The organism is Streptomyces sp. NPDC090077, assembly GCF_044747545.1.
In the GTDB taxonomy this organism is placed as follows: Bacteria; Actinomycetota; Actinomycetes; order Streptomycetales; family Streptomycetaceae; genus Streptomyces.
Window position 1 is genome coordinate 1 of record NZ_JBIVEG010000033.1, and the last position, 55,966, is coordinate 55,966.

Genomic DNA, 55,966 nt, shown 5'->3' on the forward strand with positions numbered 1-55,966 from the left:
CAGCCTCGCCGGCGTTTGAGGCGACGGGCGCGCAGCGCCCGTACGGGGTCAGGGGCGGAGCCCCTGGGAACGGTGGAAGGGCGGGTAGGGGACCCCCGCTCCGCGCAGCGGCCCACCCGCCCCCGGTCCGACGGCCGGAGGCAGGCGCAGCGGGCCCGAAGCCCGCGAAGCGCCCCGGCGCCGAGCGGTGCGAGGACCGCGTCAAGAAGGCCCCAGCTCCGCCGCGTACGGCGGCTCGGCGCCCGCCCGGGTGCAGGTCAGGGCCGCCGCGCGGGCCGCGTAGGCCAGCACGTCCGGCCAGTCGGCGGAGCCCGGCCGCTCCGCGCTCCCGGCGAGCCGGTGCAGCAGCGCCGCGTTGACGGTGTCGCCCGCACCGATCGTGTCCGCCACCGTGACCGGGAGCGCCGCCGCACTGTGCTCCGCGCCGTCCGAGGTCCACACCGTCAGGCCCGCCGCCCCCCGGGTGAGCACCACCGCCGCCGGGCCGGCCGCCAGCCAGTCGCCGACCCCGCCGCCCAGCCAGGCCGCGTCCTCCTCCGAGAGCTTGAGCACCGACACGTACGGAAGCCACCCCAGGAACCGCTCCCGGTACGCTGCCGGGTCCGCGATCAGCGCCGGGCGCACGTTGGGGTCCAGCAGGGTCAGCAGCCCGCGACGCGACTCCCGGCGCAGCAGCGCCTCGTACGCGGAAGCGCCCGGCTCCAGCACCAGCGAGCAGGTGCCGAGCGCGAGGGCCCGCGCCCCCGCGGGCAGCGCGGGCGGCAGCGTGAACAGCCGGTCGGCGGTCCCCTCGACGTAGAACCCGTAGACGGCCGAGCCGTCCGGGCCCAGCGAGGGCACGGCCAGCGTGGTCGGCTCGGGCCCCCGCTGCACCAGCGAGAGGTCCACCCCGGCCGCCCGTAGCCCGGCCAGCAGGCTCTCGCCGAAGCCGTCGGCCGACACCCGGGAGCAGAAGGCGGCCTCCGCCCCGAGTCGGCCCAGTGCCAGGGCGGTGTTGTAGGGCCCGCCGCCGGGCCGGGGCAGCAGGGCGCCCGTCGGCCCGGCGGCGGGCACGAGGTCGATCAGGGCTTCTCCACCGACGACGATCACGCGGGGGAAGGTATCCCATCGGACGCCGGTATCGTCGGGTTGACCCGTGGACCCGCATCCGGGGCCCGCCACTCGTGCCAGGAGAACCGCATGTCCGCCCAGCAGCCCGCCGCCCGCCGTACCGTCCTCAAGGGCGCCGCCGCGCTCGCCGGGGCCGTGGGCGCGGGGACGGCGCTCACCGCGTGCTCCACCGAGACCAACAGCGGTGCCGGCAGCCCGGCCGTCCCGAAGGAGCCGGTCGAGCTGGGCGGCGCGGCCGACGTCCCGGTCGGCGGCGCGAAGCTGTTCCGCGAGCGCAAGGTCGTCGTCAGCTGCCAGGCGGAGGGCCAGTACAAGGCGTTCAGTGCCCAGTGCACGCACGCCGGCTGCGTCCTGGACAAGATCGTCGAGGGCGAGGGCAACTGCCCCTGCCACGGCAGCCGCTTCGACGTCACCACCGGCAAGGTCCTGCGCGGCCCGGCCACCGACCCGCTGCCCTCCGTGCCCGTCAAGGTGGAGAACGGCAGGCTGATCGCGGGCTAGCAGCGCGGCGCGGGCTACTCCCAGTCCCAGGCGATGCCCAGGATCCCGCGGCGGACGCACTGCTCCAGCAGGTGCACCGCGCGGTGGCGGCCGCTCGGGGTGAGGTCGCCGAGTGCCGTGCGGGGGGCTTCCGGGCCCGTGCGGGCGAAGCTGCGGCAGCGGACCGGGAGGGCCGCCTCGTCGAAGGCGACCTGGAGCATGTACTGCCCGCCCGCGTAGCTGAAGCCGCGCACGTACTCCGTGCTGCGGCCGCCCGTGCCGTCCTCGATGCCGTAGCCGAAGACGTACGTGTCCCCGCGCCGCAGCCGGGCGTCGAAGAGCAGCTCCGCCACCACCACCCCGGCCTCCGGGTGGCAGCGGACGCGGCCCGTGCGGCAGTTCTCGTACGCCGTCACCTCCACCCGGGCCGCGTCACAGCCCGGGTCGCCGTGGTGGACGGCGAGGTAGCGGTCCACGCCGTCGCGGTGGGCCCGGACGATCTGCTGCGACTCCCGCGTGCGCAGCTCGCCGCCGGGGCCGATGCGGACCCGTTCGTGGTGGCCGACCGTGTGCAGGCCGCCGTCCGCCGGGAGCTCCATCCCGGCCAGCAGCCCTTCGACCGCCGCGCCCACGCTCACCAGCGCCCGGTAGGAGCGGGCGGCCGGGCGGGGCGGCCCGGCGGCGGGAAGCGGGCCGGCCAGCAGCCGGAGCAGGGAGCCGCCGGGCAGTGCCAGGATCTCCTCCAGCGCGGAGACCGCCCGCAGGGACTCGGGGTGGCTGGGCCGCCGGGCGCCCTGCTGCCAGTAACTGAGGCTGGTCACGCCGAGCTTGATGCCGCGCGCCGCGAGCCGGTGCTGCACCCGCTGGAGGGGCAGGCCGCGGGCGGCGATCGCGGCGCGCAGGGCGGCGTGGAAGGGGCCCGAGCGGAGCAGCGGGCCGAGTTCCGCTGTGCCCGGGGCGTCTGGCGGGTCGCCGGTGGGCCGCATGGCGACTCCTCTGTGAACGTTCACACGCGCCGGGTGGGGGGCCGGGCCGGTGGTGCCGGGGGACCTGGTGGAACGGCGGTAACCGTTCACACCGCAGCCACACCGTTCACACTGCAAGGTCACCGCGTATTGAAGCGTGTTGACCTGATCGCGACAACACCCTGATGCTCCTCCACAGCGTCCGGACGCGCTCCTCGACCCCCACACACCGAGTCCCCACCTCGGGAGGAACGCGATGCGCAACAGAAGCGGGCGGCCGTCCCTGGCCGCCCTGGTCTCCGCCCTGCTCCTCGTCTTGATGCCCGCCGGCATCGGCGCCGGTACCGCCACCGCCGCCGAAGCCGCCGCGGACACCCCCACCGCCTCGCTGGCCTACAAGCGGCTGAACATCACCATGCAGGCACAGCAGAAGAACAACTGGTGCTGGGCCGCCGGCGGCAACACCATCGCCACCTGGTTCGGCCGCAACTACAGCCAGAACCAGTTCTGCAACGCCGCCTTCAACCGCCAGCAGGGCACCGAGTGCCCGAACAACCAGGCCACCCTGGGCAACGTGCAGACCGCGCTGCGCTGGGCGGGCATCAACTCCGGGAGCTACGTGACCGGCTGGCTCCAGTACTCCACCGTGCAGACCGAGATCAACGCCGACCGCCCGGTCGAGACCCGCATCCAGTGGTCCAACGGCGGCGGCCACATGCACGTCCTCTACGGCTACGACACCGCCAACAGCTGGGTCTACTGGGGCGACCCCTGGCCCTCCAGCGACCGCTACAACTGGGCCTCCCACGCCTGGTACGTGGACAACAGCACCTTCTCCTGGACCCACTCCCTCTACCGGATCGGGGCGTGACCGCCATGACGCTCCGCGCCTCCGCGGCCCTCGCCGCCGCCACCGTGGCCGTCCTGGTCACGGGCGGACAGGCCGCCGCCGCCCCCGTACCGCAGCCGCAGACCGTCACCGCCGAGAACCGGGCGGCCGCCCACCAGGCCGCCGCCGCCCCCGCCACCCTGGCGACGCTCTCCCGGTTCTTCGCCCGCGAGGGGAAGGTGTCCGTGGCCGCCGCACAGCCCCGGGTGGAGGGCGAGGTGACCCCGGTGAGCTACCTGTCGCCGGACTTCGTCGCCGGGAAGGCCGGGGCGCCGGTGGCGCGGCTGGAGTTCCTGGCGAGCGCGGCCGTCTCCGCCGACGGGCAGAAGGCGGCGCTGTGGACCGCCAAGACCGGGGACGGCTGGCAGGTGGTGAACATCGCCACCGGCGACGACGAGTTCCGCTACGCCCGCCTGGGCGCGGAGAAACTGCCCGGCGGGACCGTGTTCCGCGAGCCGCAGATCGATGCCTGGTACGTGGCCCGCGGGGACAGGGTGCTGCCGCTGGACGAGGACGCGGCGCGGGCCGTGGGGGACCGGGGGGTGACGCTGGCCGGATACCGGGCCCGGGTGACGGGGCTGTACGGGGACAAGCTGCCGGGGTCCGCGTACGCCGAGGGGGGCCGGGCCGGCGGCTTCGAGACCGCCGGCGGGGCCGGGGGCTCCGGCGGGCTGCCGGTGGCCGTCGCGGCCGGCGGGGCCGGGGCGCTGGCGCTGGGCGCGGGCGGGGCGCTCGTCCTGCTCCGGCGGCGCCGGTCCCTCGGGGGGTAGCCCCGGGCCCTTGCCCTGGCCGGGCGGTAGGGGGGGAGTCGGAGCCGGCGCCCGGCCGGGCGGGGTTCCGACTCCGGCCGTTGCCCGGCCGGGCGGGGTTCCGACTCCGGCCGTTGCCCGGCCGGGCGGGGTTCCGGCTCCGGCCGTTGCCCGGCCGGGCGGTGCGGGGGCCTTGCCCGTGCCGGTGGGCCGGTGCGGGTGGGCTGCCGCTGCGCGGGCTGCTCCCCGCCCCGCCCTTCGCCCGTTCCCCGGGCTGCGCCCGGACCCCTTCTGGGGGCTCCGCCCCCAGACCCTCCCCCAGCTACCGCTGGGAGGTGCCCCCAGCGCCTCGAACGCCGGCGGGGCCGGATCCTGCCGGAGCCGGATGGTGCCGGCGGGGCCGAATCGTGCCCCTGCCGGAGGCAAAAGGCTGCGGGGGGTTGTCCGTGCCCGCCAGTAGGGTGGGCGGCATGGCCGACCCTTCCAGCTACCGTCCCGAGCCCGGGCAGATTCCCGACTCCCCGGGGGTCTACAAGTTCCGCGACGACCACCGCCGGGTGATCTACGTCGGGAAGGCCAAGAGCCTGCGCCAGCGCCTGGCGAACTACTTCCAGGACATCGCCGGCCTGCACCCCCGCACCGCCACCATGGTCACCACGGCCGCCTCCGTCGAGTGGACCGTCGTGTCCACCGAAGTCGAGGCGCTCCAGCTCGAATACTCCTGGATCAAGGAGTTCGACCCCCGGTTCAACGTCAAGTACCGGGACGACAAGAGCTACCCCTCCCTCGCCGTGACGATGAACGAGGAGTACCCCCGCGTCCAGGTCATGCGCGGGCCCAAGAAGAAGGGCGTGCGCTACTTCGGCCCCTACGGGCACGCCTGGGCGATCCGCGAGACCGTCGACCTGATGCTGCGCGTCTTCCCCGTGCGCACCTGCTCCGCCGGGGTGTTCAAGCGGTCCGCGCAGATCGGACGCCCCTGCCTGCTCGGCTACATCGGCAAGTGCTCCGCCCCCTGCGTCGGCCGGGTCACCCCCGAGGAGCACCGGGAACTCGCCGAGGACTTCTGCGACTTCATGGCGGGCCGCACCGGCACCTACCTCTCCCGGCTGGAGAAGCAGATGCACGAGGCCGCCGAGGAGATGGAGTACGAGAAGGCCGCCCGGCTGCGCGACGACATAGGCGCCCTGCGCCGCGCCATGGAGAAGAACGCCGTCGTCCTCGCCGACGCCACCGACGCCGACCTCATCGCGGTCGCCGAGGACGAGCTGGAGGCGGCCGTGCAGATCTTCCACGTCCGCGGCGGGCGGGTGCGCGGCCAGCGCGGCTGGGTCACCGACAAGGTCGAGGCCGTGGACACCGCCGGGCTCGTCGAGCACGCCCTCCAGCAGCTCTACGGGGAGGAGAAGGGCGAGGCCGTCCCCAAGGAGGTGCTGGTACCGGCCCTGCCGGAGGACGCGCCCGCCCTCGGCCAGTGGCTCGCCGAGCGGCGCGGGTCCGGCGTCAGCCTGCGCATCCCGCAGCGCGGGGACAAGAAGGCGCTGATGGAGACCGTCCACCGGAACGCCCAGCAGTCCCTCGCCCTGCACAAGACCAAGCGCGCCGGCGACCTCACCACCCGCTCCCGGGCCCTGGAGGAGATCGCCGAGGCCCTGGAGCTGGACGGCGCGCCCCTGCGCATCGAGTGCTTCGACATCTCCCACCTCCAGGGCGACGACGTCGTCGCGTCGATGGTCGTCTTCGAGGACGGCCTCGCCCGCAAGAGCGAGTACCGCCGCTTCCAGATCAAGGGTCGTGTCGGAGACACTCAGGTCTGGCACGGCGAGGGGCAGGACGACGTCCGCTCCATGCACGAGGTCGTCTCCCGGCGCTTCCGCCGCTACCTCCAGGAGAAGCTCAAGACGGGCGAGTGGGACGCGGAGGACGGGGAGGCCCCCGAGGACGACGGCCGTCCCAAGCGGTTCGCGTACCCGCCGCAGCTCGTCGTCGTCGACGGCGGGCAGCCCCAGGTGGCGGCCGCCAAGCGGGCCCTGGACGAGCTGGGGATCGACGACGTGGCGGTGTGCGGGCTCGCCAAGCGGCTGGAGGAGGTCTGGCTGCCCGGCGAGGACGACCCCGTCGTGCTGCCCCGCACCAGCGAGGGCCTCTACCTGCTCCAGCGGGTACGTGACGAAGCCCACCGCTTCGCCATCCAGTACCAGCGCAGCAAGCGCGGGAAGCGTCTGAAGGCGGGCCCCCTGGACGAGGTCCCGGGCCTCGGCGAAAGCCGCAAGGTGGCCCTGCTGAAGCACTTCGGTTCGGTGAAGAAGCTGAGACAGGCGACAATCGACCAGATCTGCGAGGTCCCGGGCATAGGCCGCAAGACCGCGGAGACCGTGGCCGCCGCGCTCGCCGGGGCGGTTCCCGCAGGTCCTGCCGTCAACACGGCGACAGGAGAGATCATTGAGGACGAGGCCTCCGCACCTGCGGAGACATCGTCCGAACGGGGGACCGCGCCATGACCGAGCACGCGACCGCACCGACCGCACAGACGACCGACAACACGACCGAGCACACGAACGAGCACGACCGAGACGGAGCACAGGTGAGTACGGGCACGACCGTGGAGCCCGGCGACAACGCCGAGGCGGCCATCCCCGAGCTGGTGATCATCTCCGGGATGTCCGGAGCCGGCCGCAGTACGGCGGCCAAGTGTCTGGAGGACCTCGGCTGGTTCGTCGTCGACAACCTCCCGCCCGCGCTGATCCCCACCATGGTGGAGCTCGGCGCCCGCTCCCAGGGCAACGTGGCGCGGATCGCCGTCGTCGTCGACGTCCGCGGCCGCCAGTTCTTCGACGCCCTGCGCGAGTCCCTCTCCGACCTGGAGGCCCGCGGGGTCACCCGGCGCATCGTCTTCCTGGAGTCCTCCGACGACGCGCTGGTCCGCCGCTTCGAGTCGGTCCGCCGCCCGCACCCCCTCCAGGGCGACGGCCGCATCGTCGACGGCATCGCCGCCGAGCGCGACCTGCTGCGCGAGCTGCGCGGCGACGCCGACCTGGTCATCGACACCTCCAGCCTGAACGTGCACGAGCTGCGCGCCAAGATGGACGCCCAGTTCGCGGGCGACGAGGAGCCCGAGCTGCGGGCCACCGTCATGTCCTTCGGCTTCAAGTACGGCCTGCCCGTCGACGCCGACCTCGTCGTCGACTGCCGCTTCATCCCCAACCCGCACTGGGTCCCCGAGCTGCGCCCCTTCACCGGGCTCAACGAGGAGGTGTCGGGCTACGTCTTCAGCCAGCCCGGCGCCAAGGAGTTCCTCGACCGCTACACCGAGCTGCTCCAGCTCATCGCCGCCGGCTACCGCCGCGAGGGCAAGCGGTACGTGACCATCGCCGTCGGCTGCACCGGCGGCAAGCACCGCAGCGTGGCCATGTCCGAGAAGCTCGCCGCCCGCCTCGCCTCCGAGGGAGTCGAGACCGTCGTCGTCCACCGGGACATGGGGCGCGAGTGACCGGACGCACCCTGCGGCTGCGCCGTCTGCGCCGCCTCACCCCCGGACGGGGTGAGGAGGGCGCGGGCCGCGCCGGCCGCCGCGCGGCGTCGAAGGTGGCCGCGCCCAAGGTCGTCGCCCTGGGCGGCGGCATGGGCCTGTCGGCCTCCCTCGCCGCGCTGCGCCGGATCACCGGCGAGCTCACCGCCGTGGTCACCGTCGCCGACGACGGGGGCTCCAGCGGACGGCTCCGCGAGGAGCTGAGCGTGCTGCCGCCGGGCGACCTGCGCAAGGCGCTGGCCGCGCTGTGCGGCGACGACGACTGGGGCCAGACCTGGGCCCGGGTCATCCAGCACCGCTTCCAGACCGAGGGCGACCTGCACGGGCACGCGGTCGGCAACCTGCTGATCGTCGCCCTGTGGGAGCAGCTCGGCGACCCCGTCCAGGCCCTCGACCTGGTCGGGAAGCTGCTGGGCGCGCAGGGCCGGGTGCTGCCGATGTCCGCGGTGCCGCTGGAGCTCCAGGCCCTGGTCAAGGGGCACGACCCGGCGCGCCCGGACGAGGTCGACACCGTCCGGGGGCAGGCCACCGTGGCCCTCACCCCCGGCGAGGTGCTCTCCGTCCAGGTGGTGCCGGCGGACCCGCCGGCCGTCCCGGAGGCCGTCGCTGCCGTGCTCGACGCCGACTGGGTGGTGCTGGGCCCGGGGTCCTGGTTCTCCTCCGTGATCCCGCACCTGCTGGTGCCGGAGCTGCTGGACGCGCTGGTGCAGACCAAGGCCCGGCGGGTCCTGTCGCTGAACCTGGCCCCGCAGCCCGGTGAAACCGAGGGCTTCTCTCCGCAGCGTCATTTGGAGGTTTTGGCCCGACACGCCCCTAAACTCGCCCTGGACGTGGTGCTGGCCGACGAGGCCGCCGTGCCCGACCGCGAGTCCCTCGCCGATGCCGCGAAACGGTTCGGTGCCGCGGTCGAGCTGGCGCCCGTGGCCAGGCAGGACGGCTCTCCGAAGCACGACCCGGAGCTGCTGGCCGCCGCGTACGACCGTATTTTTCGGATGCATGGAAGGATCGGCCCATGGCGATGACGCCCGCGGTGAAGGATGAGATCTCACGCCTCCCCGTCACCCGGACCTGCTGCAGGAAGGCGGAGGTCTCGGCGATCCTGCGGTTCGCGGGCGGCCTGCACCTGGTGAGCGGCCGCATCGTCATCGAGGCGGAGCTGGACACCGGGATCGCCGCCCGGCGGCTGCGCAAGGACATCCTGGAGATCTTCGGACACTCCTCGGACCTGGTGGTCATGGCCCCGGGCGGACTGCGCCGCGGCAGCCGCTTCGTCGTGCGCGTCGTGGCGGGCGGGGACCAGCTGGCACGCCAGACGGGCCTCGTGGACGGCCGCGGCCGCCCCATCCGGGGTCTTCCCCCGCAGGTGGTCTCCGGCGCCACCTGTGACGCCGAGGCGGCCTGGCGCGGTGCCTTCCTGGCCCACGGCTCCCTCACCGAACCGGGCCGTTCCTCCTCCCTGGAGGTCACCTGCCCCGGCCCGGAGGCCGCCCTGGCCCTGGTGGGCGCCGCCCGCAGGCTCTCCATCGCCGCCAAGGCGCGCGAGGTGCGCGGCGTGGACCGGGTCGTGGTCCGCGACGGCGACGCGATCGGCGCCCTGCTGACCCGCCTCGGCGCCCACGAGTCGGTGCTGGCCTGGGAGGAGCGGCGGATGCGGCGCGAGGTCCGCGCCACCGCCAACCGCCTCGCCAACTTCGACGACGCCAACCTGCGCCGCTCGGCACGGGCCGCGGTGGCGGCCGGCGCCCGGGTCCAGCGCGCGCTGGAGATCCTCGGCGAGGAGGTCCCCGAGCACCTCGCCGCGGCCGGCCGGCTGCGCATGGAGCACAAGCAGGCCTCCCTGGAGGAGCTGGGCGCGCTCGCCGACCCGCCGCTGACCAAGGACGCGGTCGCCGGCCGGATCCGCCGCCTGCTGGCGATGGCCGACAAGCGCGCCCAGGACCTCGGCATCCCGGGCACCGAGTCCAACCTGGACCTCAGCGAGGAGCTGGCCGACAACATGGCCGGCTGACCCGCACCCGCGCGGCACGCGCCCCGACGGGCCCGCACGCCCACCGCGTGCGGGCCCGTTGCGTTCCCGTTTGTCCCGTTGACATGAGCATCTCCGGATCGTGAGCCTTGCGTCCGAAGCTTTCGTGGCAGACGACGCCCAGGGGGGCACATGAGGCACCGCGCGAGTTCGATCCTTGCCGCAAGCGCACTCGTCTTCGGAACCACACTGGCCGCGGTGCCCGTCGCGGCCCAGGCCCGGCCCGCTCCCGGCACGGCACCCGCCGCCGACGAGGTACGGGTCTACGACGCCGACATCACCCGCGAACAGGTCCCGCTCGTCCTCGCCGCCGGCCAGGACGCCCACGAGCTCTCCGAACGCGCCCCGGAGACGGGGACCGCCCGCGTCGAGCTCTTCCTCACCGGGGAGCAGGCCGGACGGCTCACCGCCCAGGGCGTCAGGCTCGCCGAGCGCAAGGTCCCCGCCCAGGGGCTGGCCCGCGCCAAGGCCGCCGGGGACGGGGTCTTCCGCCCGTACAGCGGCAAGGGGGGCCTCCAGGAGGAGGTCCTGCGGACGGCGCAGCAGAACCCGGGGCTCACCAAGGTCGTCTCGATCGGCAAGAGCCTCCAGGGCAAGGACATCCTCGCCCTCAAGGTCACCAAGGACGCGAAACGGACCAAGGACGGCGACAAGCCGTCCGTGCTCTACATGTCCAACCAGCACGCCCGGGAGTGGATCACCCCCGAGATGACCCGGCGGCTGATGCACCACACCCTCGACAACTACGGCAAGGACCCGCGGATCACCAAGCTGGTGGACTCCACCGAGCTGTGGTTCCTGCTCTCCGCCAATCCCGACGGCTACGACTACACGTTCACCTCCGACAGCACCCGGCTGTGGCGCAAGAACCTCCGCGACAACGACGGGGACGGCAAGATCACCGCGGTGGACGGGGTCGACCTCAACCGCAACTTCGCCCACAAGTGGGGCTACGACAACGAGGGTTCCTCGCCGAGCCCCTCCAGCGAGACCTTCCGCGGCCCCAAGGCCCAGTCCGAGCCCGAGACCACCGCCCTCGACGCCTTCGAGAAGCGCATCGGCTTCGAGTACGCGATCAACTACCACTCGGCGGCCGAACTGATCCTGTACGGCGTGGGCTGGCAGGTCGCCACGCCGACCCCCGACGACGTCGCCTACAAGGCACTCGCGGGCACCCCCGAGAACCCGGCCGTCCCCGGCTACCACCCGCAGGTCTCGTCCGAGCTGTACACGACGAACGGCGAGGCCGACGGCCACGCGGCCAACGTCAACGGCGTCATGATGTTCACGCCGGAGATGACCACCTGCCAGACGGCCTCCGCGATCGACCCGAACGACGCCTGGAAGCCCGAGGACTGCGCCTCCGGATTCAACTTCCCGGACGACGAGAAGCTGATCCAGCAGGAGTTCGCCAAGAACGTCCCCTTCGCGCTGAGCGTCGGCGAGAGCGCGGCGCACCCCGACCGGCCCTCCTCCTCGGTCGGCCTGAGCGCCGCCGACTTCACCCTCGACCCCTTCACCACCTCCTACGCGGCCCGGGGCGAGGACCAGACGGTCGCCGTCACGGCCCGCAAGGCGCTGAAGGACAAGCAGCTCAATTACCGCATCAACGGCGGCCGCACGCACGACGAGGGGCTCAAGGCCTGGAAGGGCGGCGAGGTCTACGGCGGCGAGGACAACAACTGGTTCGACGAGTACCGCGGCGAGGTCGACGGTGCGAAGCCCGGCGACAAGGTCGAGGTCTGGTTCACCGGCCGCGACCGCTCCGGCGGGAAGGTCTCCAGCGAGCACTTCACGTACACCGTGGCCGAGCGCCCGCGCGCGGACGTCCTGGTGATCGCCGAGGAGGGCGCCAAGGCGCAGCACGCCCAGGGGTACGTGGACGCGCTGCGGGCCAACGGGAAGTCGGCCGCCGTGTGGGACGTGTCCGCCCAGGGTGCCCCGCACCACCTCGGCGTGCTCTCCCACTTCCGCACGGCCGTCCACTACACCGGCGCCGCCGCCCCCGGCGGCCCCACCCAGCTGGCGGTCCGCGACTACCTCAACGAGGGCGGCAAGCTCGTCGAGGCCGGTGAACTGGCCGGCGGCCGGACCCAGGTCGGGCCCGCGCTGACCGACGACTTCAGCCAGTACTACCTCGGCGCCTACGGCCGGGCCTCGGTCAAGGGCCCGACCGGCTTCGCCGGCGCGGGCTCCCTCGTCGGCGCCAAGGGCGCCCTCGGCGACGCGGCCGGCAACCCGCTGAACGCCCCCGGCGCCTACACCGTCACCTCCGACACGCTCCCGGCGGCGCAGTTCCCGCAGTTCAAGAGCGCGCAGGCGGGCCAGTACACCGGAGTGACGAACCCGTACGCGCCCTACGCGGGCACCGGGATGGCGTCGGCGACCCACACCGACGACGACTGGAAGCGCCTCACGCGCACCATCGACCTCACCAAGGTGACGGCCGCCGACCAGCCGAAGCTGAAGACGGCCCTCAACTGGAACACCGAGGAGGGCTACGACCACGCCGTCCTGGAGGCCCGTACGGCCGGCGGGGACGACTGGACCACACTCCCGGACGCGGGCGGGCTGAGCTCCGCCACAGTCCCGGCGGAGTGCGAGGCCGGCTTCTTCCTCAACGGCCACCCGTTCCTGCGCCGCTACCTCACCCTCGCCGCCGGCGGCTGCACCGCGGCCGGCAGTAGCGGAGCGTGGAACAGCTTCACCGGCTCCTCCGGCGGCTGGAAGCAGGTCACCTTCGACCTGAGCGCCTACGCCGGGAAGACGGTCGAGGTCTCCCTCGCGTACATCACCGACCCCGCCTCGGGCGGCCGGGGGGTCTTCGCCGACGAGGCGCGGCTCTCCGTCGGCGGCGCGGACCAGCCCGCCGAGGGCTTCGAGAGCTCCCTCGGGACGTGGACCGCACAGCCGGCGCCCGCCGGAAGTCCCGATGTTCCGGGAGATTGGTCCAGGACCGGGGAGCTGTTCAAGTCCTACGCCTCGGTCACTACGCGTGACACGGTCCTGCTCGGATTCGGGCTGGAGCACGTGACGGCCCCGGCGGACCGCGCCGCAGTGCTCGGCAAGGCGCTCAGGTCCCTGGGCCACTGACCCGCGCCCCGGCTCCCGTTCACTCTCGGTGACCGGGACCAAAGTCCCCGAGGTCCCGTGCCAGGGCCACTGGTACAGGGCCTCGGGCATGTCCCCCGCGCAGAGCGGGGAGTGTCAGGCTCCGACCGATGTCACTCAGAAGCTCACAGAGAGGTAGGGTCGTAAGCGGTCGGGGACATCCCATACAGCTCGCCGGCGGGACAGGCCGGCGCACCAACGAGGAGATCGGTTCGTGACGATCCGCGTAGGCATCAATGGTTTTGGCCGAATTGGCCGTAACTACTTCCGGGCTCTTCTCGAGCAGGGAGCGGACATCGAGATCGTCGGTGTCAACGACCTGACGGACAACGCCACCCTGGTGCACCTGCTCAAGTACGACACCATTCTGGGCCGCCTCAAGGCCGAGGTCTCCCACACCGACGACACCATCACCGTCGGGGACAACACCTTCAAGACCTTCGCCGAGCGCGACCCCGCGAACCTCCCCTGGGGCGAGCTGGGTGCCGACATCGTCATCGAGTCCACCGGCATCTTCACGAAGAAGGCCGACGCCGCCAAGCACATCACGGCCGGCGCGAAGAAGGTCCTCATCTCGGCCCCGGCCAAGGACGAGGACATCACCATCGTGATGGGCGTCAACCAGGACAAGTACGACGCGGCCAACCATCACGTCATCTCCAACGCCTCCTGCACCACCAACTGCGTGGCGCCGATGGCCAAGGTCCTCGACGAGAACTTCGGCATCGTCAAGGGCATGATGACGACGGTCCACGCCTACACGAACGACCAGCGCATCCTGGACTTCCCGCACTCGGACCTGCGCCGCGCCCGCGCCGCCGCCGAGAACATCATCCCGACCTCCACCGGTGCCGCCAAGGCCACCGCGCTGGTCCTGCCGCAGCTCAAGGGCAAGCTCGACGGCATCGCCATGCGCGTCCCGGTCCCGACCGGCTCGGTCACCGACCTCGTCCTGGAGCTCGACCGCGAGGTCACCAAGGACGAGATCAACGCCGCCTTCCAGAAGGCCGCGGAGGGCCAGCTCAAGGGCATCCTCGACTACACCGAGGACGCGATCGTCTCCTCCGACATCGTGAACTGGCCGGCCTCCTGCACCTTCGACTCCTCCCTGACCATGGTCCAGGGCAAGCAGGTCAAGGTCGTCGGCTGGTACGACAACGAGTGGGGCTACTCCAACCGACTCGTCGACCTCACCGTCTTCGTCGGCGGTCAGCTCTAAGAACGTAGGGCAAGGCAACACGATGTGAAGCACAGGGTCCGTTCGGCGCGATGAGGCGCCGCCCGGGCCCTGTTGCTTGCCCGGCCCTCCCGTCCTCGCCCGCAGGGGCGAAGGTCTCCCAAGGAGTAGGAAACACATGAAGACGATCGACGAACTGCTTGCCGAGGGCGTCGCCGGCCGGCGGGTCTTCGTCCGCGCGGACCTCAACGTTCCGCTGGCGAACGGTGACATCACCGACGACGGCCGCATCCGCGCCGTCCTGCCGACCATCGCCAAGCTCGCCGAGGCGGGCGCCCGCGTGGTCGTCGCCTCGCACCTGGGCCGCCCCAAGGGCGCCCCGGACCCGGCGTTCTCGCTGGCCCCGGCCGCCGCGCGGCTCGGCGAGCTGCTCGGCGCGGAGGTGGCCTTCGCCACCGACACCGTCGGCGCCTCCGCCAAGGAGACCGTCGCGGCCCTCGCCGACGGCCGGGTCGCCGTCCTTGAGAACCTGCGCTTCAACGCCGGCGAGACCTCGAAGGACGACGCCGAGCGCGGCGCCTTCGCCGACCAGCTCGCCGAGCTGGCCGACGTCTACGTCGGCGACGGCTTCGGCGCCGTCCACCGCAAGCACGCCTCGGTCTTCGACCTGCCCGCGCGCCTCCCGCACGCGGCCGGCTACCTCATCGCGACCGAGGTCGGCGTCCTGAAGAAGCTGACCGCCGACGTCAAGCGCCCCTACGTCGTCGTCCTCGGCGGCGCCAAGGTCTCCGACAAGCTCGCCGTCATCGACGAGCTGCTCGGCAAGGCCGACCGCATCCTCATCGGCGGCGGCATGGCCTACACCTTCCTCTACGCCAAGGGCCACGAGGTCGGCATCTCCCTGCTCCAGAAGGACCAGGTGGACGTGGTCAAGGAGTACATGGAGCGCGCCGCCAAGACCGGCGTGGAGCTCGTCCTCCCCGTCGACGTCCTGGTCTCCGCCGAGTTCCCGGACCTGAAGGGCAAGACCCCGGCCGTCTTCGAGACGGTCGACGCGGACGGGATCCCCGCGGACAAGGAGGGCCTGGACATCGGCCCCAAGACCCGCGAGCTGTACGCTTCGAAGATCGCCGACGCCGAGACGGTCTTCTGGAACGGCCCGGTGGGCGTCTTCGAGCACCCCGACTACGCGGGCGGTACCACCGCCGTCGCGCAGGCCCTCGTCGACAGCCGGGCCTTCACCGTGGTCGGCGGTGGCGACAGCGCCGCCGCGGTCCGCACCCTGGGCTTCGACGAGAACGCCTTCGGTCACATTTCCACCGGTGGTGGCGCCAGCCTCGAATACCTCGAGGGCAAGACGCTCCCCGGCCTCGCCGCCCTGGAGGGCTGAACCCCTATGACTGTCAACGGCCGCACCCCGCTGATGGCGGGCAACTGGAAGATGAACCTCAACCACCTCGAGGCCATCGCCCACGTCCAGAAGCTCGCCTTCGCCCTCGCCGACAAGGACTACGACGCCGTCGAGGTCGCGGTGCTCCCGCCCTTCACCGACCTGCGCTCGGTGCAGACCCTGGTCGACGGCGACAAGCTGAAGATCAAGTACGGCGCCCAGGACATCTCGGCGCAGGACTCCGGCGCCTTCACCGGCGAGATCTCCGGCCCGATGCTGTCCAAGCTGAGCTGCACCTTCGTCGCCGTCGGCCACAGCGAGCGCCGCCAGTACCACGGCGAGTCCGACGAGGTCTGCAACGCCAAGGTCAAGGCCGCCTTCCGCAACGGGATCACCCCGATCCTGTGCGTCGGCGAGGGCCTCGACGTCCGCAAGGCCGGCAACCAGGTCGCGCACACCCTGGCCCAGGTCGACGGCGGCCTGGAGGGCGTCCCGGCCGAGCAGGTCGAGTCCATCGTGATCGCGTACGAGCCGGTCTGGGCGATCGGCACCGGCGAGGTCGCCACCCCCGAGGACGCGCAGGAGGTCTGCGGCGCGATCCGCGGCCGTCTCGCGGAGCTGTACTCCCAGGAGCTGGCCGACAAGGTCCGCATCCAGTACGGCGGCTCGGTCAAGTCCGGCAACATCGCCGCGATCATGGCCCAGCCCGATGTGGACGGCGCCCTGATCGGCGGCGCGGCGCTGGACGTGGACGAGTTCGTCAAGATCGTCCGCTTCCGCGACCAGTGAGTATGCGGTAGGGCCGATCCGTCGTACCCTTGCGGGGGCCGGAGGCCGCGTACGCGCGGCCTGCCGGCCCCCGCTTCCTCCCAGCAAGCCCAGAAAGTAGGAATCAGCCGTGGTTATGGGGTTCTCGATCGCCCTGATCGTCTTCAGCGCTCTGCTGATGCTGCTCGTGCTGATGCACAAGGGCAAGGGTGGCGGCCTTTCCGACATGTTCGGCGGCGGCATGCAGTCCTCGGTCGGCGGTTCCTCCGTGGCCGAGCGCAACCTCGACCGCATCACGGTCGTCGTCGGCCTGCTGTGGTTCGCCTGCATCGTCGCGCTGGGCCTGCTCATGAAGTCCAGCACCTCCTGACGGTTCTGGCCATTCGGGCCGTCCCGGCGGTGGTGCCCGGCCTATCATGAGGTCCTGCGTCCGCGGCTGGAGCGAGTAACTCCGGTTGCTGGACGTGCGTTGGGCCTTACGTAGACTGGGGCGCCCGCAGCGGACATCCCGCACGCTCCGCGGCACCATCACGCAGGGAGTTACGACCGTGGCAAGTGGCAACGCGATTCGTGGAAGTCGGGTCGGAGCCGGGCCGATGGGCGAGGCCGAGCGCGGTGAATCCGCGCCCCGCCTGCGCATCTCCTTCTGGTGCTCGAACGGGCACGAGACGCAGCCGAGCTTCGCCAGCGACGCGCAGGTGCCGGACACCTGGGACTGCCCGCGCTGCGGGTTCCCGGCCGGCCAGGACCGGGACAACCCGCCCGCACCGCCGCGCACGGAGCCGTACAAGACGCACCTCGCGTACGTCCGCGAGCGCCGCACGGACGCCGACGGCGAGGCGATCCTCGCCGAGGCCCTCGCCAAACTCCGCGGCGAGATCTGAGCCGGCCCGTCCGTCCGCGGCGGGGCCGCGCTCAAGAGCGACTCAGGGCCCGGCCCGTGGGAGTGTCATTCCCGCGGGCCGGGCCCCTTTGTGTGCGTTGTCCCCCTTCGGATCCCTTAGGTTGGACGGTGGCGGGGCACAACAGGACGGAAGAAGTGGGTTGATGTCCGAGATGAACGCAGACAGCCGTACGAGGCTCAACCGGACGCCCGAGTGGAACGCACTCGGCAAGCACCGGGAAGAGCTGGGGCAGACGCATCTGCGGGAGCTGTTCCAGGCGGACCCGGACCGGGGCACCGGCTACACGCTGCGGGTCGGCGACCTGCACATCGACTACTCGAAGCACCTCGTGACCGACGAGACGCTCGGGCTGCTGCGCGAACTGGCGTCCGCCACCGGCGTGGCGGAGCTGCGGGACGCGATGTTCCGCGGTGACAAGATCAACGTGACGGAGGACCGCGCGGTCCTGCACACCGCGCTGCGCGCCCCCCGCGGGGCCGTCGTCGAGGTGGACGGCGAGAACGTCGTGCCCGGCGTCCACGAGGTCCTCGACAAGATGGCCGCCTTCTCCGACCGGATCAGGTCGGGGGAGTGGACCGGGTTCACCGGCAAGCGCATCAAGAACGTGGTCAACATCGGCATCGGCGGCTCCGACCTGGGCCCCGCCATGGCGTACGAGGCGCTGCGCGCCTTCACCGACCGGGGCCTGACCCTGAAGTTCGTCTCCAACGTGGACGGCGCCGACCTCCACGAGGCCGTGCGCGAGCTCGACCCGGCCGAGACGCTGTTCATCATCGCCTCGAAGACCTTCACCACCATCGAGACCATCACCAACGCCACCTCGGCGCGGGAATGGCTGCTCGCGGGGCTCGGCGGTGACCAGGCCGCCGTGGCACGGCACTTCGTGGCCCTGTCCACCAACGCCGAGAAGGTCACCGAGTTCGGCATCGACCCGGCCAACATGTTCGGGTTCTGGGACTGGGTCGGCGGCCGCTACTCCTTCGACTCCGCCATCGGCCTGTCCCTGATGATCGCCATCGGCCCGGACGCCTTCCGCGAGCTCCTCGGCGGCTTCCACGCCATGGACGAGCACTTCCGCACCGCGCCGATGGAGAGCAACGCCCCCTTCCTGATGGGCCTGTTGGGCATCTGGTACGGGGCCTTCTTCGACGCGCAGTCGCACGCCGTGCTCCCGTACAGCCACTACCTCTCCCGGTTCACCGCCTACTTGCAGCAGCTGGACATGGAGTCCAACGGCAAGTCCGTGGACCGGGACGGCAATCCGGTGGACTGGCAGACCGGCCCGGTGGTGTGGGGCACGCCCGGCACCAACGGACAGCACGCCTACTACCAGCTGATCCACCAGGGCACCAAGCTGATCCCGGCGGACTTCATCGGCTTCGCCCGCCCGGTGGCGGAGCTGTCGCCGGCCCTGGAGGCCCAGCACGACCTGCTGATGGCGAACTTCTTCGCCCAGACCCAGGCCCTGGCCTTCGGCAAGACGGCCGAGGAGGTCCGCGCGGAGGGCGTCGCCGAGGCCCTCGTCCCGCACAAGACCTTCCAGGGCAACCACCCGACGACGACCGTCCTCGCCACCGAGCTGACCCCGTCGGTGCTGGGGCAGCTCATCGCGCTGTACGAGCACAAGGTGTTCGTCCAGGGCGCGGTGTGGAACATCGACTCCTTCGACCAGTGGGGCGTCGAGCTCGGCAAGGTCCTCGCCAAGCGCGTGGAGCCGGCGCTGACCGGGGGCTCCCACGTGGAGAGCCTCGACCCCTCGACGCGGGCGCTGGTGGCCACGTACCGCGAGCTGCGCGGTCGCTGACGGACCGACGGCACAAGGGCCCCGCACCGGTCACGACCGGTGCGGGGCCCTTCCGCACGCCCTCGTCCGGGCGGTCAGGCGGAGGCCGGGGGGTACAGCCCGACGGGCAGCTTGGCCGCCGCCGCGCGGTCCAGCAGCCACAGGGTGCGGCTGCGTCCGTGGGCGGCCGCGGCCGGGGCCTGGACCTCCCCGGCGCCGCCGAGGGCGATGGCCACCGCCCCGGCCTTGTCCTCCCCGGCCGCCAGCAGCCAGACCTCGCGGGCCGCGCGGATCGCCGGAAGGGTGAGCGAGACGCGGGTCGGCGGCGGCTTCGGCGCGCCGTGGACGCCGACGACCGTGCGCTCGGTCTCACGGGCCGCCGGGTGCTCGGGGAACAGGGACGCCACGTGCGTGTCCGGGCCCACGCCCAGCATCAGCACGTCGAAGGTCGGCACCGGGCCGTGGTCCTCGGGCCCCGCGGCCCGCGCCAGCTCGGCGGCGTACGCGGCCGCCGCGGCGTCCACGTCCTCGCCGTACGGGCCGTCGGAGGCCGGCATCACGTGCACGCGCGCCGGGTCCACGGGGACGGCGTCCAGCAGCGCCTCGCGGGCCTGGACGTGGTTGCGCTCGGGGTCGTCGGCGGGGACGTAGCGCTCGTCGCCCCACCACAGGTCGATCCGCGACCAGTCGACCGCGTCCCGCGCGGGGGCGGCGGCGAGGGCCGCGAGCAGGCCGTTGCCGTTGCGGCCGCCGGTCAGGACGACCGAGGCGGTGCCCCGGGCTGCCTGCGCGTCCACGATCTTCGTGATGAGCCGGGCGGCCGCGGCCTGGGCCATCAGCTCCTTGTCCCGGTGGACGACGACCTGGGGAGTCGTCATACCCATGTGCTGCCGCCTTATCGGTAGTTCGGGGGGTGGTGGGTGCGCGGGGCCGAACCCGGGCCGCCCCGGACCCCGCCCGTGGGGGCGCGGGGTCCGGGGCGGCCCGGGGGTACTACTTGGCCGCCGCCCGCTTGGACGGCTTGGCCGCCGGCTTCGCCGGGGCACCGTCCTCGGCGGCGGTCTCCGCCGGAGCCCCGGCACCGGCGTCGGCCTTGCTCCCGGCCGCGGACCCGGCCTCGGCCGCCGGCTTCGCCGGAGCGGTCGCCGCCGCCAGACGGGTGACGCCGAACTTCAGCGACGCCTCGTAGGTGTTGTCCGGGTCCAGCCGGCGCAGCTCCTCCGCCAGCAGCTCCGCCGTGTCGCGGCGCTTGAGGGCCACCGCGCGGTCGGGCTGCCCCGGCATGCACAGCGTCGCCAGCGCGCCGTCCGCCCGGTCCAGGACGATCACGCCGTCCTTGCTCTCCAGGCGTACGGCGGTCAGGCCCGGCCCGTCCGACAGGGTCCGCTTGACCGGGACCCCGAGGCGGTCCGCCAGCCACATGGCCAGCAGCTCGCAGCTCGGGTTCTCGTCCTCGCCCTCGACGGTCGCGGAGACCACCGAGACCGTCTGCTGGTCGAGCGCGGCGGCCAGCATGGAGCGCCACGGGGTGATCCGGGTCCACGACAGGTCCGTGTCACCCGGCGCGTACGCCTCCGCCCGTACCCCCAGGGCCCCGATGGGGTCCTCCGAGGAGTACGTGTCCGTGATCCGGCGCTGCCCCAGCGCGCCCAGCGGGTCGCCCGCCAGGTCCGCGGGAGCACCTTCCGGCCACCAGACGACCACGGGGGCGTCCGGCAGGAGCAGGGGCAGCACGACCGACTGGGCGTGGTTGACCAGTTCCCCGTGCAGTCGCAGGATGACCGTCTCCCCGGTGCCGGAGTCCGCGCCGACGCGGAGCTCCGCGTCGAGACGGGCGTCGCGGCGGCTGCGCGGGGAACGGCTGACCCGCTTGACCACGACGACGATCCGCGAGGGGTGTTCGTGGGACGCGTCGTTCGCCGACTTGAGCGCGTCGTACGCGTTCTCTTCGTCGGTCACGATCACCAGCGTGAGGACCATGCCGATGGCCGGCGTGCCGATGTCCCGGCGCGCCTGCACCAACGCGGCGTTGATCTTGCTGGAGGTGGTCTCCGTGAGGTCGATCTTCATGGCCGGCGCCAGCTCCGTCCGTCTCGTGCGAGCATCTCGTCCGCCTCGACCGGCCCCCACGTGCCCGCCGCGTACTGCGCGGGCTTGCCGTGCTTGTCCCAGTACTCCTCGATCGGGTCGAGGATGTTCCAGGACAGCTCGACTTCCTGGTGGCGCGGGAAGAGGTTCGCGTCGCCGAGGAGGACGTCGAGGATGAGCCGCTCGTAGGCCTCGGGGCTGGACTCCGTGAAGGACTCGCCGTAGGCGAAGTCCATCGTGACGTCCCGGACCTCCATGGAGGTGCCCGGCACCTTCGAGCCGAAGCGGACCGTCACGCCCTCGTCCGGCTGGACCCGGATGACCAGGGCGTTCTGCCCCAGCTCCTCGGTCGCGCCCGACTCGAAGGGCAGGTACGGGGCCCGCTTGAAGACCACCGCGATCTCGGTCACCCGGCGGCCCAGGCGCTTGCCCGTCCGCAGGTAGAACGGGACGCCCGCCCAGCGGCGGTTGTTGATCTCCAGTCGGATGGCCGCGTAGGTGTCGGTCTTCGACTTGGGGTCGATGCCGTCCTCTTCGAGGTACCCGACGACCTTCTCGCCACCCTGCCAGGCGGCCGAGTACTGGCCGCGCACGGTGTGCTTGCCCAGGTCCTCGGGGATCTCGACGGCGCTGAGCACCTTCAGCTTCTCCGCCACGAGGGCCTTGGGGTGGAAGGAGCCGGGCTCCTCCATCGCCGTCAGGGCCAGCAGCTGGAGCAGGTGGTTCTGGATGACGTCGCGGGCCGCGCCGATGCCGTCGTAGTAGCCGGCCCGGCCGCCGATGCCGATGTCCTCGGCCATGGTGATCTGGACGTGGTCGACGTACGACCGGTTCCAGATCGGCTCGAACATCGTGTTGGCGAAGCGGAGCGCCAGGATGTTCTGGACGGTCTCCTTGCCGAGGTAGTGGTCGATCCGGAAGACCTCGTCACGGGGGAAGACCTCGTGGACGACCTGGTTGAGCTCTTCCGCGCTCTTCAGGTCGTGGCCGAAGGGCTTCTCGATGACTGCACGCCGCCAGGAGCCCTCCTTCTGCGCCAGCCCGTGGTTCTTGAGCTGCTGGACCACCTTGGGGAAGAACTTCGGCGGCACCGACAGGTAGAAGGCGAAGTTGCCGCCCGTGCCCTGGGCCTTGTCGAGTTCTTCTATGGTCGCCTTGAGGGTTTCGAAGGCCGCGTCGTCGTCGAACTCGCCCTGGACGAACCGGCATCCCTGCACGAGCTGCTGCCAGACCTCCTCACGGAAGGGGGTGCGCGAGTGCTCCTTGACGGCCTCGTACACCTCCTGGGCGAAGTCCTCGTCCTGCCACTCGCGGCGGGCGAAGCCGATCAGCGAGAAGCCCGGGGGCAGCAGGCCGCGGTTCGCGAGGTCGTAGACGGCGGGCATGAGCTTCTTGCGCGACAGGTCACCCGTAACGCCGAAAATGACCAGGCCGGACGGCCCCGCGATGCGCGGGAGCCGCCGGTCCTGTGCGTCACGAAGCGGGTTCGCTCCGTTTACCGACAAAATACTCAGTCCTCCGCGGGGGCGAGGCGCTTCAGCTCCGCCTCGGTCGACTTCAGCAGGTCGTTCCACGACGCCTCGAACTTCTCGACGCCTTCGTCTTCGAGCAGCTGCACCACATCGTCGTACGAGATGCCCAGCTTCGCGACCGCGTCCAGCTCGGCGCGCGACTGCTCGTAGGTGCCGCGGATGGTGTCGCCGGAGACCTCGCCGTGGTCGGCGGTGGCCTCCAGGGTGGCCTCGGGCATGGTGTTCACGGTGCCGGGCGCGACCAGGTCCACCACGTACAGGGTGTCCTTGTACGCCGGGTCCTTGACGCCGGTCGAGGCCCACAGCGGGCGCTGCTTGTTGGCGTGCGCCCGGTCCAGGGCCGCCCAGCGCTCGGAGGAGAAGACCTCCTCGTACGCCTCGTAGGCCAGACGGGCGTTGGCGAGGGCCGCCTTGCCCTTCAGGGCCTTGGCCTCGTCGGTGCCCACGCCGTCGAGGCGCTTGTCGATCTCGCTGTCCACGCGGGACACGAAGAAGGAGGCGACCGAGTGGATCTCGGAGAGGTCCAGGCCGGCGGCCTTCGCCTTCTCCAGGCCCGCCAGGTACGCGTCCATGACCGCGCGGTAGCGCTCCAGCGAGAAGATCAGCGTGACGTTGACGCTGATGCCCCTGCCGATGACCTCGGTGATCGCCGGCAGGCCGGCCTCGGTCGCCGGGATCTTGATGAGCGTGTTCGGGCGGTCCACCAGCCAGGCGAGCTGCTTGGCCTCGGCGATGGTCGCCGTGGTGTTGTGCGCCAGGCGCGGGTCGACCTCGATCGACACGCGGCCGTCCTGGCCGTCGGTGGAGTCGAAGACCGGGCGCAGGATGTCGGCGGCGTCCCTGACATCCGCCGTCGTGATCATGCGGATGGCCTCGTCGACGGTGACCTTGCGGGCGGCGAGGTCGGCGAGCTGCTGCTCGTAGCCGTCGCCGCTGCTGATGGCCTTCTGGAAGATCGACGGGTTGGTGGTGACACCGACCACGTGCTGCTGGTCGATGAGCTCGGCGAGGTTGCCGGACGTGATGCGCTTGCGGGACAGGTCGTCCAGCCAGATCGCCACGCCCTCGTCGGAGAGGCGCTTGAGTGCGTCTGCCATGGGAATTACATCTCCTACTGGTTCAGGTGCCGGTCTTCAGCGCGCGGCGGCGGTGAGGGAGTCCTTGGCGGCTGCGGTCACGGCTTCGGCGGTGAGGCCGAACTCGCGGAACAGGACGGCGCCGTCGGCCGAGGCACCGAAGTGCTCCAGCGAGACGATCCGGCCCGCGTCCCCGACGTAACGGTGCCAGGTCAGGCCGATGCCGGCCTCGACCGCGACTCGCGCCTTCACCGAGGGCGGCAGGACGCTGTCCTTGTACTCCTGGGTCTGCTCCTCGAACCACTCGACGGAGGGCATCGAGACCACGCGCGCCGGGACGCCCTCGGCCTGCAGCGCCTCGCGGGCGGCGACGGCGAGCTGCACCTCGGAGCCGGTGCCGATGAGGACGACCTGGGCGGGACCGCCCTCGGCCTCGAACAGCACGTAGCCGCCCTTGGCCGCGTCCTCGTTGCGCTCGTAGGTGGGAACGCCCTGGCGGGTGAGGGCCAGGCCGTGCGGGGCGCCCTTGCCGTACACCTTCGTGTGGCGCTTGAGGATCTCGCGCCAGGCGACGGCGGTCTCGTTCGCGTCGGCCGGACGGACGACGTTCAGACCCGGGATGGCGCGCAGCGAGGCGACGTGCTCGACCGGCTGGTGCGTCGGGCCGTCCTCGCCGAGGCCGATGGAGTCGTGCGTCCACACGTACGTCACCGGCAGGTGCATCAGCGCGGACAGGCGGACGGCGTTGCGCATGTAGTCGGAGAACACCAGGAAGGTGCCGCCGTAGATGCGGGTGTGGCCGTGCAGGGTGATGCCGTTCATCACGGCGGCCATCGCGTGCTCGCGGATGCCGTAGTGGATGGTGCGGCCGTACGGGTCGGCCTCCGGCAGCGGGTTGCCCACCGGCAGGAACGAGGAGTTCTTGTCGATGGTCGTGTTGTTGGAGCCGGCCAGGTCGGCCGAGCCGCCCCACAGCTCCGGGATGACCGCGCCGAGGGCTTCGAGGACCTTGCCGGAGGCGGCGCGGGTGGCGACGCCCTTGCCGGTCTCGAAGGCGGGGAGCTTGTCCTCCCAGCCCTCGGGCAGCTCGTTGGCCTGGATGCGGTCGAAGGAGGCGGCGCGCTCGGGGTTGGCGGAGCGCCAGGCGGAGAACTCCTTCTCCCAGGCGGCGCGGGCGTCGCGGCCCCGGTCGACCAGACCGCGGGTGTGGCCGAGGACCGCGTCGGAGACCTCGAAGGTCTGCTCCGGGTCGAAGCCGAGCACGCGCTTGGTCGCGGCGACCTCGTCGTTGCCGAGGGCCGAGCCGTGGGAGGCCTCGGTGCCCTGGGCGTGCGGGGCGGGCCAGGCGATGATCGAGCGGGCCGCGATGAAGGACGGGCGGCCGGTCTCGGCCTTGGCGGCCTGGAGGGCGGCGAACAGGGCCTTCGGGTCGAGGTCGCCGTTCTCCTGCTGCTGGACGCGCTGGACGTGCCAGCCGTACGCCTCGTAGCGCTTCAGGGTGTCCTCGGAGACGGCCGTCTCCGTGTCACCCTCGATGGAGATGTGGTTGTCGTCCCACAGCAGCACCAGGTTGCCGAGCTTCTGGTGGCCGGCCAGGGCGGACGCCTCGTGGGAGATGCCCTCCTGGAGGCAGCCGTCGCCCGCGATCGCGTAGACCATGTGGTCGAACGGGGAGGCGCCCTCGGCGGCCTCCGGGTCGAACAGGCCGCGCTCGTAGCGGGCGGCCATGGCCATGCCCACCGCGTTGGCGATGCCCTGGCCCAGCGGGCCGGTGGTGGTCTCCACGGCGGCCGTGTGGCCGTACTCCGGGTGGCCGGGGGTCTTGGAGCCCCAGGTGCGGAAGGCCTTGAGGTCGTCCAGCTCGAGACCGAACCCGCCCAGGTAGAGCTGGGTGTAAAGAGTCAGGGACGAGTGCCCCGCGGAGAGCACGAAACGGTCACGCCCGACCCACTCCGGGTCCGAGGGGTCGTGCCGCATGACCTTCTGGAAAAGCGTGTACGCGGCGGGGGCCAGGCTCATCGCCGTACCGGGGTGTCCGTTCCCGACCTTCTGGACCGCGTCGGCGGCCAGGATGCGGGCGGTGTCGACGGCCCGCTGGTCCAGTTCGGTCCACTCGAGCTCTGGGGTGGTCGGCTTGGTGCTCACCGTTGGTCAGGGCTCCTCTCCACATGTTGTTTTGCCGGTGACGAACGGTGACACCGGCGCGATTCCGAGCCTACCCCCGCCAGGGCGTGCGGCTATTCGAGTGCACGCAGTGCGTCGCCGTCCCGGTGTCCGCCGTTCACCTGGGATGCGCCGTCGGTGATCTTGTGATCGGTCCGATCGGCTCAACACGAGGCGACCCCCGCGCGGGGCGAGGGAAGAGCTACGTCTACAGTGGCGTGGTACGCGCAAGCCTTTACCGAGCCTTCATTTACCGGAGGCATCGCTTCGGAAGCTTGCTGGATTCTCTCTCAGGGGTGTGCGTGACGGCCGTCGAATCCCGTCCAGCGGCGGTGCTCGGGACGAGCCCCGGTCACCGGCCGTTCGGGGCCCGGGTCATGGCTTTCGTGGCTTTGACCAAGCCGCGGATCATCGAACTTCTGCTGATCACCACAGTGCCGGTGATGTTCCTGGCGGAACAGGGCGTGCCGTCGCTGTGGCTGGTGCTCGCCACCTGCTTCGGCGGCTACCTGTCCGCGGGCGGCGCCAACGCGCTGAACATGTACATCGACCGCGACATCGACGCGCTGATGGACCGCACGTCGCAGCGTCCGCTGGTGACCGGCATGGTGAGCCCGCGCGAGTGCCTGGTCTTCGGCATCTCGCTCGGCGTCGTCTCGACGCTGTTCTTCGGCCTGCTGATCAACTGGCTGTCGGCCGCCCTCGCGCTCGGCGCGCTCCTCTTCTACGTGGTCGTCTACACGATGCTGCTGAAGCGGCGCACCGCGCAGAACATCGTCTGGGGCGGGATCGCCGGCTGCATGCCGGTGCTCATCGGCTGGTCGGCGGTGAAGAACGAGGTCTCCTGGGCCGCCGTCATCCTCTTCCTCGTCATCTTCTTCTGGACGCCGCCGCATTACTGGCCGCTGTCCATGAAGGTGAAGGACGACTACGCGCGGGTCGGCGTGCCGATGCTGCCGGTGGTGGCGGGCAACAAGGCCGTGGCGCGCCAGATCGTCCTCTACAGCTGGGTGATGGTGGCGGTCTCGCTGCTGCTGACCCCGCTGGGGTACACGGGCTGGTTCTACACCTCGGTCGCGCTGCTGGCCGGCGGCTGGTGGCTGTGGGAGGCGCACGCGCTGAGCGCCCGGGCCAAGGCCGGGGTGACGGGCGCGAAGCTCAAGGAGATGCGGCTGTTCCACTGGTCGATCACCTACGTGTCGCTCCTCTTCGTCGCCGTCGCCGTGGATCCCTTCCTCCGCTGATTACTCGCCGGTAGCATTCCGTCCATGGCAGAGACCGCAGACACCGCAGACACCTCCGGGGCCGCAGCGCCCGCGGACAAGAAGCAGAGCCGCACGGCCGCGAAGCTGGCCCGGCAGATCGGCGCGTTCGCCAAGCAGCACGGCGGCGCCGAGGGCCACCTCGCGCACATCGGCCAGGCCGGCACCCGGATCGTGCTCGTGGGCACCGACGGCGGCTGGGGCGACCTGGTGGCCCCGACGTACGCCGTGGCCCAGCTCGCCGTCGAACAGGCCGGGCTGACCCTCCACGAGGAGTTCGACGGGGAGTTCGCCGCCCGGGTCAGGACCGGCCCGTACGAGTGGACGCGGATGGCCGGCATCCAGATCGGCGGCCCCGCCAACCCGGCGGCCTGAGGCCCCGGCGACGGAATCCCCGGCCGCCCGGATCCTCGAACGCGCGTGTCGGTCAGGGGTCGGTCAACAGAGCGGGCAATACTTCACACCCCGCTCACCCGTTAGGACGTGTGGAAGCCGCTTCCCCACGTCCGCAACGGGATGACCGGATGATCGAAACGCCGCCCCTGGTGGACCAGCACTGCCGCGGAGTGCTCCGCACGGAGCTGGGCATCGCCACCTTCGAGGCCCAGCTGCACCGCTCGGCCGGCCCGCCCGCCCCGGGTACCACCTCCTTCGACACCCAGACCGGCTTCGCCGTGCGCCGCTGGTGTCCGCCCCTGCTCGGGCTGGAGCCGCACTGCCCGCCCGCCCGCTACCTGGCCCGGCGGCGCGAACTCGGCACCGCCGAGAGCACCAGACGGCTGCTGCGGGGCTCGGGGACGGGCGCGTACCTCGTCGACACCGGAGCCCCCGGAGACCTCACCGGGCCCAAGGAACTGGCCCTCGCCGGTGCCGCCGAGGCCTACGAGGTGGTCCGGCTGGAGTTACTGGCCGAGCAGGCCGCCGACACCTCCGGGACCGTCCCCGCGTTCCTCGCCAACCTCGCCGGAGCCGTCCACCACGCCGCCGCCGGAGCCGTCGGCTTCGCCTGCGGGGCCCGTACCGGATCCGCGGCCGCCCTGGCGGCAGACCCGCAGCCGCCCGGTCCCGGGGAGGTCCGGGCGGCCGCCGGGCGCTGGCTGGCCGGGCGGACCAGGGGAGGGGAGCTGCGGGACCCCGTGCTCCTGAGGCACCTCGTGTGGAGCGCGGTGGCCTCCGGACTGCCGCTCCAGCTGCACACCGGCGGGACCGACCCCGGGCCGCTGGACGGGTTCGTACGCGCCACCGCGGGCCTGGGCGCGCGGCTGGTGCTGAGCGGCGGGTACCCGTACCACCGGCAGACGGCCCGCCTGGCGGCGGAGCACCCGCACGTCCACGCCGACCTCGGCCCGGCCCTCGCCCGCACGGGGGCGCGGGCCGCCGCCGTACTGGCGGAACTGCTGGAACTCGCGCCCTTCGGCAAGCTGCTCTACTCCAGCGGCGGGCGGAACCTGCCGGAGCTGCACGCGGTGGGCGCCCTGGTGTTCCGCGAGGCGCTCGGCCGGGTCCTGGGGGGCTGGGTCACCGAGGGAGCCTGGTCCTGGCAGGACGCGCAGCGCGTCGCGGGGATGCTCGCGGCCGGCAACGCCCGGCGCGTCTACCGGCTCGACGAGCGCGGCTGACGGCACCGGCGCTGCCGGCGGGGCGGCGTCAGACCGCCGAGAGCTGCTCCTCGTCCCGGGCCGGGGCCTCGACCGGGTCGGCCGAGCGCTCGCGCAGGCTCAGGGCCACGCGCAGCACCGCGATCCACACCAGGCAGGAGCCCAGCATGTGCGCGGCGACCAGCACCTCGGGCAGCTTCGTGAAGAACTGCACGTAGCCGATCGCGCCCTGGGCGAGCAGGACGACCAGCAGGTCGCGGGCGCGCGCCCGGGTGTCGACGGGGGCGTCCACCACGCGCAGCACCAGCCACATCGCGACGGCGAGCGCGCAGACCAGCCAGGCGGCGATGGCGTGCACGTGGGCGGTGGCCGCCCAGTCGAACGGCATGCGCTTGATCTCGCTCTTGTCACCGGCGTGCGGACCGGAGCCCGTCACGACGGTGCCCGCCGCGATCAGCACGAGGGTGGTGGCGATCAGCGCCCACGACAGCTTGCGCACGGGCCCGGGCACGCGCGGCCGGGGGGCGCCGTCACCCTCGCGGGTGCGCTGCCAGGAGACGGTGGTGACCGCGATCAGGCCGGTCGCGAGCAGGAAGTGCCCGGCGACGCTGTACGGGTTGAGCCCGGTCAGGACGGTGATGCCGCCCAGGACCGCGTTGGACATCACCAGGGCGAACTGGGTCCAGCCGAGCCTGGTCAGCGAGTGCCGCCACGGCTTGGCCGCGCGTGCCGCGAGGATGAACCAGCCGACGGCCGCGCTCAGCACGTACGTCAGCATCCGGTTGCCGAACTCGATGAGTCCGTGGAAGCCCTGGGCCTGGGTGACGACGAGGCTGTCGTCGGTGCACTTGGGCCAGGTGTCGCAGCCGAGACCGGATCCGGTCAGCCGCACCGCGCCGCCGGTGACGATGATGGCCACGCTCATCAGGAGCGCGGCGGACGCGGCCCGCCGGACGGTCCGGGGTGACGGCGTCCAGCGGTCGGCGATGTATGCGAATGGGTTCAACACGGCGCCTATCGTATGCGGCGCCTTGTGCAAAGTTTCACGAGGGGGTACCGGCGGGAGCGTCGGGCCCGAGCATCGAGCGGAACCGGGCCCCTGCCGGGTCCCCCTCCTCGTGCCACCACACGAGCACCCGCCACAGACCGCCCTCGCCGGGGTGCAGCGGGGAGGCCGCGAACCCCCGCACCAGGTCGGTCCCCACCTCCTCGGCGGTCAGCCCCCGGACCTGCGCCGCACCCCGCCACGGCTCCGGCTGTACGCTCCACAGCCCGTCGGCGCCCCGCACCTCGACCCGCCACACCGCGAGCCAGGGGGTCACCTCCAGGATCGTGGCCACCTGATCGGCGTCCAGCCCCAGCCGGCCCCCGATCACCGCCTCGGGCACGCCCTGGATCAGGGCGGCCGCCACCGCCTGCGGCAGCAGCCGCTCGGGCAGCAGCCCGTCGGCCCGGAGCCCGGCCAGCGCGTCGAAGTCGAGGAAGCGCAGCCGCAGCTCCAGCTGGCGGCCGACGTGGTCCAGGGCCTCCTCGGCCTCCTGGGCGGCCTCCGGCCCGGGGTCCGCGAGCAGCAGCCGGCGGAACCCGGCCTCGGCGTCCACCGCCCAGGCGACCGCCTGCGCCGCCGCCCCCAGCTCCGCGAGCCGGTCCGCGAGGAACACCTTGGCCTGCGCGAGCCCCCGCCGGTTGACCGGGTCCTCCTGGTCCAGCCCGGCCCACACCTCGACGGCGGCCCGCGTCACGTCACGGGCCCGCTCGCCGGCCGCCCGCTCCATCGCCCCCGGGCCGCTCTCGCCGCCCGCGCCCAGCGGGTGCCGGGGGAGCCGGGCGCCGTCGCTCAGCGGCCACGCCAGCCAGACCCCCTGGTTGATCAGGGCCCGGGCGTACCAGCGGGCGTACTCCGGCGCGTGCGGCGCGGCCCGGCGCGCGTGGCCGAGCCCCTCCTCCACCGCGGCCAGCGCCCCGGCCCGGTCACCGCCCCCGAACCGGCGTGCCGCGAGGTCGCCCAGGCGCAGCCCGAGCCGGGCGGCGCACTCCGGGTCGGTCTGCGCGGGTTCGCGCAGCGCGGCGATCAGCTCCCGCAGCAGCCGCTCGCTCTCGGCGGGCCCGGCGTCCTCGTCCCCCGACCGGATCCGCGCCCACTGTCCGTCCAGCCGCAGAGCGGCCTCCCGCTGAGCCATGCCACGTCCCCCGGCGTTCCGATGTGTGGAGGCTGGTCACCCTCCCGCGGAACCAACGATCCCGGGCGCCGATTCACTCCCGGTGGAGCGGGCCGCACGGGGTGGCCCGGCTCACTCCCAGCGGAACCACTTCGCGGCGGCGCCCAGCCCCAGGACCGCCCAGACGCCCAGCACGGCCGCGTCGGCCCAGGGCAGCGCGGCCCCGTTGCGGAGCACCTCGCGCAGCCCGTCGGACAGCGCCGAGATCGGCAGCAGGCCGAGCACGGACTGCACGGCGCCGGGGAACTTCTCCAGCGGCACGATCACCCCGCCGCCGACCAGCAGCAGCAGGAACACCAGGTTCGCCGCGGCCAGCGTCACCTCGGCCTTGAGGGTGCCCGCCATCAGCAGCCCGAGCCCGGAGAACGCGGCCGTGCCGAGCAGCAGCAGCACGGCGACCGACAGCGGGTTCCCGTGCGGCGACCAGCCCAGCGCGAGCGCGATCACCGTCAGCAGGGCCACCTGGAGCACCTCGGTGACCAGCACCGACAGGGTCTTGGCGGTCATCAGCGCCCAGCGCGGCAGCGGGGAGGCCCCGAGCCGCTTGAGCACCCCGTAGCGGCGGTCGAAGCCGGTGGCGATGGCCTGGCCGGTGAAGGCGGTGGACATCACGGCGAGCGCGAGGACGCCCGGGGCCAGGAAGTCGACGGCCTTCCCCTCGCCCGTGTCGACGATGTCGACGGCGGAGAAGAGGGTCAGGAGCAGGGCCGGGATGATCACGGTCAGCAGCAGCTGCTCGCCGTTGCGCAGCAGCATCCGGGTCTCCAGCGCGGTCTGCGCCCAGATCATCCGGGACACCGGCGCGGCCCCCGGCCGGGGGGTGAACGTACCGACGCTCATGCGCGCAGCTCCTTACCGGTCAGCTCCAGGAAAACGTCCTCGAGGGTGTGCCGCTCCACGGAGAGGCTGTCGGGCATGACCCCGTGCTGGGCGCACCAGGAGGCGACGGTGGCCAGCAGCTGCGGGTCCACGTCGCCGGTGACGCGGTAGGCGCCCGGGGTGAGCTCGGCGGCCTGGGTGCCGTCGGGCAGGGCCTTCAGCAGGGAAGCGAGGTCGAGGGAGGGGCGGCCGGTGAAGCGCAGGGTGTTCTCGGCGCCGCCCCGGCACAGCTGTTCGGGGCTGCCGTGGGCGATGACCCGGCCGGCGTCCACGATGGCGACCTCGTCGGAGAGCTGTTCGGCCTCGTCCATGTGGTGGGTGGTGAGGACGACGGTGACGCCGTCCGTACGCAGTTCGCGCACCAGTTCCCAGGTGGCGCGGCGGGCCTGCGGGTCGAGGCCGGCCGTGGGCTCGTCCAGGAAGACCAGCTCGGGGCGGCCGACGACGGCCATGGCCAGGGCGAGCCGCTGCTGCTGGCCGCCGGAGAGCCGGCGGTACGTGGTGCGGCCGCAGCCGCCGAGGCCGAGGCGTTCCACGAGGGTGTCGACGTCGAGGGGGTCGGCGTACAGCTTCGCCACGTGGCGCAGCATCTCCACGGCGTGGGCGCCGGAGTAGACCCCGCCGGACTGGAGCATCACGCCGATGCGCGGGCGCAGCCGCTCGGCCTGGGCGACGGAGTCGAGGCCGAGGACGCGGACGGTGCCGGCGTCGGGGCGGTGGTAGCCCTCGCAGGTCTCCACGGTGGTGGTCTTGCCCGCGCCGTTGGGGCCGAGGACCGCGGTGACGGAGCCGCGCGGGACGGTGAGGTCCAGGCCGTCCACCGCCGTTTTGGGGCCGTACCGCTTCACCAGTCCGCGGATCTCCACGGCGGGGTCGTTGCTCATGGTGACTGAGTCTACGGAGCCCGGGAAGGGGGCCTTGGTCCTGGGGTGGGCGGGGTGAGGGGCCCGCGGGTTCGTGACCTTTTCGGGGCGTTCCGGGAGGTGCGGGGCCCTAGCGTCTGAGGGGTGGACAGCATCGCGCAGAACGTCGAGGCCACCTCCGGGCAGGCCGTGCACAAGGCCCGTGACCTGGGCCACCCCTCGCGGTACTTCGTCTCGGCGGTCCTCGCGGGCGCCTACATCGGGGTGGGCGAGGTGCTCCTGCTCGTGGCGGTCTCGCCCTTCGTGGCCCAGGGGTCGGCGGCGGTGAAGCTGCTGGAGGGGGCGCTCTTCCCGGTGGCGCTCACGATCGTGATGTTCGCCGGGGCGCAGCTCTTCACCAGCAACGTGATGGTGATGCTGGTCGGGGCGCTGTCCGGGCGGACCGGGCCCCGGGACCTGTGCGCGTCCTGGGCGCTGTCGCTGGCCGGGAACCTGGCCGGGGCGATGGCCTTCGCGGCGATGGTGCACGCCTCGGGGGTGACGTCGGCGCCGTCGGCCCGGGCGATGCTCGCGGAGCTGGTGCACGGTAAGACGGGGCTCGGCGGGGGGCAGCTGTTCTGGCGGGCGGTCCTGTGCAACATGCTGGTCTGCCTGGCCGTGTGGATGTTCACCCGGGCCAGGGGCGACGCGGCCAAGATCTTCGTGCTCTGGCTGCCGGTGGCGGTATTCGTCGCCGTCGGTTTCGAACACTGCGTCGCCAACATGGCTCTTTTCAGCCTCGCGGTCCTGGACGGGGCGGCGTCATTCGGTGATCTTTTCCGGAACCTGATGTTCACCGTGCCGGGGAACGTCGTGGGCGGAGGTCTGCTGGTGGGAGCCGTCTACTGGTTCACCGGAGGGGCTTACCGCGGAAACGGAATTCCATCTACCGATTAACTCTCCGTAGATAAATAAGGTAACCCTTAGTGATGGACGCCACCGGGCGTGGCGTCCGTCACGGCTTGTCGGGGCTCACTTAATTACGCAACAATGGCGTTGTGAAAAACGGCGAACGGATGAGCGAGGCCCCCCAGGGGGAACTCGCGACCGGGGAGCGGTCAACCCGCAACCGGGTCGCGAGGTCCATCCTGGACCACGGCCCCTCCACCGTCGCCGACCTCGCGCAGCGCCTCGGCCTCACCCAGGCCGCCGTCCGCCGCCACCTCGACACGCTCGTCGCCGACGACGTGGTCGCACCCCGTGAGCAGCGTGTGTACGGCACGCGCACCCGGGGCCGGCCCGCCAAGGTCTTCGCGCTGACCGACTGTGGCCGTGACGCCTTCGACCAGTCCTACGACACCCTCGCGGCGGACGCCCTGCGCTGGATCGCGCAGTCCGTCGGCGGGGGCGACGAGGGCGAGGCGGCCGTCGCCGCCTTCGCGAGGGCGCGGATGGAGACACAGGCGCGGACCTACCGGGAAGCCGTGGAGGCGGCCGCCCCCGCGGCCCGCACCGAGGCCCTGGCCAAGGCGTTGACCGCGGACGGGTACGCTGCTACGGCGAAGAGCGCTCCCGGTCCGCACAGCGGTGAACAGCTCTGTCAGCACCACTGCCCGGTCGCGCACGTCGCCGAGCAGTTCCCGCAGCTCTGCGAGGCGGAGACCGAGGTCTTCTCCCGCCTGCTCGGGACGCATGTGCAGCGCCTGGCCACGATCGCCCACGGCGATGGGGTGTGCACCACGTTCATCCCGCGAAGCGCGACACAGACCGACACATCAGCATCTGCAAGTACGGCCGGGAGGAACCCCGCATGACCACGGAGACTGCTCACCCTGAGCTCGAGGGTCTGGGCAACTACGAGTACGGCTGGGCCGACTCCGACGCGGCCGGTGCCGCTGCCAAGCGGGGTCTGTCCGAGGACGTCGTCCGCGACATCTCGGCGAAGAAGTCCGAGCCGGAGTGGATGCTGAACCTCCGGCTCAAGGGCCTCAGGCTCTTCGACAAGAAGCCCATGCCGCTCTGGGGTTCCGACCTCTCCGGCATCGACTTCGACAACATCAAGTACTTCGTGCGCTCCACCGAGAAGCAGGCCGCTTCCTGGGAGGACCTGCCCGAGGACATCAAGAACACGTACGACAAGCTCGGCATCCCGGAGGCGGAGAAGCAGCGCCTCGTCGCCGGTGTCGCCGCCCAGTACGAGTCCGAGGTCGTCTACCACCAGATCCGCGAGGACCTGGAGGAGCAGGGCGTGATCTTCCTCGACACGGACACCGCGCTCAAGGAGCACCCGGAGCTCTTCCAGGAGTACTTCGGCACGGTCATCCCGGTCGGCGACAACAAGTTCGCGTCGCTGAACACCGCCGTGTGGTCGGGCGGCTCCTTCATCTACGTCCCCAAGGGTGTCCACGTGGACATCCCGCTCCAGGCCTACTTCCGCATCAACACGGAGAACATGGGCCAGTTCGAGCGGACGCTGATCATCGTCGACGAGGACGCCTACGTCCACTACGTCGAGGGCTGCACCGCCCCGATCTACTCCTCGGACTCGCTGCACAGCGCCGTGGTGGAGATCATCGTGAAGAAGGGCGGCCGCTGCCGCTACACGACGATCCAGAACTGGTCGAACAACGTCTACAACCTGGTCACCAAGCGCGCCGTGGCGTACGAGGGCGCGACCATGGAGTGGATCGACGGCAACATCGGTTCCAAGGTCACCATGAAGTACCCGGCCGTCTACCTGATGGGCGAGCACGCCAAGGGCGAGACCCTGTCCATCGCCTTCGCGGGCGAGGGCCAGCACCAGGACGCCGGTTCCAAGATGGTCCACATGGCGCCGAACACCTCCTCCAACATCGTCTCCAAGTCGGTGGCGCGAGGCGGCGGCCGCACCTCCTACCGCGGCCTGGTCGAGATCGGCGAGGGCGCCGCGGGCTCCAAGTCCAACGTGCTGTGCGACGCGCTCCTCGTCGACACCATCTCCCGCTCGGACACCTACCCCTACGTGGACGTCCGCGAGGACGACGTGACGATGGGCCACGAGGCCACCGTCTCCAAGGTCTCCGACGACCAGCTCTTCTACCTGATGCAGCGCGGCCTCACCGAGTTCGAGGCCATGGCCATGATCGTGCGCGGCTTCGTCGAGCCGATCGCGAAGGAGCTGCCGATGGAGTACGCGCTGGAGCTCAACCGGCTCATCGAGCTGCAGATGGAGGGCTCGGTCGGCTAACCCCGACGGCGGCCGGCTCACCCCGGCCGCCCCCGTCCCGCAGCACATTCGTCACACGTATGGAAGAGAGCAAGACGACAGCCATGGCTGAGGCTCAGAACATTCCGGCGGGCTCCACCACCGCCGGCGCGATCGCGGTGGCCGCCGAGTCCACCGTCGCCACCCGGATGAGCGCGCCCCCGTCCTTCGACGTGGCCGACTTCCCCGTTCCGCACGGCCGCGAGGAGGAGTGGCGGTTCACCCCGCTCGCCCGCCTCAAGGGCCTGCACGACGGCACCGCGGTCGCCAACGGCACCATGAAGGCCCAGATCGACGCCCCCGAGGGCGTGACGGTCGAGTCCGTCGAGCGCGGCGACGAGCGGATCGGCAAGGCCGGCACCCCCGTCGACCGCGTCGCGGCGCAGGCCTTCTCCTCGTTCGCCAAGGCCACGGTCGTCACCGTGCCCAAGGAGACCGTGCTCGCCGAGCCCATCCGGGTCGCGCTCCACGGCGAGGGCGGCACGACCTTCGGGCACACCGTCTTCGACATCAAGCCCTTCGCCGAGGCGATCATCGTGATCGACCACACCGGTGACGGCGTCCGCGCCGCCAACGTCGACATCCTCGTCGGCGACGGCGCCAAGGTGACCTTCGTGTCCGTCCAGGACTGGGACGACACCGCGGTCCACACCTCGCAGCACAACGCCCTCATCGGCCGCGACGCCAGCTTCAAGTCCGTCGTCGTGACCTTCGGCGGCGACCTGGTCCGCCTGCACCCGCGCGTCAGCTACGCGGGCCCCGGCGGCGAGGCCGAGATGCTCGGCGTGTACTTCACGGACGCCGGCCAGCACCAGGAGCACCGCCTCCTGGTCACCCACGACGCCCCGCACTGCAAGTCCAACGTGGTCTACAAGGGCGCGCTCCAGGGCCAGGAGGCCCACGCCGTCTGGATCGGTGACGTGCTCATCGAGAAGACCGCCGAGGGCACCGACACCTACGAGATGAACCGCAACCTCGTCCTGACGGACGGCGCGCGCGTCGACTCGGTGCCGAACCTGGAGATCGAGACCGGCGAGATCGTCGGCGCCGGCCACGCCTCCGCGACCGGCCGCTTCGACGACGAGCAGCTCTTCTACCTCCAGGCCCGCGGCATCCCGGCCGACGAGGCCCGCCGCCTGGTCGTGCGCGGCTTCTTCGCCGAGCTCGTCCAGCAGATCGGTGTCGCCGACATCGAGGAGCGCCTCATCGCCAAGATCGAGGCCGAGCTGGCGGCGGCCGTCTGATGACGTACGTCAAGGCCTGTGCGCTGAGCGAGCTGGAGGAGGACACCCCCAAGCGGGTGGAACTCGACGGCACGCCGGTGTCCATCGTCTCCACCGAGGGGGAGGTGTTCGCGATCAACGACATCTGCTCGCACGCGAACGTCTCGCTCTCGGAGGGTGAGGTCGAGGACTGCATGATCGAGTGCTGGCTGCACGGGTCGGCCTTCGACCTGCGCACCGGCAAGCCCTCCGGTCTGCCCGCGACGCGCCCCGTCCCCGTTTACCCCGTCAAGATCGAAGGGGACGACGTGCTCGTCTCCCTCACCCAGGAGTCCTGAGGTACCCATGGCTACGCTTGAAATCCACGACCTGCACGTCTCCGTCGAGGCCGAGAACGGCGCCCGCGAGATCCTCAAGGGTGTCGACCTGACGGTCAAGCAGGGTGAGACGCACGCCATCATGGGCCCCAACGGCTCCGGCAAGTCCACCCTGGCGTACTCCCTCGCCGGTCACCCGAAGTACACCATCACCGGTGGCACCGTGACCCTCGACGGCGAAGACGTCCTGGAGATGTCCGTCGACGAGCGCGCCCGCGCCGGCGTCTTCCTCGCCATGCAGTACCCGGTCGAGGTCCCCGGCGTCTCGGTCTCCAACTTCCTGCGCACCTCCGCCACCGCCATCCGCGGCGAGGCCCCCAAGCTGCGCACCTGGGTGAAGGAGGTCAAGTCCGCGATGGAGCAGCTCCAGATGGACCCGGCCTTCGCCGAGCGCAACGTCAACGAGGGCTTCTCCGGCGGTGAGAAGAAGCGCCACGAGATCCTCCAGCTGGAGCTCCTGCAGCCGAAGATCGCGATCCTCGACGAGACGGACTCCGGTCTGGACGTCGACGCCCTGCGCATCGTCTCCGAGGGCGTCAACCGCGTCCGCGAGACCGGTGAGGTCGGCACCCTGCTGATCACCCACTACACGCGCATCCTGCGCTACATCAAGCCCGACTTCGTGCACGTGTTCGCGAACGGCCGCATCGCCGAGTCCGGCGGCGCCGAGCTCGCCGACCAGCTCGAGAACGAGGGCTACGACAAGTACGTGAAGGGTGGCGCGACCGCGTGACACAGCTGCCTGGCCTCCTCGACATCGAGGCGATCCGCAAGGACTTCCCCCTGCTGGATCGTGTGGTCCACGACGGGAAGAAGATCGTTTACCTGGACAACGCGGCGACCTCGCAGAAGCCGCGCCAGGTGCTCGACGCGCTGAACGCGTACTACGAGCGGCACAACGCCAACGTCCACCGCGGCGTGCACGTGCTCGCCGAGGAGGCCACGGCACTGTACGAGGGCGCCCGCGACAAGGTCGCCGCCTTCATCAACGCCCCGAGCCGCGACGAGGTGATCTTCACCAAGAACGCCTCGGAGTCGCTCAACCTGGTCGCGAACATGCTCGGCTGGGCGGACGAGCCCTACCGGGTCGACCGCGAGACCGAGATCGCCATCACGGAGATGGAGCACCACTCCAACATCGTCCCGTGGCAGCTGCTCGCGCAGCGCACCGGCGCGAAGCTGAAGTGGTTCGGCCTCACCGACGACGGCCGGCTCGACCTGTCCAACATCGAAGAGGTCATCACGGAGAAGACGAAGATCGTCTCCTTCACGCTGGTCTCCAACATCCTGGGCACGGTCAACCCGGTCGAGGCGATCGTGCGCCGCGCCCAGGAGGTCGGGGCGCTCGTCCTGATCGACGCCTCGCAGGCCGCTCCGCACATGCCCCTGGACGTCCAGGCCCTCGGCGCCGACTTCGTGGCCTTCACGGGCCACAAGATGTGCGGCCCGACCGGCATCGGCGTCCTGTGGGGCCGCCAGGAGCTCCTGGAGGACCTGCCCCCGTTCCTCGGTGGCGGCGAGATGATCGAGACCGTCTCGATGCACTCCTCCACGTACGCCCCGGCGCCCCACAAGTTCGAGGCCGGCACGCCCCCGATCGCCCAGGCCGTCGGCCTCGGCGCGGCCGTGGACTACCTGACCTCGATCGGCATGGAGAACATCGCCGCGCACGAGCACGCGATCACCGAGTACGCGGTGAAGCGCCTGCTGGAGGTCCCCGACCTGCGGATCATCGGCCCGACCACGGCCGAGGACCGCGGTGCCGCGATCTCCTTCACGCTCGGTGACATCCACCCGCACGACGTCGGCCAGGTGCTGGACGAGCAGGGCATCGCGGTCCGCGTGGGACACCACTGCGCCCGCCCCGTGTGCCTGCGGTACGGAATTCCGGCGACCACGCGAGCGTCTTTCTACCTGTACTCCTCTCCCGCCGAGGTCGACGCGCTGATCGACGGGCTGGAGCACGTACGGAACTTCTTCGGCTGACGAAGGCGACGAGGACGAGGCTGTGAAGCTGGATTCGATGTACCAGGAACTGATCCTGGACCACTACAAGCACCCGCACGGGCGTGGCCTGCGCGAGGGTGACGCCGAGGTGCACCACGTCAACCCGACGTGCGGCGACGAGATCACGCTGCGCGTGAAGTACGACGGGCAGACGCTCACCGACGTCTCCTACGAGGGCCAGGGCTGCTCCATCAGCCAGGCCAGCGCGTCCGTGCTGAACGAGCTGCTGGTCGGCAAGGAGCTCGCCGAGGCGCAGAAGATCCAGGGCGTGTTCCTGGAGCTGATGCAGTCCAAGGGCAAGCTGGAGCCGGACGAGGAGATGGAGGAGGTGCTGGAGGACGCGGTCGCGTTCGCCGGTGTCTCCAAGTATCCGGCGCGCGTGAAGTGTGCTCTGCTGAGCTGGATGGCGTGGAAGGACGCGACCGCCCAGGTGCTGGGCGACGCGGAGAGGAAGACGGCATGACCGAGAACGCGACGCCCGAGGCGTCGATCAAGCCGGCCACCGAGGAAGAGGTCCGCGAGGCCCTCTACGACGTGGTCGACCCCGAGCTGGGCATCGACGTCGTCAACCTGGGCCTGATCTACGGCATCCACATCGACGACGCGAACATCGCCACCCTCGACATGACCCTGACCTCGGCGGCCTGCCCGCTGACGGACGTCATCGAGGACCAGGCGAAGTCGGCGACCGAGGGCATCGTCAACGAGCTCCGCATCAACTGGGTCTGGATGCCCCCGTGGGGCCCGGACAAGATCACGGACGACGGCCGTGAGCAGCTGCGCGCGCTCGGCTTCAACGTCTGAGCGACGCGTTCGCGTGAGGGCCCCCGGCACGGTCGTGCCGGGGGCCCTCCCTGTTCTCCGGGCCGTCGTGTGACGTGCACCGGGAGTTGGCCGCGGTGGCCGAATCTTCTCGACGGCCGTCACAGCGTGACGCCGTGAAGGAGAGGACGTCACCTTGAAGAAGCAGCTCGGCATCGCGGGCGCCGCGGGCACCGCCGCACTGATCGTCGCCGCGACGGTCATGCCCGCGCACGCGGTCACCTACGGGACCCCGACCATCTCGCTGTCCGCCGGCTACCTGTCCGGCTCCGTGAACGGGGTCGGCGACCAGACCGTCGACGTCACCGTCGGGCAGAGCGGCGCCGACGCCTCCGCCCTGACCGTCAGCGCCTCGGCCTCCAGCAAGGCCTCCGTCGCCGGCACCGGGGACGTCACCGTCACCGGCACCGGGGCCGTGCGGCAGCTGGCCGTCACCGCGCACGCCCGCGGCTACACCAACCTGACGATCAAGGTCACCGGGCTCGGCGGCAAGACCGCCGTCAAGACCCTCTCCTACGCCGCCTCCGCCGCCGTCCAGAACCCGGCCGACGCCCGCTACTTCAGCGGTGCCTCCGACACCTCGGCCGCCGTCGACGTCGGCGGCGGGTACACCGTGGTCGCCGACGACGAGAACAACGTGCTGCGCCTGTACGACCGTTCCCGTTCCGCCGCCCCCGTGCGCACCTGGGACTTCAGCTCCCAGCTCGGCGTCACCAAGGAGGTGGACATCGAGGGCGCCACCCGGGTCGGCAACACCATCTACTGGACCGGCTCCCTCGGCAACAACAAGGACGGCGAGTACAAGGCGCCCCGCAACACGGTGTTCACCACCACCGTCAGCGGCTCCGGCGCGGGCACGCAGCTCGCGTACGGGCGCTCGTACAAGAAGCTCCGCGACGACCTGGTCGCCTGGGACAAGGCGAACGGCAACCGGTACGGCTTCGCGGCGGGCACCGCCGCCGGGGAGGCGCCGAAGCAGATCGACGGGTTCAACGTGGAGGGACTGGAGTTCGCCCCCGGTTCCACTACCACCGCCTACCTGGGCTTCCGCGCCCCGCTGGCGCCGGCCGTGCCCGGCGGCAAGGCCCTGCTGGTGCCGGTCACCAACTTCGACCAGGTGCTGTCCAGCGGTGCCAAGGCCGTCTTCGGCGCGGGCGTCGAACTCGACCTCGGCGGACTGTCGGTGCGGGACCTGAAGAAGAACGCCGCCGGCCAGTACCTGATCCTGGCCGGCTCCTGGGCGGCCGACGACAACTCCGACCCGTACGCCCTCTACCAGTGGGACGGCGTCCCGGGCCACGCCCCCGTCAAGCGGGCCGACCTGCCCACCACCGACCCCGGCGGCTGGGAGGCCGTCGTGGAGGTGCCGGACCTGAACGCCCCCGGTGCCCGCGTGCAGGTGGTCACCGACAGCGGCTCCGCCGACCTGTACGGCGACGGCACCGAGGCCAAGGACCTGACGCACCCGGAGTGGAAGAAGGCCCGCGCGGCCTGGTTCACCCTGAACTGACCCCGGGTCCGGCCGGCCCCGGGTCCGCCGCGAGCGCCTCGGCGAGGTGTTCGCGGCGGATCCGCCGGTCCACGTAGAGCAGCCCGGCGGGCAGTTGCGGGAAGGCCGGCAGCAGCACCAGCGCCGACAGTGCCCCGGCCAGGCCGAACCAGGCCTGGAGCGCGCACCCGGCCGCGCAGGTGAACGCCACCGCCGGGGCCGTGACCCCGAAGGCCCGCCACCACGCGCCCCGCACCAGGAGCGCCGAGCGCCGCAGCGCCGCGACCGGCCCGAGCCCCTCGTACCCGGCGGCGGTGGGCGCCAGGGCGAACAGCACCCCGAGCCACAGGGCCACCGGGACCAGCGGCAGCAGCGCGAGCACCGGCAGCCCGGCGGCCCCGGCCGCCACGACCGGGGCCGCCGCGGCCAGCAGCGCCAGCAGCTGGGTGCCGAGGACGGCCGGGGTCCGGGCCAGCGCCGCCCGCAGCAGCCCCGGCACGGTCACCGCGCGGCCGAGCACCGCCGGGCGCAGCAGCGCCGCGATCAGGGCGGCGGCCAGGGCGCAGGTGAACAGCAGGAACAGGGCGGCCGCCGGGAACAGGGTCCAGACGAAGACCCGGCTGCCGGAGCGGCGGCTGAGGGAGGCCAGGGTCGCCGCCCCGGCCGCCGCGGCGACCAGCAGGGCCCCCGCGAGCTGGCCGAGGAGCAGCGCCCCGCAGAGGGTCCCGCCGTAGCGGCGCAGGGTGGCGGCAGCACCCCCGAGGATGTCCCCGGGCCCCAGGGGCCGCAGGGGCACCACACCGGGACGGGGCCGCTGCGGGGGCAGCCAGCCGCCGCCCGCGTGGGTCCAATGCTGCGCCATGAGCGGCCCCCCGTCCCCTGAGGGGGACACCGTAGCCCCGTTGCGCGCGGGTGTGACCGGACGTGCGTGTGTACATGTGTACGCATCGATGTGTACTGTCGTACACATGCCCTACGTACTGCTCGCCATGGCCATAGCCGCGGAGGTCGCCGGGACCACCGCCATGAAGTACAGCGACGGCTTCACCCGGCTGTGGCCCTCGCTGGGCACCCTGGTGGGCTACGCCATCGCCTTCACCCTGCTCGCCCAGACGCTCAAGTCCATGTCGGTGGGCACCGCGTACGCGATCTGGGCCGGGGTCGGCACCGCCGTCATCGCCGCGATAGGGATGGTGTTCCTGGGGGAGGCCGCCACCGCCGCGAAGATCGCCGGGATCGCGCTGGTCATCGGCGGCGTCGTGCTGCTCAACCTGGGCGGGGCGTCCCACTGATGGCCGCCGGAGCGCGCCGCCACGACCCCGACCGCCGGCAGCGGATCATCGACGCCGCGATCCGGGTGGTGGGGGCCAAGGGGATCGCGGGGCTCAGCCACCGCAGCGTGGCGGCGGAGGCGGACGTCCCGCTGGGCTCGACCACCTACCACTTCAAGACCCTGGACGACCTGCTGGTGGCCGCCCTGCGACAGGCCAACGAGGAGTGCGCGCCCGCGCTGGCGGTGCGGGAGGGCGAGGACCTCGCCGGTGCGCTGGCGCGGCTGCTGGGGGAGATCCTGGACGCGGACCGGGGCCGGGCGGAGCTGGAGTACGAGCTCTACCTGGCCGCCCTGCGCCGCCCTGCACTGCGGCCGGTCGCCGCCGAATGGTGCGAGGCGGTGTCCACCGCCCTGGCGGAGCACACCGACCCGGTCACGGCGCGGGCGCTGGTGGCGGTGATGGACGGCATCAGCCTCCAGGTCCTGCTGACGGGCACCCCGTACGAGGAGCCCTACGCCCGCGAGATCCTGACCCGGGTCCTCGCCTAGCCCCGGCGAGGGTCCAGGGGGGGCTTGCCCCTCCCCGCCCGGTGCGCTCAAACTCCCCCAGCGCGGGCTGGATCTATGCCAGCCTCGCCGGCGTTTGAGGCGCGGGGGTCTGGGGGCGGAGCCCCCAGGGAACGGGCGAAGGGCGGGTAGGGGACCCGGCCCCGCGCAGCGGCCACCCGCGCCGGACCGCGCCCGCGCCGCCCCGGGCCCGCTAGCCCGCGGAGCGCCCGGCAGAGCGTACGGCCGCCAGCGCCGCCGCCACACCGGCCTCGATGTCCCTCACCGGGTAGAACACCTCCCGCACCACCCGCTCCCGGTCCACGACCAGCGTCAGCCGCTTGATCCGGCTCACCCCCGCCGCGCGGAACGTCGGCAGCCGCAGCGCCGTCACCAGGTCCAGTCCGGCGTCCGACAGCAGCGGGAAGCGCAGCCGTTCCTGCTCGGCGAACTCCCGCTGCTCGTCCGGCCGCTGGGTGGAGATCCCGTGCACGGTGGCGCCGGCCGCGGCGAACTCCGCCAGCTGGTCGCGGAACGTGCACGATTCGAGCGTGCAGCCCTTCGCGCCGGGGATCCCGGCCCAGCCGGGCGGGTAGGACTCGGCCCGGGCGTAGGCGCCGGGGAAGCAGTACAGGATGGTGAACGGGGTGTCCGCGACCGGGTCGCGGAGCTCGCCGAAACGGTCCGGCAGCAGCAGCTCGGGCAGCCGGGTGCCGCGCAGCGCGTGGACGCGTCCGGCCTCCTTCGAGGACTCCTCGGTCGTCGCCGTCATCTCTCCCTCTCCCAGGACCCAGGTGTCTCCCCAGTCCTGGAGGGCCACCAGGACCGGCAGCAGCCCCCGCCCGCGCGGGGTCAGCCGGTACTCGTGCCGCACCGGGCGCTCCTGGTACGGCTCGCGCGTCAGCACTCCGGCCTCGACCAGCAGCTTCAGCCGCTCGGCGAGCACCTTCCGGGACATCCCCAGCTCGCGCTGGAGCTCGTCGAAGCGGTGCAGGCCGCGCGCGGCGTCCCGCACGATCAGCAGCGTCCACCAGTCGCCCACGACGTCGAGGGCCTGGGCGATGGAGCAGTCCGCGTCGCCGAGGTGCGTGCGCTGGGCCATGGGAACTCCTTTGTCCGTTGACCCAAGGCTGTCATGCTGACATAGTCCGTTCCCAAAAGGAACTGACCAGGACCTGGCCAGGGACCGACACGGGGGACACGGGTGTGCTGCAGGGGTTCAAGGACGTACCGAGGGTCGTGTGGCTGCTGGCTGCGGGGGTCTTCGTCAATGCCGTCGTCAGCTTCACCTTCGTCTTCGTCTTCCTCTGGCTGACCGGCCCGCGCGGCCTCGGCGCCGCCGGGGCGGGCCTGGCCACCGGCATCGGCGGCATCGGACTCGTCGCCGGCAACTTCACCGGCGGCTGGTACGGCGACCGCTTCGGCCACCGCCGCGTGCTGCTCGCCGCCTCCGCCCTCGGCGGACTCGCCCTGATGTCCTTCCCGCTGCTGCCCACCCCGCTGCTGTACGCCGCCCTGCCGCTCGCCCAGTACGCCTCGGGCGTCGTCCGGGCGGCCAACTCCGCCCTGGTGGCCGTCACCGTGCCCGAGGGGGCCCGCCGCCAGGCCTTCGCCGTCGTCCGCTGCGTCTCCAACGGCGGCTTCACCCTCGGCCCGCCGCTCGGGGCCCTGATCGCCGCCGGGCTCTCGTACGACTGGCTCTTCCTCGCCGACGGCCTCGGCACTCTCTTCTTCGCCTGCTGGACCGCCCGCGTCGTCCCGGCGCGCGGCGCCACCCGCACCCCGGCCGCGGCCCCGGACGGGGGTCTGGGCCGCGGCGGGGTGTGGGCGGCACTGCGGGCGCGCCCCGCCGTCCTGGTGCTGCTCGGCGCGATCCTGGTCACGGACGTGGTCTACCGCCAGCAGTACTCCGTCTTCCCCGTCTTCCTCGCCGACCACGGCCTCGACGTACGGGCCTTCGGGCTGATCGTCGCGGTCAACGGCGCCGTCATCCTGTTGCTGGAACTGCCCGCCGCCGTCGCCCTGCGGGACCGGCCGCCACTGGCGGTCATCGGCAGCGGGCTGGTGCTGGTCGGCGCCGGGTACGCGGCGCTGCTCCTCGGGGCCGGGATGGCGACCGCCGTCGCGATGATGGTGCTGCTCAGCCTCGGCGAGATCCTCTACAAGACCACCGCCACCGCCTACGTCGCCGACCAGGCCCCCGAGCACGCCGTGGGCCGCTTCCAGAGCCTGTACGCCGGGGTCTCGGTCAGCGGCACCGTCCTCGCCCCGCCCGCCGGCGGTGCCCTCTACGCTGCCGCCCCCGGCCTGCTGTGGCCGCTGTGCGCGGCCCTGGCCGCGGGCGCCGGAGCGGTCGTCCTGGCCCGGCACCGCACCGAGGCGAGCGCCGTCCGGCGGCGCGCGGAGCGACACGCCGCGCGCCCGGCACATGAGACCGGTTCGCGACCGCGGCCCGTCGCCGGTTAGGTTTCGGGCATGACTGCTACGCGTACCACCGGCGCCGTCGCCGCCGGACTTGCCACCATCACCGCCGACGGCACCGTCCTCGACACCTGGTTCCCCGCCCCCGAGCTGGCCGACGCGCCCGGCCCGGCCGGCACCGAGCGCCTCACCGCCGAGCAGGCCGTGGAGCTCCTCGGCGCGGCCGCGGCCAAGGCCGTCCGCTCGGACGCGGTCCGCGGGGTCGAGGTCGTAGCCGTCCGCACCGTCATCGCCTCCCTGGAGGACAAGCCGCTGGACGCGCACGACGCGTACCTGCGCCTGCACCTGCTGAGCCACCGCCTGGTCAAGCCGCACGGCCAGAACCTGGACGGCGTCTTCGGCCTGCTGACCAACGTCGCCTGGACCTCGCTCGGCCCCGTCGCCGTCGACCAGGTCGAGACCGTCCGCCTCAACGCGCGCGCCGAGGGCCTGCACCTCCAGGTCACCTCGATCGACAAGTTCCCGCGCATGACCGACTACGTCGCCCCCAAGGGCGTGCGCATCGCCGACGCCGACCGCGTCCGCCTCGGCGCGCACCTCGCCGAGGGCACCACCGTCATGCACGAGGGCTTCGTCAACTTCAACGCCGGCACCCTGGGCACCTCCATGGTCGAGGGCCGCATCTCGGCGGGCGTCGTGGTCGGCGACGGCTCCGACATCGGCGGCGGCGCCTCCACCATGGGCACCCTCTCGGGCGGCGGCAAGCAGATCATCTCCATCGGCGAGCGCACCCTGGTCGGCGCCGAGGCGGGCATCGGCATCGCCCTCGGCAGCGAGTGCGTCGTCGAGGCCGGCCTCTACGTCACCGCGGGCACCCGGGTGACCCTGCCGGACGGCCAGATCGTCAAGGCCCTGGAGCTCTCCGGCGCCGACAACATCCTCTTCCGCCGCAACTCGGTCACCGGCGCCGTCGAGGCCCGCCCGTACAAGGCGAACTGGGGCGGCCTCAACGAGGTCCTGCACAGCAACGACTGACGCCGCGCGGGCAGCGCCCGCCGCACGTCGCCACCGAGTGCCCTCCCGCCGGACGCGGGAGGGCACTCGGCCGTTCGGTACGGCGGGGGCCGCTCAGCCCACCAGCCGCAGGAACCAGCGGCGCGAGGGGTGGGTGTCGCAGTCGACTGGACGAGCGGGTGGTTGTGGGGAGGGGGAGCGCCCCGGGGCTCTTTCCGTCGCGGCCCGCCGGTCATCCGTCCGCGGCGCGCGCGACCGGCCCCGCAACCGAGGGCACCGCCGCCGCCCGGACGTGCCGGAACGCCCCTCGCACCGTGGGGGCGAGGGGCGTTCCGGGAGTTCCGGCGGCGGTGGCCGCCGGTCAGTTCAGGGCGATCGTGCGGATCAGGCCCGCGAAGGCCCGCTCCTCCGCCTCGGTCAGCTCCACCGATTCCATCGGGTGCGTGTCCGCGGCGCGCTGGGCCGGGATCACCGGCAGGCCCTCGTAGGCGCCTGGCTCCGGGTGGTGGAAGCGGCTGTCCCACAGCATGTGGCCGAGGCCGACGACCCAGACGAGGGCGGCCACGACGAGGACGGCGAGGCCGATTTCCTGGGCGAGGGACATGGACGGGAACACGCGGTCCTCCCGGGAGTGCGGGGGTACAAGGAGGGCAAGTTCGGGCGTGGGGCCACTCAACACCACAACCGGAAGATTTTGGCCGCTGTGTGTCCAGCGTCACGCCAGGGCCGAAAGTCCCGACCTGCCCTCCCCGCGGTCCCGGGTCACGGACGGAAGCGCAGCACCTGCGGGTCGTGGTCGCTGTTCTGCGCGGCGAACTCGGCGTTGATGTGCACGCTGTCGTACGTGAAGTTCTTGATCGACGGGCTGGTCAGGATCTGGTCCAGCACCTGCGCGTTGCCCTGGTAGACGTACGAGTAACGTTCCGCCTTCGGCAGCGACTTGATCGCCGAGTACAGCGCGCCGCCGTCCTCCAGCGCCTGCGTCGTCCCGGAGAACTCGAAGTCGTTGATGTCGCCGACCGCGAGCACGGCGGCGTTCTTGTCGACCGCCAGCAGCTGCTTCACGAACCCGTTGACGGCCTGCGCCTGCAGGAGCCGCTTCTCCTCCGACTTGCGCGCCGGCGGCTGGTGGTGCGAGGTCAGGCCCTCGTCGCCGCCCTTGGAGCCGAAGTGGTTGGCGATCACGAAGACCGTGCGGCCGCGGAAGAGGAACTCGCCGGCCAGCGGCTTGCGGCTGTCGGCCCACGCCGGGTTCGCCGGGTCGATCCGGCCGGGGGAGTGGGTCAGGGCGGCCTTGCCCTTCTCCGTCGTCACGCCGGTCGCCGTGACCGCGTCGCCCGCGGCGCGGTCGGTGAAGGAGACCCGCTCCGGGTTGAACAGGAACACCTGGCGGATGTTGCCGCCGGGCTCGCCGCCGTCCTTGTTGTTCTCGGGGGCGATGGAGCGCCACTGGTAGGCCGGGCCGCCCGCCGCCTTGATCGCCTCGGTGAACTTCGTCAGCGTCTGCTCGGCGGAGACGGTGCCGTCGTTCTTGGCGCCGTTGTCGTCCTGGATCTCCTCCAGGGCCACGATGTCGGGCGAGGCCAGGTTGGTCACGACCGCCTTGGCGAGGTTGTCGAACTTCTCCTGGGGGTCGGTCGGGTCGAGGTTCTCCACGTTGTACGTGGCCACCGCGAGCTCGCCGGGCGACTGGGCCTTGGTCTTCTCCGGGGCGATGGTGCCCGCCTTGACCGTGCCGAGGGTCCGCGCCACCAGCGTGTAGCCGCCGAACTGGTTGAAGTCCAGCGGGCCCTCGGTGGTGCCGGTCAGCTTGTCGCCGACGTTGGCCACCGGGAAGGGCTGCTGCGCGAGCGGCGCGAGCTGCTGGACCTGGAGGCGGCCGGTGTTCTGGGACTCGTACGAGCCGTAGATCGTGCCGCCGCGCTTGGCGGCGTTCTCCCAGCCCTTGACCGTCACCCACAGCTCGCCGTACGCGTCGGTGGCGCCGACGACGCGCGAGGTGCCGATCTTGACGTTCATGCCCTCGAGGGACTCGTAGAAGTCCAGGGCGTAGCGGGAGGGCTCCAGGGCCAGGCCGTTGATGCTGCCGCCGGCCGCCGGGTCGCCCGCGGGGGCGTACTCCGCGGGGACGGAGTACTCGTTGACCGCGGTGGCCGCGGGCAGGGCGTTGCCGGAGGAGAGCACCGTCACCGCGGGCTTGGATATCTGGGTGACGGACTGGTTGCCGGAGTTCACGCCGCCCGGGACGTACTCGCCGACCGTGCCGGAGACCTTCACGGCGTCGCCGACGGCGACGGTCGGGACGGAGCTGGTGAAGACGAAGACGCCCTCACTTGTGGCCGGGTTGTCGTCGGCGTCGGGGTCCTGGATCCAGAAGCCGCGCGAGCCGTAGGTGCGCACCCCCGTGACGATGCCCTGGACGTCGGCGACCTGCTTGCCGTTCAGGGGGGAGATGCGGGTCGTGCCCTGGATGTCGTGGATGCGTATCGGATCGGCGGACACGGCGCCTTCGGCCGCGTCGGCGCTGCCCGTGAGCAGGCCGGTGGCCAGGGCGGTGGCGACGAGGGCCGCGACGGCGGCGGAACGGGGATGCGAGGAGCGCATGGGCGGGAACTCCGGTGTGTGGAGGAGAAAGTGCGGGCTCTTGACGGCCCGTATACATCTACGCGCGTCAATTTCCTGTGCGACCAGGGAAGTTGTCAAGGCCTCCAGGGGATACGGAGGCTGACTGTGGGATGAACCAAAGGTGATGGCCGCCGGGCCTGCCCCGATTGCGTCTACGCTGGGTCGCCGCAACGGGCCTGACGGCCCGTCCGCGTGTGTTTTCGGCCACACGGCCGGACGGCACCCCGCCGCCCGGACGCCGCCGGCCCGCTCGCCCACCGCTCAGCCGCCCCGCGCGTCCCGGCTCAGCCGCCCCGCGCGTCCCGTCCGAGGAGAACCACCCCATGTCCGCAGAGCCGCACCCCACGCTGCCGCCGGTACGGCTGCACTCCGATGCGGAGCTGGCCCGCGACGCCCTCGTCGCCCCGCTGTTCGCCCGCGCCGTACGCCTCGCCCGCTGGTCCGGCCCCGACACCCGGGTGGACGTCGGGGGCGAGCTCGCCCCCGACCAGCTCCCCGAGGCCGTCGCCGTCCTGGGCCTGGACGCCGCCGACGAGGACTCGCCCGTGTACGCGAGCCAGGCCTGGCGGGTCGCCGTGGACACCGGCCTCGTCGACGTCACCGAGCCGGAGGAGGACGGCGGCGACGGCGCCGACGCGGGCGAGCCCGAGTACGGCACCGCCACCCCCGGCGAGGACCTCGCCCTGCTGGCCGGCGGCGCGCCCGGCGACGTGCTCGACCTGTGGCTCGCCGCCCTGGACACCGTCCTCGCGGACGCGGCCGTGCCCGACCTGGACGACCTCGTCGACGCCCTCGACGCGGGCGGCGAGATCGACTTCGACCGCCTCGACTGGAACCCCCAGCGGGAAGCGGACTTCCTCGACGGGGTCCTCGCCAACCTCTACCTGCTCACCGTCTCCGAGGGCGGCGCCGGCGAGGGCCCGGTGCCGCTGCCGGTCCTCGCCGCCTCGATGATCGTGCCCGACGAGATGGGCGACCCCACCGACGCCGTCCTCGAACAGGTCTCGGACGCGATGATGCGCCTCGACGACCAGTTCCGGCAGCTGGAGCCCATCGGCCTGGTCGAGTACCGCCCCGTGGATGAGGCGCTGCTCGCCGAGGCGGACGAGCCCGACGACGCCTCCGGGACGGCGGCCGCGGGGACGGTGCCGGAGGACGACGAGGACGTGTCCCGGTACGGGATGGTGCGGCTGACCCCGCTCGGCCTGTACGGCGTCCGCGCCCGGATGCTCGAAGCCGGGGTCGAGGCCCCCGCCGTCGGCGAGCTGGCCGACAAGGGCGCCGACGCGCTGCTCGACGCCGTCTCCTTCTACCCGGAGGACGCCGCCCAGGCCGAGATCGAGCAGTGGCTGGCCGGGCGCGAACTGCCGGACGCGGTGGCCGAGCTGCTGGCCGCCGCCCGCGGTGACGACGAGGGCGCCCCGCTGCGCCGGCTGCGCTGCCAGCAGGCCCTCGCCCCGGCCGGGGCCGAGGCCGAGCCGGCCGTCCGCGCCGTGCTGGACGACCCGGAGCTCGGCGGGCTCGCCCGGGTCTGGCTGGCCGAGCACGGGGTGGCCGACGTACCGGTGCCGGACGAGGCGATGGTGTTCTGGCTGACGGTGGACACGATCGCCGCGCAGCTCGCGGCGGACGGGGAGACCGAGGAGCTGCCGCTGCTGATGCGGAGCCTGACGGAGCACCACACCGGGTTCTTCGAGCAGGCGTGGCGGGTGGAGCACCCCGCCACCGCGTACGTCCTGGAGGCCATGGGCCGGCTGCACCCGGACAAGAAGGCCTCGAAGGAGGCGCGGAAGGCCGCGTTCAAGGCCCGCTCCCGCCGGCCCTGACCCGTACGCCGGCCCGTGGCCCGGTGGTGCGTCGGCCCCGCCCGCCCGCCCGCCCGTCCGTCCGTCCGCGGGCGGCGGGCGGCGGACGGCGGGCGCCCGGACGGGTGTTCCGGCGGGGGGTCGCGGGGGAGCGGAGGGGAGTGCGGGGAGGATGCGGCCAGGGTGCACAACAGGCCGATTCCATGGCCGGAGTTCGCCATTCCCGCGACCGGCAAGGACTCGGCCCGCATTTGCGGGTAGTTCAGCCGCCGTTCACGTACGGGCGGGAGCGTGTGCGCCTGCGACCGTACGTCAGGCGCACCACCTCCCCACCCCTGGAGACCCGATGCCCCTCAGCCGCAGAGACTTCACCGCCCGCACCGTCATCGCCGGTGCGGGCGTCGCACTGACCGGGACGGTCGGCGCCCTCGCCACCGCCCCCGGGGCACTTGCCGCGGACGACCCCCGGCCCGAGACGCTCGACGCCCAGGGCCGCCCGCACGCCCCCGGCTACGGGCCGCTCTTCGCCGACCCCGCCGGACTGCTGGCCCTGCCCGCCGGGTTCACCTACCGCGTGATCACCCGCAGTGGTGTCACCACCCTCGAATCCGGCGAGAGCACCCCGTCCAACCACGACGGGACCGCCGCCTTCGAGGGGCACCACGGAGTCACCCTCCTCGTCAACAACCACGAGCTGAAGGGCCCCCGCAGCGGCTGGGCGCACCCCGTGCCGCTCACCGAGGGCCTCGTCTACGACCCGGCCGCGTCCGGCGGCTGCACCGTCGTGGAGGTCCGGCGCGGCGGCGGGGTCGCCGAATGGGTGGGCATCGCCGGCACGTCGACCAACTGCGCGGGCGGGGCCACCCCCTGGGGCACCTGGCTGACCTGCGAGGAGACCGAGGACCTGGCCGGCAAGAACGGCATGACCAAGGACCACGGCTACGTCTTCGAGGTCGACCCGCACGACCGCCGGGCCAACCGCGACCCGCGGCCGGTCAAGGCGTTCGGGCGGTACGCCCACGAGGCCGTGGTCATCGACCCGCGCCAGGGCCACGCCTACCTGACCGAGGACGCCTCCGGCCCGAACGGGCTGCTCTACCGCTGGACCCCGCCGCACGGCTTCCGGCACGGGCGCGGCCGGCTGCGCACCCTCGCCGACGACGCCGGGGTGCTCGCGGCCGCCAAGTGCTTCGACAGCCAGGGCCGTTTCGTGGACGACCTCTCGCGGGCCACGAAGACCGGCACCGTGTACGGGGTCGACTGGGTGGAGGTCACCGACCGCGACGCGCGCAGCCTCTCGGTGCGCAAGCAGTTCGCGGCCGGTGCGGTGACCCGGGGGCGCAAGCTGGAGGGCATGTGGTGGGCCGACGGGGGCGCCTACTTCGTCTCCTCCTACGCGCGCGAGGAGAGCCCGGGCGCCGCGCACGACGGCCAGGTCTGGTTCTACGACCCCAAGCGGCGCACGATCCGGCTCGTCGTCCTGATCGGCGTCAACCGGGACCCGGGCGCCGACGGCGGCTACGACGGCCCCGACAACATCACCGTGTCGCCGTACGGCGGGCTGGTCATCGCCGAGGACGGCGAGGGCCTGCAACACCTCTTCGGCGCAACGGAGTCGGGCCGTGTCTACCCGCTGGCGCGCAACGAGCTGAACATCGGCACGGCCGAGGAGCCGGAGTACTCGGAGTTCACCGGGGTCTGCTTCTCCCCGGACGGGCGCACCCTGTACGCCAACATCCAGGACCCGGGCATCATGCTGGCCATCACCGGCCCCTGGCGGCGCTCCCCGCGCTGACGCGGGCGCCGGGGCGGCGGTCCCGGGGCACCCCTGTGCCCCGGGGACGCCGGCTACTGGACGGCGGCCAGTTCCTCGGCGCGGGAGGCCGCTGCCCACTCTTCGAGCAGGAACTCGTACGCCTCCGAGGGCCACTCCCCGTCCCAGGTCTCGACGAGGTGCCGTATCGCCTCGTTCGCCTCGGCGGCGGACGGGCGCGCGGGACCCGCGGGCTGGAGTGTGTTCTGCATGGAGTCAAGGCTACGGGCGGGCACTGACAGCCACCTCCGGATTACGCGTGGCATCCATCACCCGGATGGCCGCCCGCCCGCACCGCGGTGTCGGCATATGCCCGCCCACCTGCTCAGAGTGCCTGGGCCGCGGGCTTGACCATGCCGCGCACTGTGCGGGACTTCACAAACTCGCCCATGGCCGTCATCTCCCATTCGCCCGAGAACTGCCTGATGAGCTTGGCCATCATGACCCCGGTCTGCGGCTCGGCGCCGGTCAGGTCGAAGCGGACCAGCTCCTCCCCGCTCGCCGCGTCGATCAGCCGGCAGTAGGCCTTGGCGACCTCGGTGAACTTCTGGCCGGAGAAGGAGTTCACCGTGAAGACCAGCCCGGTGGCCTCGGCGGGCATCCGGCCCAGGTCGACGACGATCACCTCGTCGTCCCCGGCACCGTCACCGGTGAGGTTGTCGCCCGAGTGCTTGATCGCGCCGCCCAGGATGGACAGCTTGCCGAAGTAGCAGCTGTCGATGAAGTTGCGCTGCGGGCCGTAGGCGATGACGGACGCGTCGAGGTCGATGTCGCGGCCGCCGTACGCCGGCTCCCAGCCCAGGCCCATCTTGACCTGGGAGAGCAGCGGGCGGCCGCCCTTGACCAGGGAAACGGTCTGGTTCTTCTGGAGGCTGACCCGGCCCTTGTCGAGGTTGATCTTCCCGCCGCCGGCGGCGGGCGGAGCGGCGGGGGCGGGCGGTGCGGCGGGCGCCGGCGGTGCGACCGGAGCCGCGGCGACCGGTGCGGCGGGCGCGGCCGCAGCGGGCGGGGCCGGCTCCTCCTCCACGGAGACCCCGAAGTCGGTGGCGATGCCCGCGAGGCCGTTGGCGTACCCCTGGCCGACCGCGCGCACCTTCCAGACGTCGTTGCGCCGGTAGATCTCCACGACCACCAGGGCGGTCTCCGCGCCGAGCTGCGGCGGCGTGAAGGTGGCGATCACCGCGCCGCCGGCCGCGTCCCGCACGGTGGCGGTGGGCTCGATGCCCTGGAAGGTCTGCCCGGCCGCGTCCGGACTGGCCGTGACCACGATCCGCTCGATGCCGGGCGGCAGCGCGCCGGTGTCCACCGTGATGGAGTCCGGCGCCGAACCTCCGCCGGACCGGTAGCTGACACCGGGCCCGGAGGGCTGGTTGTAGAAGATGAAGTCGGCGTCGGAGCGCACCTTGCCGTCCGCCGCGAGCAGGAGCCCCGACACGTCGAGACGCACCGGGGCAGCCACGTCCACCGTCACGCGGACGGTGTCGAGCGGCAGGTTGGAACCAGGGGTCATAGCGGTCATGCCAGGAGAACGACCGGAGCCGCTTTGCCGTTCCCTTACCTTCGGCCCTTCGGCCGAATCTTTCAGCGCCGGTTACGGGGGTGGTCGCGGGCGGTGCGCTCGTTGCCGAACTTGTAGGAGCCGGTCCAGCGGGCCATCACCAGCTGCGCGTCACCGGACTCGACCTCGGCCAGGAACTTGTCGGCCCGGGCACCCCGCAGGGTGCCCGCGGCGCGGCCCCGGTGCGTGATGCGGACGGTGCGGTCGCTGTGCACCTCGTACGTGAACCCCTGCGGCTTCGGCATGGAGCGCAGCCTGCCCCGCCGGGAGCGGGGCGGCAACGCAATTACGCGGGGCCGGTCACGCGGCGCGGCAGGCCCAGCGGGTTGGCCTCGCGCAGCTCGGGCGGGAGCAGCGCCTCCGGCACCGACTGGTAGGCCACCGGGCGCAGCCACCGCTCGATCGCGGTACCCCCGACGGAGGTGGAGTGCGAGGTGGCCGCCGGGTACGGGCCGCCGTGGTGCTGGGCCGGGGCCACGGCGACGCCGGTCGGCCAGCCGTTCACCACGATCCGCCCCGCCAGCCCCGTGACCTGCGTGATCAGCGCGGAAGCCGGTCCGGGCGCGCCCTCGGTCTCGGCCCGCGACAGCTGGAGGGTGGCGCTCAGGTTCCCGTCGAGCCGGGCCAGCACTCCGGCGGCCTCGTCCTGGGCGGCGTACCGCACCACGACGGTCACCGGGCCGAAGCACTCCTCCAGCAGCACCTCGTGGTCGCCGTCCGACAGCAGGGCGCCCGCCGGGACGCTCAGGAAGCCGGCGCCGACGGTGTGCCCGTCGCCCGGACCCGGGGTGACGGGTGCGGTGACACCGGGGAGGGCGGCCCGCTCCCGGACGCCGGCCAGGAAGTTCTCCCGCATCCGGTGGTCGAGCAGGACCCCGGGGCCGCTCTCGCCGAGGGCCTTGGCGAGGGCGCCGGCGAGCCGGTCGCCGTCGGCGCCCTCGGGGACCAGCACCAGCCCGGGCTTGACGCAGAACTGGCCGACGCCGAGGGTGACCGAGCCCGCGAGCCCCGAGCCGATCTCCTCGGCCCGCTCGGCGGCGGCCGCCGGGGTGACCACGACGGGGTTGAGGGAGCCGAGCTCACCGTGGAAGGGGATCGGCACCGGCCGTGCGGCGGCCGCGTCGAACAGCGCCCGGCCGCCCCGGACCGAACCGGTGAACCCGGCGGCGGCCACCAGGGGGTGGCGGACCAGTTCCAGCCCGGCGTCG

At 72.3% G+C, this 55,966-nt stretch carries 52 protein-coding genes (1 of these 52 cut by a window edge); 33 read left to right on the forward strand and 19 right to left on the reverse strand.

The features are described from left to right. Positions 1-201 precede the first annotated feature (201 nt). Positions 202-1,089: a carbohydrate kinase gene (locus tag ACIPW5_RS34035; RefSeq protein ID WP_401253458.1), complete on the reverse strand. Its 888-nt coding sequence runs from the start codon at positions 1,087-1,089 to the stop codon at positions 202-204. A 90-nt stretch (positions 1,090-1,179) separates the two neighbouring features. Between ACIPW5_RS34035 and ACIPW5_RS34040 the strand changes: the two genes are divergently transcribed. Then, positions 1,180-1,611: a Rieske (2Fe-2S) protein gene (locus ACIPW5_RS34040; protein WP_401253461.1), complete on the forward strand. Its 432-nt coding sequence runs from the start codon at positions 1,180-1,182 to the stop codon at positions 1,609-1,611. Positions 1,612-1,625: 14 nt separating this feature from the next. On the opposite strand, the gene ACIPW5_RS34045 is transcribed toward ACIPW5_RS34040, so the two are convergent. Then, entirely contained in the window at positions 1,626-2,576 is a 951-nt protein-coding gene (locus ACIPW5_RS34045; RefSeq protein ID WP_401253464.1) for a hypothetical protein, read from the reverse strand. Between the two features lie 235 nt (positions 2,577-2,811). Here ACIPW5_RS34045 and ACIPW5_RS34050 point away from each other — a divergent pair, with 235 nt between their 5' ends. From ACIPW5_RS34050 to pgi, 13 genes are all read left to right on the forward strand, one after another. Further along, entirely contained in the window at positions 2,812-3,426 is a 615-nt protein-coding gene (locus ACIPW5_RS34050) for a papain-like cysteine protease family protein (protein WP_401253466.1), read from the forward strand. A gap of 5 nt (positions 3,427-3,431) precedes the next feature. After that, a complete protein-coding gene (locus tag ACIPW5_RS34055; RefSeq protein ID WP_401253607.1) occupies positions 3,432-4,214 on the forward strand; it encodes a hypothetical protein in 783 nt (260 codons plus the stop codon). Between the two features lie 449 nt (positions 4,215-4,663). Further along, positions 4,664-6,694, forward strand: a complete 2,031-nt coding sequence (gene uvrC, locus ACIPW5_RS34060) for an excinuclease ABC subunit UvrC (protein ID WP_401253469.1) — start codon at positions 4,664-4,666, stop codon at positions 6,692-6,694. Beyond that, complete coding sequence (rapZ, locus tag ACIPW5_RS34065) at positions 6,691-7,683, forward strand: RNase adapter RapZ (RefSeq protein WP_401253471.1); 993 nt, start codon at positions 6,691-6,693, stop codon at positions 7,681-7,683. The genes uvrC and rapZ overlap by 4 nt, the downstream gene beginning before the upstream one ends. Beyond that, positions 7,680-8,744: a uridine diphosphate-N-acetylglucosamine-binding protein YvcK gene (yvcK, locus tag ACIPW5_RS34070; protein ID WP_401253474.1), complete on the forward strand. Its 1,065-nt coding sequence runs from the start codon at positions 7,680-7,682 to the stop codon at positions 8,742-8,744. The genes rapZ and yvcK overlap by 4 nt, the downstream gene beginning before the upstream one ends. After that, positions 8,735-9,730, forward strand: coding sequence for a DNA-binding protein WhiA (whiA, locus tag ACIPW5_RS34075; RefSeq protein WP_030237199.1), 996 nt, complete (start codon positions 8,735-8,737; stop codon positions 9,728-9,730). The genes yvcK and whiA overlap by 10 nt, the downstream gene beginning before the upstream one ends. Positions 9,731-9,880: 150 nt before the next feature. Further along, entirely contained in the window at positions 9,881-12,841 is a 2,961-nt protein-coding gene (locus ACIPW5_RS34080; RefSeq protein WP_401253478.1) for a M14 family zinc carboxypeptidase, read from the forward strand. A 232-nt stretch (positions 12,842-13,073) separates the two neighbouring features. Continuing rightward, entirely contained in the window at positions 13,074-14,078 is a 1,005-nt protein-coding gene (gap, locus tag ACIPW5_RS34085; protein ID WP_401253481.1) for a type I glyceraldehyde-3-phosphate dehydrogenase, read from the forward strand. A gap of 136 nt (positions 14,079-14,214) precedes the next feature. Beyond that, a complete protein-coding gene (locus tag ACIPW5_RS34090; protein ID WP_401253484.1) occupies positions 14,215-15,426 on the forward strand; it encodes a phosphoglycerate kinase in 1,212 nt (403 codons plus the stop codon). 6 nt (positions 15,427-15,432) lie between these two features. Then, a complete protein-coding gene (tpiA, locus tag ACIPW5_RS34095) occupies positions 15,433-16,215 on the forward strand; it encodes a triose-phosphate isomerase (RefSeq protein WP_401253487.1) in 783 nt (260 codons plus the stop codon). 115 nt (positions 16,216-16,330) lie between these two features. Continuing rightward, positions 16,331-16,564 carry a preprotein translocase subunit SecG gene (secG, locus tag ACIPW5_RS34100; RefSeq protein ID WP_401253610.1) on the forward strand — a complete coding sequence of 78 codons (234 nt, stop codon included), beginning with the start codon at positions 16,331-16,333 and terminating at the stop codon, positions 16,562-16,564. 178 nt (positions 16,565-16,742) lie between these two features. Then, the gene (locus ACIPW5_RS34105) at positions 16,743-17,078 is read left to right on the forward strand and encodes an RNA polymerase-binding protein RbpA (protein WP_007263454.1); all 336 of its coding nucleotides are present in this window, start codon (positions 16,743-16,745) and stop codon (positions 17,076-17,078) included. Positions 17,079-17,250: 172 nt separating this feature from the next. Then, positions 17,251-18,903 carry a glucose-6-phosphate isomerase gene (gene pgi / locus ACIPW5_RS34110; protein ID WP_401253613.1) on the forward strand — a complete coding sequence of 551 codons (1,653 nt, stop codon included), beginning with the start codon at positions 17,251-17,253 and terminating at the stop codon, positions 18,901-18,903. A 74-nt stretch (positions 18,904-18,977) separates the two neighbouring features. On the opposite strand, the gene pgl is transcribed toward pgi, so the two are convergent. The 5 genes from pgl to tkt all read right to left on the reverse strand — a co-directional run bounded on the left by pgl (position 18,978) and on the right by tkt (position 25,723). Continuing rightward, positions 18,978-19,760 (reverse strand): 6-phosphogluconolactonase, encoded by a 783-nt coding sequence (gene pgl, locus ACIPW5_RS34115; RefSeq protein ID WP_401253490.1) that lies wholly within the window; start codon positions 19,758-19,760, stop codon positions 18,978-18,980. Between the two features lie 115 nt (positions 19,761-19,875). Next, entirely contained in the window at positions 19,876-20,952 is a 1,077-nt protein-coding gene (opcA, locus tag ACIPW5_RS34120) for a glucose-6-phosphate dehydrogenase assembly protein OpcA (protein WP_401253493.1), read from the reverse strand. Beyond that, entirely contained in the window at positions 20,949-22,478 is a 1,530-nt protein-coding gene (gene zwf / locus ACIPW5_RS34125; RefSeq protein WP_401253616.1) for a glucose-6-phosphate dehydrogenase, read from the reverse strand. Before zwf ends, opcA begins: the two co-directional genes overlap by 4 nt. 2 nt (positions 22,479-22,480) lie before the next feature. Next, entirely contained in the window at positions 22,481-23,599 is a 1,119-nt protein-coding gene (gene tal, locus ACIPW5_RS34130) for a transaldolase (protein WP_401253496.1), read from the reverse strand. 36 nt (positions 23,600-23,635) lie between these two features. Beyond that, the gene (gene tkt / locus ACIPW5_RS34135; RefSeq protein WP_401253499.1) at positions 23,636-25,723 is read right to left on the reverse strand and encodes a transketolase; all 2,088 of its coding nucleotides are present in this window, start codon (positions 25,721-25,723) and stop codon (positions 23,636-23,638) included. A gap of 320 nt (positions 25,724-26,043) precedes the next feature. Between tkt and ACIPW5_RS34140 the strand changes: the two genes are divergently transcribed. The 3 genes from ACIPW5_RS34140 (at position 26,044) to ACIPW5_RS34150 (ending at position 28,622) form a co-directional block, all read left to right on the forward strand. Next, positions 26,044-26,985, forward strand: coding sequence for a heme o synthase (locus tag ACIPW5_RS34140; protein ID WP_401253501.1), 942 nt, complete (start codon positions 26,044-26,046; stop codon positions 26,983-26,985). A gap of 24 nt (positions 26,986-27,009) precedes the next feature. After that, positions 27,010-27,378, forward strand: coding sequence for a hypothetical protein (locus tag ACIPW5_RS34145; protein WP_401253504.1), 369 nt, complete (start codon positions 27,010-27,012; stop codon positions 27,376-27,378). A 149-nt stretch (positions 27,379-27,527) separates the two neighbouring features. Continuing rightward, positions 27,528-28,622: an amidohydrolase family protein gene (locus ACIPW5_RS34150; RefSeq protein ID WP_401253507.1), complete on the forward strand. Its 1,095-nt coding sequence runs from the start codon at positions 27,528-27,530 to the stop codon at positions 28,620-28,622. Between the two features lie 28 nt (positions 28,623-28,650). Here ACIPW5_RS34150 and ACIPW5_RS34155 read toward each other — a convergent pair whose 3' ends face one another. The 4 genes from ACIPW5_RS34155 to ACIPW5_RS34170 all read right to left on the reverse strand — a co-directional run bounded on the left by ACIPW5_RS34155 (position 28,651) and on the right by ACIPW5_RS34170 (position 32,583). After that, a complete protein-coding gene (locus tag ACIPW5_RS34155; RefSeq protein ID WP_401253509.1) occupies positions 28,651-29,640 on the reverse strand; it encodes a heme A synthase in 990 nt (329 codons plus the stop codon). A gap of 4 nt (positions 29,641-29,644) precedes the next feature. Further along, complete coding sequence (locus ACIPW5_RS34160; RefSeq protein WP_401253512.1) at positions 29,645-30,781, reverse strand: hypothetical protein; 1,137 nt, start codon at positions 30,779-30,781, stop codon at positions 29,645-29,647. Between the two features lie 111 nt (positions 30,782-30,892). Continuing rightward, positions 30,893-31,660 (reverse strand): ABC transporter permease, encoded by a 768-nt coding sequence (locus tag ACIPW5_RS34165; RefSeq protein WP_401253515.1) that lies wholly within the window; start codon positions 31,658-31,660, stop codon positions 30,893-30,895. Next, positions 31,657-32,583 (reverse strand): ABC transporter ATP-binding protein, encoded by a 927-nt coding sequence (locus tag ACIPW5_RS34170; RefSeq protein ID WP_401253518.1) that lies wholly within the window; start codon positions 32,581-32,583, stop codon positions 31,657-31,659. The genes ACIPW5_RS34165 and ACIPW5_RS34170 overlap by 4 nt, the downstream gene beginning before the upstream one ends. 123 nt (positions 32,584-32,706) lie before the next feature. Between ACIPW5_RS34170 and ACIPW5_RS34175 the strand changes: the two genes are divergently transcribed. The 10 genes from ACIPW5_RS34175 (at position 32,707) to ACIPW5_RS34220 (ending at position 41,724) form a co-directional block, all read left to right on the forward strand. Further along, positions 32,707-33,498 (forward strand): formate/nitrite transporter family protein, encoded by a 792-nt coding sequence (locus ACIPW5_RS34175; RefSeq protein WP_401253521.1) that lies wholly within the window; start codon positions 32,707-32,709, stop codon positions 33,496-33,498. A gap of 119 nt (positions 33,499-33,617) precedes the next feature. After that, positions 33,618-34,355, forward strand: a complete 738-nt coding sequence (locus tag ACIPW5_RS34180; protein WP_401253619.1) for a helix-turn-helix transcriptional regulator — start codon at positions 33,618-33,620, stop codon at positions 34,353-34,355. Further along, positions 34,352-35,767, forward strand: a complete 1,416-nt coding sequence (gene sufB, locus ACIPW5_RS34185; RefSeq protein WP_401253523.1) for a Fe-S cluster assembly protein SufB — start codon at positions 34,352-34,354, stop codon at positions 35,765-35,767. The genes ACIPW5_RS34180 and sufB overlap by 4 nt, the downstream gene beginning before the upstream one ends. Positions 35,768-35,850: 83 nt before the next feature. Beyond that, positions 35,851-37,029 carry a Fe-S cluster assembly protein SufD gene (gene sufD, locus ACIPW5_RS34190; protein WP_125817107.1) on the forward strand — a complete coding sequence of 393 codons (1,179 nt, stop codon included), beginning with the start codon at positions 35,851-35,853 and terminating at the stop codon, positions 37,027-37,029. Next, entirely contained in the window at positions 37,029-37,346 is a 318-nt protein-coding gene (locus ACIPW5_RS34195; RefSeq protein ID WP_350911841.1) for a bifunctional 3-phenylpropionate/cinnamic acid dioxygenase ferredoxin subunit, read from the forward strand. The genes sufD and ACIPW5_RS34195 overlap by 1 nt, the downstream gene beginning before the upstream one ends. A 7-nt stretch (positions 37,347-37,353) precedes the next feature. Beyond that, the gene (gene sufC / locus ACIPW5_RS34200; protein ID WP_046775390.1) at positions 37,354-38,118 is read left to right on the forward strand and encodes a Fe-S cluster assembly ATPase SufC; all 765 of its coding nucleotides are present in this window, start codon (positions 37,354-37,356) and stop codon (positions 38,116-38,118) included. Continuing rightward, a complete protein-coding gene (locus tag ACIPW5_RS34205; RefSeq protein WP_401253528.1) occupies positions 38,115-39,371 on the forward strand; it encodes a cysteine desulfurase in 1,257 nt (418 codons plus the stop codon). Before sufC ends, ACIPW5_RS34205 begins: the two co-directional genes overlap by 4 nt. Before the next feature lie 22 nt (positions 39,372-39,393). Further along, positions 39,394-39,855 carry a Fe-S cluster assembly sulfur transfer protein SufU gene (gene sufU, locus ACIPW5_RS34210; RefSeq protein ID WP_401253531.1) on the forward strand — a complete coding sequence of 154 codons (462 nt, stop codon included), beginning with the start codon at positions 39,394-39,396 and terminating at the stop codon, positions 39,853-39,855. Then, complete coding sequence (locus ACIPW5_RS34215; protein ID WP_007263433.1) at positions 39,852-40,196, forward strand: metal-sulfur cluster assembly factor; 345 nt, start codon at positions 39,852-39,854, stop codon at positions 40,194-40,196. The genes sufU and ACIPW5_RS34215 overlap by 4 nt, the downstream gene beginning before the upstream one ends. A gap of 220 nt (positions 40,197-40,416) precedes the next feature. After that, positions 40,417-41,724, forward strand: coding sequence for a hypothetical protein (locus ACIPW5_RS34220; RefSeq protein WP_401253622.1), 1,308 nt, complete (start codon positions 40,417-40,419; stop codon positions 41,722-41,724). On the opposite strand, the gene ACIPW5_RS34225 is transcribed toward ACIPW5_RS34220, so the two are convergent. Next, complete coding sequence (locus tag ACIPW5_RS34225) at positions 41,711-42,565, reverse strand: hypothetical protein (RefSeq protein WP_401253535.1); 855 nt, start codon at positions 42,563-42,565, stop codon at positions 41,711-41,713. The two genes, ACIPW5_RS34220 and ACIPW5_RS34225, sit on opposite strands and share 14 nt — an antisense overlap. A gap of 106 nt (positions 42,566-42,671) precedes the next feature. On the opposite strand from ACIPW5_RS34225, the gene ACIPW5_RS34230 reads away from it, so the two are divergent. Together ACIPW5_RS34230 and ACIPW5_RS34235 are read left to right on the forward strand one after the other, a co-directional pair. Then, entirely contained in the window at positions 42,672-42,995 is a 324-nt protein-coding gene (locus tag ACIPW5_RS34230) for a DMT family transporter (protein WP_401253537.1), read from the forward strand. Continuing rightward, a complete protein-coding gene (locus ACIPW5_RS34235) occupies positions 42,995-43,525 on the forward strand; it encodes a TetR/AcrR family transcriptional regulator (RefSeq protein ID WP_401253540.1) in 531 nt (176 codons plus the stop codon). Before ACIPW5_RS34230 ends, ACIPW5_RS34235 begins: the two co-directional genes overlap by 1 nt. Positions 43,526-43,736: 211 nt before the next feature. On the opposite strand, the gene ACIPW5_RS34240 is transcribed toward ACIPW5_RS34235, so the two are convergent. Beyond that, on the reverse strand, positions 43,737-44,624 hold the full coding sequence (locus ACIPW5_RS34240; protein WP_401253543.1) for a winged helix-turn-helix transcriptional regulator: 888 nt from the start codon (positions 44,622-44,624) through the stop codon (positions 43,737-43,739). 107 nt (positions 44,625-44,731) lie between these two features. On the opposite strand from ACIPW5_RS34240, the gene ACIPW5_RS34245 reads away from it, so the two are divergent. Next, on the forward strand, positions 44,732-45,988 hold the full coding sequence (locus tag ACIPW5_RS34245) for an MFS transporter (RefSeq protein WP_401253624.1): 1,257 nt from the start codon (positions 44,732-44,734) through the stop codon (positions 45,986-45,988). A gap of 9 nt (positions 45,989-45,997) precedes the next feature. Further along, entirely contained in the window at positions 45,998-46,978 is a 981-nt protein-coding gene (gene dapD / locus ACIPW5_RS34250; protein ID WP_385769267.1) for a 2,3,4,5-tetrahydropyridine-2,6-dicarboxylate N-succinyltransferase, read from the forward strand. A 340-nt stretch (positions 46,979-47,318) separates the two neighbouring features. Here dapD and ACIPW5_RS34255 read toward each other — a convergent pair whose 3' ends face one another. Continuing rightward, positions 47,319-47,573, reverse strand: a complete 255-nt coding sequence (locus ACIPW5_RS34255) for a hypothetical protein (protein WP_401253546.1) — start codon at positions 47,571-47,573, stop codon at positions 47,319-47,321. Positions 47,574-47,719: 146 nt separating this feature from the next. After that, positions 47,720-49,561 carry an endonuclease/exonuclease/phosphatase family protein gene (locus ACIPW5_RS34260; protein ID WP_401253549.1) on the reverse strand — a complete coding sequence of 614 codons (1,842 nt, stop codon included), beginning with the start codon at positions 49,559-49,561 and terminating at the stop codon, positions 47,720-47,722. A 344-nt stretch (positions 49,562-49,905) separates the two neighbouring features. On the opposite strand from ACIPW5_RS34260, the gene ACIPW5_RS34265 reads away from it, so the two are divergent. Both ACIPW5_RS34265 and ACIPW5_RS34270 read left to right on the forward strand, forming a co-directional pair. Further along, positions 49,906-51,408 carry a hypothetical protein gene (locus ACIPW5_RS34265; protein WP_401253552.1) on the forward strand — a complete coding sequence of 501 codons (1,503 nt, stop codon included), beginning with the start codon at positions 49,906-49,908 and terminating at the stop codon, positions 51,406-51,408. A gap of 325 nt (positions 51,409-51,733) precedes the next feature. Further along, positions 51,734-53,182, forward strand: a complete 1,449-nt coding sequence (locus ACIPW5_RS34270; RefSeq protein ID WP_401253555.1) for an alkaline phosphatase PhoX — start codon at positions 51,734-51,736, stop codon at positions 53,180-53,182. Positions 53,183-53,235: 53 nt separating this feature from the next. On the opposite strand, the gene ACIPW5_RS34275 is transcribed toward ACIPW5_RS34270, so the two are convergent. The 4 genes from ACIPW5_RS34275 to ACIPW5_RS34290 all read right to left on the reverse strand — a co-directional run. After that, on the reverse strand, positions 53,236-53,412 hold the full coding sequence (locus tag ACIPW5_RS34275; protein WP_401253558.1) for a hypothetical protein: 177 nt from the start codon (positions 53,410-53,412) through the stop codon (positions 53,236-53,238). A gap of 113 nt (positions 53,413-53,525) precedes the next feature. Continuing rightward, complete coding sequence (locus ACIPW5_RS34280; protein WP_401253561.1) at positions 53,526-54,719, reverse strand: TerD family protein; 1,194 nt, start codon at positions 54,717-54,719, stop codon at positions 53,526-53,528. Between the two features lie 62 nt (positions 54,720-54,781). Continuing rightward, the gene (locus ACIPW5_RS34285) at positions 54,782-55,003 is read right to left on the reverse strand and encodes a hypothetical protein (protein WP_285344581.1); all 222 of its coding nucleotides are present in this window, start codon (positions 55,001-55,003) and stop codon (positions 54,782-54,784) included. Positions 55,004-55,044: 41 nt separating this feature from the next. Further along, positions 55,045-55,966 carry the 3' portion of an aldehyde dehydrogenase (NADP(+)) gene (locus tag ACIPW5_RS34290; protein WP_401253564.1) on the reverse strand. It continues 605 nt past the right edge of the window, so only the last 922 of its 1,527 coding nucleotides appear in the window; the start codon falls outside the window, past its right edge; its stop codon occupies positions 55,045-55,047.

Bases quoted from the DNA above. Each gene is read 5' to 3' on its own strand.
- secG (WP_401253610.1), top strand. From the start codon at position 16,331: ATGGGGTTCTCGATCGCCCTGATCGTCTTCAGCGCTCTGCTGATGCTG.
- ACIPW5_RS34180 (WP_401253619.1), top strand. From the start codon at position 33,618: ATGAGCGAGGCCCCCCAGGGGGAACTCGCGACCGGGGAGCGGTCAACC.
- rapZ (WP_401253471.1), top strand. From the start codon at position 6,691: ATGACCGAGCACGCGACCGCACCGACCGCACAGACGACCGACAACACG.
- ACIPW5_RS34220 (WP_401253622.1), top strand. From the start codon at position 40,417: ATGCCCGCGCACGCGGTCACCTACGGGACCCCGACCATCTCGCTGTCC.
- sufB (WP_401253523.1), top strand. From the start codon at position 34,352: ATGACCACGGAGACTGCTCACCCTGAGCTCGAGGGTCTGGGCAACTAC.
- ACIPW5_RS34280 (WP_401253561.1), bottom strand. From the start codon at position 54,719: ATGACCGCTATGACCCCTGGTTCCAACCTGCCGCTCGACACCGTCCGC.
- ACIPW5_RS34165 (WP_401253515.1), bottom strand. From the start codon at position 31,660: ATGAGCGTCGGTACGTTCACCCCCCGGCCGGGGGCCGCGCCGGTGTCC.
- sufC (WP_046775390.1), top strand. From the start codon at position 37,354: ATGGCTACGCTTGAAATCCACGACCTGCACGTCTCCGTCGAGGCCGAG.
- ACIPW5_RS34270 (WP_401253555.1), top strand. From the start codon at position 51,734: ATGCCCCTCAGCCGCAGAGACTTCACCGCCCGCACCGTCATCGCCGGT.
- ACIPW5_RS34275 (WP_401253558.1), bottom strand. From the start codon at position 53,412: ATGCAGAACACACTCCAGCCCGCGGGTCCCGCGCGCCCGTCCGCCGCC.
- ACIPW5_RS34150 (WP_401253507.1), top strand. From the start codon at position 27,528: ATGATCGAAACGCCGCCCCTGGTGGACCAGCACTGCCGCGGAGTGCTC.
- ACIPW5_RS34045 (WP_401253464.1), bottom strand. From the start codon at position 2,576: ATGCGGCCCACCGGCGACCCGCCAGACGCCCCGGGCACAGCGGAACTC.
- ACIPW5_RS34040 (WP_401253461.1), top strand. From the start codon at position 1,180: ATGTCCGCCCAGCAGCCCGCCGCCCGCCGTACCGTCCTCAAGGGCGCC.
- ACIPW5_RS34080 (WP_401253478.1), top strand. From the start codon at position 9,881: ATGAGGCACCGCGCGAGTTCGATCCTTGCCGCAAGCGCACTCGTCTTC.
- dapD (WP_385769267.1), top strand. From the start codon at position 45,998: ATGACTGCTACGCGTACCACCGGCGCCGTCGCCGCCGGACTTGCCACC.
- ACIPW5_RS34160 (WP_401253512.1), bottom strand. From the start codon at position 30,781: ATGGCTCAGCGGGAGGCCGCTCTGCGGCTGGACGGACAGTGGGCGCGG.
- whiA (WP_030237199.1), top strand. From the start codon at position 8,735: ATGGCGATGACGCCCGCGGTGAAGGATGAGATCTCACGCCTCCCCGTC.
- tal (WP_401253496.1), bottom strand. From the start codon at position 23,599: ATGGCAGACGCACTCAAGCGCCTCTCCGACGAGGGCGTGGCGATCTGG.
- ACIPW5_RS34215 (WP_007263433.1), top strand. From the start codon at position 39,852: ATGACCGAGAACGCGACGCCCGAGGCGTCGATCAAGCCGGCCACCGAG.
- ACIPW5_RS34230 (WP_401253537.1), top strand. From the start codon at position 42,672: ATGCCCTACGTACTGCTCGCCATGGCCATAGCCGCGGAGGTCGCCGGG.
- tpiA (WP_401253487.1), top strand. From the start codon at position 15,433: ATGACTGTCAACGGCCGCACCCCGCTGATGGCGGGCAACTGGAAGATG.
- ACIPW5_RS34285 (WP_285344581.1), bottom strand. From the start codon at position 55,003: ATGCCGAAGCCGCAGGGGTTCACGTACGAGGTGCACAGCGACCGCACC.
- ACIPW5_RS34235 (WP_401253540.1), top strand. From the start codon at position 42,995: ATGGCCGCCGGAGCGCGCCGCCACGACCCCGACCGCCGGCAGCGGATC.
- ACIPW5_RS34195 (WP_350911841.1), top strand. From the start codon at position 37,029: ATGACGTACGTCAAGGCCTGTGCGCTGAGCGAGCTGGAGGAGGACACC.
- ACIPW5_RS34050 (WP_401253466.1), top strand. From the start codon at position 2,812: ATGCGCAACAGAAGCGGGCGGCCGTCCCTGGCCGCCCTGGTCTCCGCC.
- pgi (WP_401253613.1), top strand. From the start codon at position 17,251: ATGAACGCAGACAGCCGTACGAGGCTCAACCGGACGCCCGAGTGGAAC.
- ACIPW5_RS34240 (WP_401253543.1), bottom strand. From the start codon at position 44,624: ATGGCCCAGCGCACGCACCTCGGCGACGCGGACTGCTCCATCGCCCAG.
- ACIPW5_RS34260 (WP_401253549.1), bottom strand. From the start codon at position 49,561: ATGCGCTCCTCGCATCCCCGTTCCGCCGCCGTCGCGGCCCTCGTCGCC.
- ACIPW5_RS34265 (WP_401253552.1), top strand. From the start codon at position 49,906: ATGTCCGCAGAGCCGCACCCCACGCTGCCGCCGGTACGGCTGCACTCC.
- pgl (WP_401253490.1), bottom strand. From the start codon at position 19,760: ATGACGACTCCCCAGGTCGTCGTCCACCGGGACAAGGAGCTGATGGCC.
- opcA (WP_401253493.1), bottom strand. From the start codon at position 20,952: ATGAAGATCGACCTCACGGAGACCACCTCCAGCAAGATCAACGCCGCG.
- ACIPW5_RS34225 (WP_401253535.1), bottom strand. From the start codon at position 42,565: ATGGCGCAGCATTGGACCCACGCGGGCGGCGGCTGGCTGCCCCCGCAG.
- ACIPW5_RS34145 (WP_401253504.1), top strand. From the start codon at position 27,010: ATGGCAGAGACCGCAGACACCGCAGACACCTCCGGGGCCGCAGCGCCC.
- ACIPW5_RS34055 (WP_401253607.1), top strand. From the start codon at position 3,432: ATGACGCTCCGCGCCTCCGCGGCCCTCGCCGCCGCCACCGTGGCCGTC.
- uvrC (WP_401253469.1), top strand. From the start codon at position 4,664: ATGGCCGACCCTTCCAGCTACCGTCCCGAGCCCGGGCAGATTCCCGAC.
- ACIPW5_RS34170 (WP_401253518.1), bottom strand. From the start codon at position 32,583: ATGAGCAACGACCCCGCCGTGGAGATCCGCGGACTGGTGAAGCGGTAC.
- sufD (WP_125817107.1), top strand. From the start codon at position 35,851: ATGGCTGAGGCTCAGAACATTCCGGCGGGCTCCACCACCGCCGGCGCG.
- ACIPW5_RS34090 (WP_401253484.1), top strand. From the start codon at position 14,215: ATGAAGACGATCGACGAACTGCTTGCCGAGGGCGTCGCCGGCCGGCGG.